This window comes from Nocardia sp. NPDC050793 (assembly GCF_040654065.1).
In the GTDB taxonomy this organism is placed as follows: Bacteria; Actinomycetota; Actinomycetes; order Mycobacteriales; family Mycobacteriaceae; genus Nocardia.
In genome coordinates this window covers 84,209-141,603 of the sequence record NZ_JBFAHG010000014.1, presented here as the reverse complement: position 1 = coordinate 141,603, position 57,395 = coordinate 84,209, and the positions used below count along the sequence as shown (strand labels likewise).

At 69.5% G+C, this 57,395-nt stretch carries 51 protein-coding genes, 2 tRNA genes and 1 pseudogene; 24 read left to right on the top strand and 30 right to left on the bottom strand.

Translation table 11 applies throughout. The features are described 5' to 3' along the window. Positions 1–142: 142 nt before the first annotated feature. The 6 genes from rho to argS form a co-directional block, all read right to left on the bottom strand. On the bottom strand, positions 143–2,158 hold the full coding sequence (gene rho / locus AB0H50_RS33080) for a transcription termination factor Rho (RefSeq protein ID WP_357460530.1): 2,016 nt from the start codon (positions 2,156–2,158) through the stop codon (positions 143–145). 308 nt (positions 2,159–2,466) lie between these two features. Then, the gene (thrB, locus tag AB0H50_RS33075; protein ID WP_357460527.1) at positions 2,467–3,423 is read right to left on the bottom strand and encodes a homoserine kinase; all 957 of its coding nucleotides are present in this window, start codon (positions 3,421–3,423) and stop codon (positions 2,467–2,469) included. 25 nt (positions 3,424–3,448) lie between these two features. After that, positions 3,449–4,570, bottom strand: a complete 1,122-nt coding sequence (thrC, locus tag AB0H50_RS33070; RefSeq protein ID WP_357460578.1) for a threonine synthase — start codon at positions 4,568–4,570, stop codon at positions 3,449–3,451. A gap of 23 nt (positions 4,571–4,593) precedes the next feature. Then, positions 4,594–5,949, bottom strand: coding sequence for a homoserine dehydrogenase (locus tag AB0H50_RS33065; protein WP_357460525.1), 1,356 nt, complete (start codon positions 5,947–5,949; stop codon positions 4,594–4,596). Beyond that, positions 5,946–7,367 carry a diaminopimelate decarboxylase gene (gene lysA, locus AB0H50_RS33060; protein ID WP_357460523.1) on the bottom strand — a complete coding sequence of 474 codons (1,422 nt, stop codon included), beginning with the start codon at positions 7,365–7,367 and terminating at the stop codon, positions 5,946–5,948. The genes AB0H50_RS33065 and lysA overlap by 4 nt, the downstream gene beginning before the upstream one ends. Positions 7,368–7,440: 73 nt before the next feature. Then, entirely contained in the window at positions 7,441–9,099 is a 1,659-nt protein-coding gene (gene argS / locus AB0H50_RS33055; protein WP_357460520.1) for an arginine--tRNA ligase, read from the bottom strand. Between the two features lie 110 nt (positions 9,100–9,209). Between argS and AB0H50_RS33050 the strand changes: the two genes are divergently transcribed. The 5 genes from AB0H50_RS33050 (at position 9,210) to AB0H50_RS33030 (ending at position 13,989) form a co-directional block, all read left to right on the top strand. Then, complete coding sequence (locus AB0H50_RS33050) at positions 9,210–10,157, top strand: DUF3105 domain-containing protein (protein WP_357460518.1); 948 nt, start codon at positions 9,210–9,212, stop codon at positions 10,155–10,157. Next, positions 10,158–10,871 (top strand): DUF305 domain-containing protein, encoded by a 714-nt coding sequence (locus AB0H50_RS33045; protein WP_357460516.1) that lies wholly within the window; start codon positions 10,158–10,160, stop codon positions 10,869–10,871. Between the two features lie 121 nt (positions 10,872–10,992). Further along, positions 10,993–11,065 (top strand) — tRNA-Arg (locus AB0H50_RS33040). 320 nt (positions 11,066–11,385) lie between these two features. Further along, positions 11,386–12,552: a hypothetical protein gene (locus tag AB0H50_RS33035; protein WP_357460514.1), complete on the top strand. Its 1,167-nt coding sequence runs from the start codon at positions 11,386–11,388 to the stop codon at positions 12,550–12,552. 39 nt (positions 12,553–12,591) lie between these two features. Continuing rightward, a complete protein-coding gene (locus AB0H50_RS33030; RefSeq protein WP_357460512.1) occupies positions 12,592–13,989 on the top strand; it encodes a metallophosphoesterase in 1,398 nt (465 codons plus the stop codon). Between the two features lie 110 nt (positions 13,990–14,099). Here AB0H50_RS33030 and AB0H50_RS33025 read toward each other — a convergent pair. Continuing rightward, positions 14,100–14,171: transfer RNA gene (locus tag AB0H50_RS33025), tRNA-Cys, on the bottom strand. Between the two features lie 187 nt (positions 14,172–14,358). Between AB0H50_RS33025 and AB0H50_RS33020 the strand changes: the two genes are divergently transcribed. Both AB0H50_RS33020 and AB0H50_RS33015 read left to right on the top strand, forming a co-directional pair. Next, entirely contained in the window at positions 14,359–14,907 is a 549-nt protein-coding gene (locus AB0H50_RS33020) for a MarR family transcriptional regulator (RefSeq protein WP_357460510.1), read from the top strand. 186 nt (positions 14,908–15,093) lie between these two features. Then, positions 15,094–16,101 carry an Hsp70 family protein gene (locus AB0H50_RS33015; protein WP_357460508.1) on the top strand — a complete coding sequence of 336 codons (1,008 nt, stop codon included), beginning with the start codon at positions 15,094–15,096 and terminating at the stop codon, positions 16,099–16,101. Positions 16,102–16,224: 123 nt separating this feature from the next. Here AB0H50_RS33015 and AB0H50_RS33010 read toward each other — a convergent pair whose 3' ends face one another. The 6 genes from AB0H50_RS33010 to AB0H50_RS32985 form a co-directional block, all read right to left on the bottom strand. Continuing rightward, positions 16,225–17,001 (bottom strand): enoyl-CoA hydratase, encoded by a 777-nt coding sequence (locus AB0H50_RS33010; RefSeq protein WP_357460506.1) that lies wholly within the window; start codon positions 16,999–17,001, stop codon positions 16,225–16,227. Further along, complete coding sequence (gene mmsB / locus AB0H50_RS33005) at positions 16,998–17,897, bottom strand: 3-hydroxyisobutyrate dehydrogenase (protein WP_357460503.1); 900 nt, start codon at positions 17,895–17,897, stop codon at positions 16,998–17,000. The genes AB0H50_RS33010 and mmsB overlap by 4 nt, the downstream gene beginning before the upstream one ends. After that, positions 17,894–18,979 (bottom strand): enoyl-CoA hydratase/isomerase family protein, encoded by a 1,086-nt coding sequence (locus AB0H50_RS33000; protein ID WP_357460502.1) that lies wholly within the window; start codon positions 18,977–18,979, stop codon positions 17,894–17,896. Before AB0H50_RS33000 ends, mmsB begins: the two co-directional genes overlap by 4 nt. Positions 18,980–19,033: 54 nt before the next feature. Further along, the gene (locus AB0H50_RS32995; RefSeq protein ID WP_357460499.1) at positions 19,034–20,173 is read right to left on the bottom strand and encodes an acyl-CoA dehydrogenase family protein; all 1,140 of its coding nucleotides are present in this window, start codon (positions 20,171–20,173) and stop codon (positions 19,034–19,036) included. 5 nt (positions 20,174–20,178) lie between these two features. After that, entirely contained in the window at positions 20,179–21,711 is a 1,533-nt protein-coding gene (locus AB0H50_RS32990; protein ID WP_357460496.1) for a CoA-acylating methylmalonate-semialdehyde dehydrogenase, read from the bottom strand. Positions 21,712–21,827: 116 nt separating this feature from the next. After that, a complete protein-coding gene (locus tag AB0H50_RS32985) occupies positions 21,828–22,784 on the bottom strand; it encodes a DUF2157 domain-containing protein (protein ID WP_357460493.1) in 957 nt (318 codons plus the stop codon). A gap of 140 nt (positions 22,785–22,924) precedes the next feature. Here AB0H50_RS32985 and icmF point away from each other — a divergent pair, with 140 nt between their 5' ends. The 3 genes from icmF (at position 22,925) to AB0H50_RS32970 (ending at position 28,930) form a co-directional block, all read left to right on the top strand. Beyond that, positions 22,925–26,143: a fused isobutyryl-CoA mutase/GTPase IcmF gene (icmF, locus tag AB0H50_RS32980; protein WP_357460490.1), complete on the top strand. Its 3,219-nt coding sequence runs from the start codon at positions 22,925–22,927 to the stop codon at positions 26,141–26,143. Positions 26,144–26,232: 89 nt separating this feature from the next. Continuing rightward, on the top strand, positions 26,233–27,312 hold the full coding sequence (locus tag AB0H50_RS32975; protein WP_357460487.1) for an amidohydrolase family protein: 1,080 nt from the start codon (positions 26,233–26,235) through the stop codon (positions 27,310–27,312). Between the two features lie 127 nt (positions 27,313–27,439). Further along, positions 27,440–28,930: an NAD(P)/FAD-dependent oxidoreductase gene (locus AB0H50_RS32970; protein WP_357460485.1), complete on the top strand. Its 1,491-nt coding sequence runs from the start codon at positions 27,440–27,442 to the stop codon at positions 28,928–28,930. Between the two features lie 13 nt (positions 28,931–28,943). On the opposite strand, the gene AB0H50_RS32965 is transcribed toward AB0H50_RS32970, so the two are convergent. Together AB0H50_RS32965 and AB0H50_RS32960 are read right to left on the bottom strand one after the other, a co-directional pair. Next, on the bottom strand, positions 28,944–29,738 hold the full coding sequence (locus AB0H50_RS32965; RefSeq protein ID WP_357460482.1) for a helical backbone metal receptor: 795 nt from the start codon (positions 29,736–29,738) through the stop codon (positions 28,944–28,946). Next, positions 29,735–30,262 carry a TetR/AcrR family transcriptional regulator gene (locus AB0H50_RS32960; RefSeq protein ID WP_357460479.1) on the bottom strand — a complete coding sequence of 176 codons (528 nt, stop codon included), beginning with the start codon at positions 30,260–30,262 and terminating at the stop codon, positions 29,735–29,737. Before AB0H50_RS32960 ends, AB0H50_RS32965 begins: the two co-directional genes overlap by 4 nt. Before the next feature lie 63 nt (positions 30,263–30,325). Here AB0H50_RS32960 and AB0H50_RS32955 point away from each other — a divergent pair, with 63 nt between their 5' ends. Beyond that, positions 30,326–30,808 (top strand): hypothetical protein, encoded by a 483-nt coding sequence (locus AB0H50_RS32955; RefSeq protein WP_357460476.1) that lies wholly within the window; start codon positions 30,326–30,328, stop codon positions 30,806–30,808. A gap of 251 nt (positions 30,809–31,059) precedes the next feature. On the opposite strand, the gene AB0H50_RS32950 is transcribed toward AB0H50_RS32955, so the two are convergent. Together AB0H50_RS32950 and AB0H50_RS32945 are read right to left on the bottom strand one after the other, a co-directional pair. Beyond that, positions 31,060–31,824 (bottom strand): SWIM zinc finger family protein, encoded by a 765-nt coding sequence (locus tag AB0H50_RS32950; protein WP_357460473.1) that lies wholly within the window; start codon positions 31,822–31,824, stop codon positions 31,060–31,062. Continuing rightward, the gene (locus AB0H50_RS32945; RefSeq protein WP_357460471.1) at positions 31,821–34,619 is read right to left on the bottom strand and encodes a DEAD/DEAH box helicase; all 2,799 of its coding nucleotides are present in this window, start codon (positions 34,617–34,619) and stop codon (positions 31,821–31,823) included. Before AB0H50_RS32945 ends, AB0H50_RS32950 begins: the two co-directional genes overlap by 4 nt. A 138-nt stretch (positions 34,620–34,757) precedes the next feature. Between AB0H50_RS32945 and AB0H50_RS32940 the strand changes: the two genes are divergently transcribed. Further along, positions 34,758–35,120: a hypothetical protein gene (locus AB0H50_RS32940; RefSeq protein WP_357460468.1), complete on the top strand. Its 363-nt coding sequence runs from the start codon at positions 34,758–34,760 to the stop codon at positions 35,118–35,120. Between the two features lie 74 nt (positions 35,121–35,194). Next, positions 35,195–35,902: an HNH endonuclease family protein gene (locus AB0H50_RS32935; protein WP_357460466.1), complete on the top strand. Its 708-nt coding sequence runs from the start codon at positions 35,195–35,197 to the stop codon at positions 35,900–35,902. 190 nt (positions 35,903–36,092) lie between these two features. Here AB0H50_RS32935 and AB0H50_RS32930 read toward each other — a convergent pair whose 3' ends face one another. Continuing rightward, entirely contained in the window at positions 36,093–36,902 is an 810-nt protein-coding gene (locus AB0H50_RS32930) for a sulfurtransferase (RefSeq protein ID WP_357460575.1), read from the bottom strand. 254 nt (positions 36,903–37,156) lie between these two features. Between AB0H50_RS32930 and AB0H50_RS32925 the strand changes: the two genes are divergently transcribed. Next, a complete protein-coding gene (locus AB0H50_RS32925) occupies positions 37,157–38,383 on the top strand; it encodes a benzoate/H(+) symporter BenE family transporter (RefSeq protein ID WP_357460465.1) in 1,227 nt (408 codons plus the stop codon). On the opposite strand, the gene AB0H50_RS32920 is transcribed toward AB0H50_RS32925, so the two are convergent. The 3 genes from AB0H50_RS32920 to pdhA are packed head-to-tail and all read right to left on the bottom strand — an operon-like array spanning position 38,373 to position 41,824. Beyond that, entirely contained in the window at positions 38,373–39,713 is a 1,341-nt protein-coding gene (locus tag AB0H50_RS32920) for a dihydrolipoamide acetyltransferase family protein (protein ID WP_357460462.1), read from the bottom strand. The two genes, AB0H50_RS32925 and AB0H50_RS32920, sit on opposite strands and share 11 nt — an antisense overlap. Before the next feature lie 27 nt (positions 39,714–39,740). Continuing rightward, positions 39,741–40,715 (bottom strand): alpha-ketoacid dehydrogenase subunit beta, encoded by a 975-nt coding sequence (locus AB0H50_RS32915; RefSeq protein ID WP_357460459.1) that lies wholly within the window; start codon positions 40,713–40,715, stop codon positions 39,741–39,743. Beyond that, a complete protein-coding gene (gene pdhA / locus AB0H50_RS32910; protein ID WP_357460457.1) occupies positions 40,712–41,824 on the bottom strand; it encodes a pyruvate dehydrogenase (acetyl-transferring) E1 component subunit alpha in 1,113 nt (370 codons plus the stop codon). The genes AB0H50_RS32915 and pdhA overlap by 4 nt, the downstream gene beginning before the upstream one ends. 143 nt (positions 41,825–41,967) lie before the next feature. Here pdhA and AB0H50_RS32905 point away from each other — a divergent pair, with 143 nt between their 5' ends. The 3 genes from AB0H50_RS32905 to AB0H50_RS32895 are packed head-to-tail and all read left to right on the top strand — an operon-like array spanning position 41,968 to position 43,547. Continuing rightward, positions 41,968–42,462 (top strand): Lrp/AsnC family transcriptional regulator, encoded by a 495-nt coding sequence (locus AB0H50_RS32905; RefSeq protein ID WP_357460454.1) that lies wholly within the window; start codon positions 41,968–41,970, stop codon positions 42,460–42,462. Between the two features lie 24 nt (positions 42,463–42,486). Then, positions 42,487–42,702 carry an SDR family NAD(P)-dependent oxidoreductase gene (locus AB0H50_RS32900; protein WP_357460452.1) on the top strand — a complete coding sequence of 72 codons (216 nt, stop codon included), beginning with the start codon at positions 42,487–42,489 and terminating at the stop codon, positions 42,700–42,702. Continuing rightward, a complete protein-coding gene (locus AB0H50_RS32895; protein ID WP_357460449.1) occupies positions 42,696–43,547 on the top strand; it encodes a nucleoside hydrolase in 852 nt (283 codons plus the stop codon). The genes AB0H50_RS32900 and AB0H50_RS32895 overlap by 7 nt, the downstream gene beginning before the upstream one ends. Here AB0H50_RS32895 and AB0H50_RS32890 read toward each other — a convergent pair. Together AB0H50_RS32890 and AB0H50_RS32885 are read right to left on the bottom strand one after the other, a co-directional pair. Then, positions 43,537–43,929: a thioesterase family protein gene (locus tag AB0H50_RS32890; RefSeq protein ID WP_357460573.1), complete on the bottom strand. Its 393-nt coding sequence runs from the start codon at positions 43,927–43,929 to the stop codon at positions 43,537–43,539. The genes AB0H50_RS32895 and AB0H50_RS32890 overlap by 11 nt on opposite strands. Positions 43,930–43,955: 26 nt before the next feature. Further along, positions 43,956–44,960, bottom strand: a complete 1,005-nt coding sequence (locus tag AB0H50_RS32885; protein WP_357460447.1) for an AraC family transcriptional regulator — start codon at positions 44,958–44,960, stop codon at positions 43,956–43,958. Between the two features lie 80 nt (positions 44,961–45,040). On the opposite strand from AB0H50_RS32885, the gene AB0H50_RS32880 reads away from it, so the two are divergent. After that, positions 45,041–45,898, top strand: coding sequence for an NAD(P)H-binding protein (locus AB0H50_RS32880; protein WP_357460444.1), 858 nt, complete (start codon positions 45,041–45,043; stop codon positions 45,896–45,898). 478 nt (positions 45,899–46,376) lie between these two features. Here AB0H50_RS32880 and AB0H50_RS32875 read toward each other — a convergent pair. The 5 genes and pseudogenes from AB0H50_RS32875 to AB0H50_RS32855 form a co-directional block, all read right to left on the bottom strand. Continuing rightward, positions 46,377–47,654 (bottom strand): annotated as a pseudogene (locus AB0H50_RS32875) (MFS transporter); the annotation flags it as partial. A gap of 40 nt (positions 47,655–47,694) precedes the next feature. Further along, positions 47,695–48,825: a DUF5925 domain-containing protein gene (locus AB0H50_RS32870; RefSeq protein ID WP_357460443.1), complete on the bottom strand. Its 1,131-nt coding sequence runs from the start codon at positions 48,823–48,825 to the stop codon at positions 47,695–47,697. 124 nt (positions 48,826–48,949) lie between these two features. Next, entirely contained in the window at positions 48,950–50,368 is a 1,419-nt protein-coding gene (locus AB0H50_RS32865) for an NAD(P)(+) transhydrogenase (Re/Si-specific) subunit beta (protein ID WP_357460440.1), read from the bottom strand. A gap of 3 nt (positions 50,369–50,371) precedes the next feature. After that, positions 50,372–50,692: an NAD(P) transhydrogenase subunit alpha gene (locus AB0H50_RS32860; protein WP_357460438.1), complete on the bottom strand. Its 321-nt coding sequence runs from the start codon at positions 50,690–50,692 to the stop codon at positions 50,372–50,374. Next, positions 50,692–51,807, bottom strand: coding sequence for a Re/Si-specific NAD(P)(+) transhydrogenase subunit alpha (locus AB0H50_RS32855; protein ID WP_357460435.1), 1,116 nt, complete (start codon positions 51,805–51,807; stop codon positions 50,692–50,694). Before AB0H50_RS32855 ends, AB0H50_RS32860 begins: the two co-directional genes overlap by 1 nt. 405 nt (positions 51,808–52,212) lie before the next feature. On the opposite strand from AB0H50_RS32855, the gene AB0H50_RS32850 reads away from it, so the two are divergent. From AB0H50_RS32850 to AB0H50_RS32840, 3 genes are read left to right on the top strand one after another with little or no spacing between them, the layout of a single operon-like run. After that, on the top strand, positions 52,213–52,686 hold the full coding sequence (locus AB0H50_RS32850) for an HIT family protein (RefSeq protein ID WP_357460434.1): 474 nt from the start codon (positions 52,213–52,215) through the stop codon (positions 52,684–52,686). After that, the gene (locus AB0H50_RS32845; protein ID WP_357460432.1) at positions 52,683–53,522 is read left to right on the top strand and encodes a maleylpyruvate isomerase family mycothiol-dependent enzyme; all 840 of its coding nucleotides are present in this window, start codon (positions 52,683–52,685) and stop codon (positions 53,520–53,522) included. Before AB0H50_RS32850 ends, AB0H50_RS32845 begins: the two co-directional genes overlap by 4 nt. Before the next feature lie 3 nt (positions 53,523–53,525). Next, positions 53,526–54,164 carry a Type 1 glutamine amidotransferase-like domain-containing protein gene (locus AB0H50_RS32840; RefSeq protein WP_357460431.1) on the top strand — a complete coding sequence of 213 codons (639 nt, stop codon included), beginning with the start codon at positions 53,526–53,528 and terminating at the stop codon, positions 54,162–54,164. 80 nt (positions 54,165–54,244) lie between these two features. Here the strand turns inward: AB0H50_RS32840 and AB0H50_RS32835 are convergent, their stop codons facing one another. Further along, on the bottom strand, positions 54,245–54,730 hold the full coding sequence (locus tag AB0H50_RS32835) for a GtrA family protein (RefSeq protein WP_357460429.1): 486 nt from the start codon (positions 54,728–54,730) through the stop codon (positions 54,245–54,247). Positions 54,731–54,884: 154 nt separating this feature from the next. Further along, positions 54,885–55,196, bottom strand: coding sequence for a hypothetical protein (locus tag AB0H50_RS32830; RefSeq protein WP_357460427.1), 312 nt, complete (start codon positions 55,194–55,196; stop codon positions 54,885–54,887). Positions 55,197–55,386: 190 nt separating this feature from the next. Between AB0H50_RS32830 and AB0H50_RS32825 the strand changes: the two genes are divergently transcribed. Genes AB0H50_RS32825 through AB0H50_RS32815 form a run of 3 tightly spaced genes read left to right on the top strand, consistent with a single transcriptional unit; the run spans position 55,387 to position 57,313 of the window. Next, positions 55,387–56,745, top strand: a complete 1,359-nt coding sequence (locus AB0H50_RS32825) for an FAD-linked oxidase C-terminal domain-containing protein (RefSeq protein WP_357460425.1) — start codon at positions 55,387–55,389, stop codon at positions 56,743–56,745. Positions 56,746–56,781: 36 nt separating this feature from the next. Further along, positions 56,782–56,985, top strand: a complete 204-nt coding sequence (locus AB0H50_RS32820) for a DUF2510 domain-containing protein (protein ID WP_357460422.1) — start codon at positions 56,782–56,784, stop codon at positions 56,983–56,985. A 43-nt stretch (positions 56,986–57,028) separates the two neighbouring features. Beyond that, a complete protein-coding gene (locus AB0H50_RS32815; protein WP_357460419.1) occupies positions 57,029–57,313 on the top strand; it encodes a GNAT family N-acetyltransferase in 285 nt (94 codons plus the stop codon). The last annotated feature ends 82 nt before the right edge of the window (positions 57,314–57,395 follow it).

The window sequence follows — 57,395 nt, the reverse complement described above, 5'->3', positions numbered from 1 at the left end:
CGCTTCCGCGCCGGCGACGGCGCTGTTCCTCGCCTGCATGATCGTCGGCGCGGCCGCCATCGGCCTGATCTTCTTCCGTCCGTACGCGCCGAAGGGGCTCCGCGACAGCGAAGCCCCTTCGGTGGCACGGCGAGTCGTGCCGCTACTCGTCCAGCGCGCCCGGCGCGGTCTTGCTGACCTGCATCAGGAACTCGAGGTTGTTCTTGGACTTCTTCAGTCGGTCGATCAGAAGATCGATCGCCTGGTGCGAGTCCAGGCCCGACAGCACGCGGCGCAGCTTGTGCAGCACCGCCGCCTCGTCTGGGCTCAGCAGTAGCTCGTCCTTGCGGGTACCGGACGGATTGACGTCCACCGCGGGGAACACGCGCCGTTCCGCGATCTTGCGGTCCAGCTTGAGCTCCGCGTTACCGGTGCCCTTGAACTCCTCGAAGATCACCGTGTCACCGGTCGAACCGGTCTCCACCATGGCGGTGGCGATGATCGTCAGCGAGCCGCCGTTCTCGATGTTGCGCGCCGCGCCGAGGAACCGCTTGGGCGGGTACAGCGCGGTCGAGTCGACACCACCGGAAAGGATACGGCCCGAGGCAGGCGAGGAGTTGTTGTACGCACGGCCCAGTCGAGTGATCGAGTCCAGCAGCACCACAACGTCTTTGCCCGCCTCGACGAGCCGCTTGGCGCGCTCGATGGCCAGCTCGGCGACCGAGGTGTGATCGCTCGGCGGACGGTCGAAGGTCGAGGCGATGACCTCGCCCTTCACCGAACGCTGCATATCGGTGACCTCTTCGGGACGCTCGTCGACCAGCACCACCATCAGGTAGCACTCGGGGTTGTTGGTCGCGATCGCGTTCGCGATGTCCTGCAGGATCGTGGTCTTACCGGCCTTCGGCGGGGACACGATCAGCGCGCGCTGGCCCTTGCCGATCGGCATGATCATATCGATCACGCGGGTGGTCAGCTTGTTCTGCTGGGTCTCCAGCCGCAGGCGCTGGTTCGGGTACAGCGGGGTGAGCTTGCCGAACTCGGGACGCCGCTTGGCCGCCTCGACGTCGCCGCCGTTGACGGTGTCCAGCCGCACCAGCGGGTCGAACTTCTGCCGCTGGTTGGCCTGCTCGCCGTCGCGCGGAGCACGCACGGCGCCGGTGATCGCGTCGCCGCGTCGTAGGCCGTTCTTGCGAACCAGGTTCATCGAGACGTAGACGTCGTTCGGTCCGGCCAGGTAACCCGAGGTGCGCACGAACGCGTAGTTGTCCAGCACGTCGAGGATGCCGGCGACCGGCTGCAGCACGTCGTCCTCGCGGATCTCGAGCTCGCGGGTCTCACCGCCACCGCCGCCCTCGCGATCGCGCCCGCGGCGGCGCTCGCGGAACCGGCGACCCCGGCGACCGCGGCCGCCTTCCTCGTCGTCGCCACCGCGGCCGCCTTCGCCGCGGCCGCCCTCACCGCGACCACTCTCGCCACGGCCGCCCGCGCCCTGACCGCGCTGCTCACCGTTCTGGCTGCGCTCGCCCTGGCCACGCTCGCCCTGACGGTCGCGGCGCCGTTCGCCCTGCTCGGCGTCCGTCTTCTGCTCGTCACCACGCGCCTCGGCGGTCTCCCCGCCGGAACGCGCCTGGTCACGGCCGCGACGCTGCCTGCCACGACCGCGCTGGCCACCGTCGCGGCCGGACTCTTCGCTGGTCTCGGCGACGGATTCGGTCGGCGCGGACTCGGCCTTCTCGGACTTCGACGGAGCGGGATCGGCGGGAGCCTCGGGCGCGGGCGCGGCGGCCTTCTCGGCGGGCGCGGCTTCCTTCGCCTTCGTCTCCTTGGCGGTCTCCTTCGCCTGAGCCTTCTCCTTGGCCGGCGCGGGCGTCACGTCGAGGGCCGCCTGCTCGGCCTTCCCGGCGCGCGCGGGCTTCTCCGACTTGGCGTTCTTACCGGCCTGGTTCTCCTTGATGGCGGCGATCAAATCACCCTTGCGCATTCCGGAGGTGCCTCGGATACCGAGCTCCCCCGCCAGCGCGCGCAACTGCGGCAACAACATTCCAGTAAGCCCCGATCGTGCGACGTCGGTTTGTTCGCTCATCTTCGAAATCTGTCCGGATTCACTTTCGCGGGCCCCCGAGGAACTTGGGTTGGATTCCACCCCGGGTGTCGCGAGCAGGTCCGTATCTGTCACGGAAATCCTTTCCTTCCCTCGACCGCCGTGTGCTGTTTCGAGGGTTCGTCCCGCAGTCCGGGCACTCTGCCGGACTCGGTATTGCCGTATCGCCTGCCCCGCCGGGCCGGAGGCTTCGCCACCGGTTGTGAAAGGTGGGAGAGATCATTCCAGTTGCGCAGCTACGCAGTACCCCCATGGCCTGGAGGCTCGAGCCTGGAGCCTGCTGGAGCGATTGCCCTGATGAAGCACCGGCGTCTGATGCGCACGATGTACGGACCTGCTCAGGATAGCTGGCAACTGTGAAACTCGGCAAGACAGACTCGCCGTCAGTCGACCTGCACGCCCTCGGCGAGTCCTGGCTCGACCACACGGAGGCCGTCGGCGGCCGCGAGTTCGCGGAGTTCTGCTGGAAATTCGCTGGTACCGAGGGCCAACACGGTCGGTCCCGCCCCCGACACCGTCGCCGGGATTCCTGCCGCGCGCAGGCGCTCGATCCACTGGGTGGTGAGCGGTAGCGCGGGGGCACGCTGGCCCTGATGCAGACGGTCGGCCGTAGCGGGCATGAGCAGGTCGGGGCGCTGGGTCAGCGCCACCACGGCCAGCGCGGCCCTGCTGACGTTGAAGGCGGCGTCGCCGTGCGGCACCGTCTCGGGCAGCAGCCCGCGGGTGTGCGCGGTGGACGAGCGAACCTCGGGAATCAGCACCACCGGGCGCAGCGAAGGGTGCGGGTCGAGCCGGACGGCGCGGTATACCCGGCCGTGCTCGGGGATCGCCGCGGCCGCGTCGGTGGCGTCGGCGGCGGTCTCGGTCCAAGACACCACGATCCCGCCGAGCACGCTGGCCGCCGCGTTGTCCGGATGACCCTCGAATTCCGACGCCAGCTGCACCAATCGCCCGGCATCGACGGTCAGTTCGGGATCCAGCTTCGCGGCAAGCGCGCAGCCTGCGGCGAGGCCGCCGACCACCGCGGAGGCCGAGGAGCCGAGCCCGCGGGAATGCGGAATCACGTTGCGGCACACCACATCGAGGCCGTCGGCCCACACACCCGCCGACTCCAGGCCGCGCTCGATGGCACGCACAACGAGATGCGAAGGGCCCCACGGCACGTCGTCGGCGCCCTCGCCCTCGACCCGGATCGTCAGCCCGGAATCGGTGGTGCGCACCACGATCTCGTCGTAGATGCCCAAAGCCATACCGAGCGAGTCGAATCCGGGACCGAGGTTGGCGCTCGACGCGGGCACCCGCACCGTGACGGCGAGTCCGGCGGGAAGTGTCCGCGACATCAACTGACTTTCGCGCGAACTCAACTCAGGCCAGCTCGAGTCGGGCGGCGACCGCGACGGGATCGACCGCGATCGGCTGCACCTGCGGCATGCCGAGCAGCGCGGTGTCGGGGTCCTTGAGGCCGTTGCCGGTGACGGTGCAGACCACCGTCAGGCCCGCGTCCAGCCAGCCTTCCTTACGCGCCGCGAGCACGCCCGCCACGCTGGCCGCCGACGCGGGCTCCACGAAGACGCCCTCCTTCGCGGCGACCAGGTGGTACGCCTCGAGGATCTCCTCGTCGGTGGCCGCGCGGAACGCGCCGCCGGACTGCTCCTTGGCCTCGACAGCGCCGTTCCACGAGGCCGGTGCGCCGATGCGGATGGCGGTGGCGATGGTCTCCGGGTCCTTCACCGGAGCGCCGTTGACCAGCGGGGCCGCGCCCGCGGCCTGCACGCCGAGCATGCGCGGCAGGCCGTTGGTGATGCCGTCGGCGTAGTACTCGCGGTAGCCGCGCCAGTACGCGGTGATGTTGCCCGCGTTGCCCACCGGCAGCGCGTGCACGTCGGGCGACTTGCCGAGCACGTCGCAGATCTCGAACGACGCGGTCTTCTGGCCCTCGATGCGGGCCGGGTTCACCGAGTTCACCAAGCCGACGGCCGGGAAGTCAGCGGTGACCTTGCGCGCCAGCTCGAGACAGTCGTCGAAGTTGCCCTCGACCTGGATGATCTGCGCACCGAGCATGACGGCCTGGGCCAGCTTGCCCATCGCGATCTTGCCCTGCGGGATCAGCACCGCGCAGCTCATGCCTGCGCGGGTGGCGTACGCCGCGGCCGACGCCGAGGTGTTGCCGGTGGACGCGCAGAGCACCGCCTTCTGACCGCGGTACTTGGCGTCGGTCATGGCCATGGTCATGCCACGGTCCTTGAACGAGCCGGTCGGGTTGGCGCCCTCGACCTTGAGGTACACCTCGCAGCCGGTCAGCTCGGACAGGTAAGGGGCGGGCACCAGGGGGGTGCCGCCCTCGAACAGCGTGACCGGCTCCCAGTCGGCCGCACCCGCGAGCCGATCACGGTAGGCCGCGATCAGACCCGGCCAGCGGGAGTGCACTCCTGTCTGCGGGGCGACGCCAGTGGTCCGCCCACCCGTCTCCCGGCCGCCACCCCTCATGGAGTCGCTGCGCGACGCTGTCGTCATTCCTCGGTGCCTTCCAATCTCAAAACGCTGGTCACTGATGTGACGGATGCCATCTCCGCCAAGGCGGCGACGGTGTCCGCGAGCGCCGACTCCACCGCGTGGTGGGTCACCACGACCAGGCGCGCACCCTCGCCGTGCCCTTCCTGACGGACGGTCGAGATGCTCACCCCATGCTTGGCGAATTCGCCCGCCACCTTGGCCAGGACGCCGGGGACGTCTTCGACCTGCAGGTTCACGTGGTAACGGGTGGGCGTATCGCCGATCGGCGCGATCGGTAGCTCAGCATAAACCGATTCGCCCGGCGCGCGGCCACCGAAGAACTTGTTCCGTGCGGCCATCACCAGGTCGCCCAGCACCGCGGAGGCGGTCGGAGCGCCGCCGGCGCCCTGGCCGTAGAACATCAGCCTGCCCGCGTTCTCGGCCTCGACGACCACGGCGTTGAAAGCGCCGCTGACCGCGGCCAGCGGATGCCTGCGCGGGATCAGCGCCGGGTAGACCCGCACCGAGACGCGATCCTTGCCGCCCTCGGCGGCGCTCGGCTCGCCGGGGCCCGCGTCGACGCGCTCGCAGATTGCCAGCAGTTTGACCGTGCAGTTCACCGCGGACGCGGTCTCCAGGTCCTCCGCGGTGATCTTGGAGATGCCCTCGCGGTACACGTCGGCCGCGGTGACGCGGGTGTGGAACGCGAGGGACGCGAGGATCGCCGCCTTGGCGGCCGCGTCGTAGCCCTCGACGTCGGCGGTCGGATCGGCCTCCGCGTAGCCGAGGCGGGTGGCCTCGGCGAGGGTCGCGGAGTAGTCGGCGCCGGTCTCGTCCATGGCCGAGAGGATGAAGTTGGTGGTGCCGTTCACGATGCCGACCACGCGGTTCACCCGGTCGCCGGACAACGACTGGATCAGCGGGCGGACCACCGGGATGGCGCCCGCGACGGCGGCCTCGAAGTACAGGTCGGCGCGGTTGCGTTCGGCGGCCGCGGCGAGTTCGCCGGTGTAGTCGGCCAGCAGCGCCTTGTTCGCGGTCACCACGGATTTGCCCGCGTTCAGCGCGGCCAGGATGAGGCGGCGCGCGGGATCGATGCCGCCGATGACCTCGACGACCAGGTCGACGTCGGGGCGGGCGACCAGCGCGTCGGCGTCGGTGGTCAGCAGTTCGGCGGGCAGGCCGCGATCCTTGTCCAGGCTGCGCACCGCGACGCCGCGCAGCACGACCGGCGCGCCGACCCGCGAGTGCAGGTCATCGGCGTGATCCCGCAGAATCCGCACGACCTCGGTGCCGACATTGCCCATGCCGAGGACCGCGACGCCGATCGGGCGATCGGTCCCCCACATGCTGTTCTTGGCTACTTCGGTCATGCCTCAACCTCCAGACTCAGCAGATCCGCCACCGTTTCCCGGCGCAGCACCAGTCGCGGCTGACCGTCGCGGACGGCGACGACCGCCGGACGGGTCAACTGGTTGTATCGACTGGACATCGAATAGCAATACGCGCCGGTCGCCGCCACCGCCACCAGGTCGCCCGGGCCGACGTCGGCGGGCATCCAGGTGTCACGAATGACGATATCCCCGCTCTCGCAATGCTTTCCGACGACGCGCGCGACCACCGGCTGCGCGTCCGAGGAGCGCGAGACCAAGCGGCAGTCGTAGTCGGCCTGGTAGAGCGCGGGACGAATGTTGTCGCTCATGCCGCCGTCGACGCTCACGTAGCGGCGGTGCAGGCCGCCGTCCAACGAGACGTCCTTGATGGTGCCGACCTCGTACAGGGTGACGGTGCCCGGTCCTGCGATGGCGCGACCCGGCTCGACGGCGATGGTGGGCTCGGGCAGGCCTGCGCGGGCCGCCTCTTCGGCGACCAAGCGGCGCAGGTTCGCCGCGAACTCGCCCAGCGGCGGCGGGTCGTCGTTGGGCAGGTACGAAATACCCAGTCCGCCACCGAGATCCAGCGTCGAGATCTGCGCGGTGCGTTCCACGCCGAACTTGTCGATGGCCTCGCGCAGCAGGCCGAGCATGCGGCGCGCGGCGATCTCGAACCCGTCGATCTCGAAGATCTGCGAGCCGATGTGCGAGTGCAGGCCGACCAGCCGGAGGTTGCCGGCCTCGAAGACGCGCGCGAGCGCCTCCATGGCGTCGCCGCCCGCGATCGAGAAGCCGAACTTCTGGTCCTCGTGCGCGGTCGAAATGTATTCGTGCGTATGGGCTTCCACGCCGACGGTGACGCGGACCAGCACGTCCTGCACCACACCGGCACGCCCGGCCACCGCTTCGAGGCGGTCGATCTCGATCAGCGAGTCGACCACCACGTGGCCGACACCCGCCTGCACCGCGGCTTCCAGCTCGGTGACGGATTTGTTGTTGCCGTGCAACGCGATTCGCTCGGCGGGGAAACCCGCGTGCAGCGCGATCGCGAGCTCGCCGCCGGAGCACACGTCCAGCGAGAGGCCCTCGTCGCGGATCCAGCGCGCGATCTCACCGCACAGGAACGCCTTGGACGCGTAGTGCACCCTGGCGTTGGGGCCGAAGGCCTGCACCATGTCGCGGCAGCGGGAGCGGAAGTCGTCCTCGTCCACCACGAACAGCGGGGTGCCGAACTGCGCGGCCAGGTCGTGCACCGGCACGCCCGCGAGATGCACGACGCCGTCGGCGTCGCGGGAGGCGTTGCGCGGCCACACGTTCGCGGGCAGGTCGATCATCTGCTTCGGGGCGGTCGGCCGCTCCGGGAGGTTGGGAGCATGGGGGATCTCTGCGTGGCGTGGCCCGGCGGGGTGCGCGCTCATAGTTGTTCCTTCCTTGCCGCACGCGCCGGGCACGTGGACGGGTACGACCTCTTCGACTCGACTCGCTCGCGCACTACATACGCTCCGGGGCGCTGACGCCGAGCAGGCCGAGGCCGTTGGCCAGCACCTGACGGGTGGCCTTCACCAGTTCGAGCCGGGCGGACTTGAGCGGCGTGACCGGCTCGTCACCCTTCGGCAGTACCCGCATGTCGTCGTCGGACTGGAACGGGTGGTACGCACCGGCCAGTTCCTCCAGGTAGCGCACCACGCGGTGCGGTTCCCGCATCTCGGCGGCCGTCGCGATCACCCGCGGGTACTCGCCCAGCGTACGGATCAGCTCGCCTTCGCGATCGGAGGACATCAGGCCGAAATCCGGTGCCACCGAAGCGAAGTCGAACGCGGCCGAGTTGTCGATGATGCGGCTGGAGCGGGCGTGCGCGTATTGCACGTAGTAGATCGGGTTCTCGTTGTTCTGCTTGGTCCACAGGTCCAGGTCGATGTCGATGCTGGAGTTCACCGACGACCGCACCAGGGAGTAGCGCGCCGCGTCGACGCCGATCGCCTCGACCAGGTCGTCGAGCGTCACCACCGTGCCCGCGCGCTTGCTCATGCGCACGGCCGCACCGTCTTTCACCAGATTCACCATCTGGCCGATCAGGACCTCGACGGTGTTCGGGTCGTCGCCGAACGCTGCCGCGGCGGCCTTCAGGCGGCCGATGTAGCCGTGGTGATCCGCGCCGAGCATGTAGATGCACAGATCGAAGCCGCGGCCGCGCTTGTTGTGGAAGTAGGCGATGTCACCGGCGATGTAGGCGGACTTGCCGTCGCTCTTGATGACCACCCGGTCCTTGTCGTCGCCGTACTCGGAGCTGGCGATCCACCAAGCGCCGTCCTTCTCGTACAGCTTGCCGGAGGACTTCAGCTCCTCGACCGCCTTGTCGACCGCGCCAGAGGCGAACAGCGAGCTCTCGTTGAAGTAGACGTCGAAGTCGGTGCCGAACTCGTGCAGCGTCTGCTTGATGTGCGCGAACATCAGCTCGACACCCTCGCGGCGGAACACCTCGTGCCGCTCGTCCTCGGGCAGGTCGACGGCGCCCGGGTTGCCAGCGACGACCTGGTCGGCGATTTCGCCGATGTAGGCGCCCGCGTACCCGTCCTCCGGGGTCGGCGCGCCGGTGGCGGCGGCGACCAGCGAGTTGGCGAACCGGTCGATCTGCGCGCCGTGGTCGTTGAAGTAGTACTCGCGGGTGACGTCGGCGCCCTGCGCGGCGAGGATGCGGCCGAGCGCGTCGCCGACCGAGGCCCACCGGGTGCCGCCGAGGTGAATCGGTCCGGTCGGGTTCGCCGAGACGAACTCCAGGTTGATCCTGGTACCCGCGAGCGCGTCGGCGGTGCCGAAGGACGCGCCTGCCGCGAGCACTTTCTGCACGATCGCGCCCTGCGCGGCGGCGGCGAGCCGGATGTTCAGGAAGCCGGGACCGGCGACCTCCGCCGAGGACACGCCCTCGGCGGCGCTCAGCGCGTCGGCCAGCCAGGTGGCCAGTTCGCGCGGATTCGTTCCGGCCTTCTTGGCCACCTGCATGGCCACATTCGTGGCATAGTCACCGTGTTCCGGATTGCGAGGGCGCTCCACATTGACCTCGTCGGGCAGGACTGCAGGGTCCAGTCCACGTTCGACAAGCACCTTCGCCGCGGTGGAGCGAAGGAGATCTGCAAGGTCAGCTGGAGTCACGAGTCTCTATCCTATGGTCTTGACAGGTGTACGCCGTCGGGCGGGCACTGCCCCGGATCCGTCCGTAACGAACAGCACAGCGGTTCATCACATCGAGAGAGCAACGAGCAATGCCGAATAGCAACAGCGCCTCGAAGTCGGCCAAGGCCGTCCGAGCCGCCGGGAAGGTGTCGCCTTCCCGCAAGGGGGGCGGCGGCAAGGGCCAGCTTCCGAAGAAGCGTCAGATCCCGTGGTTGGCCATCGGCGCGGCCGCAGTAATCATCGCATTGATCGGCGCCCTCGCCTACAGCCTGGTCCCCAAATATCGCGAACAGGCCGAACTGGACAAATACACGCCCAGCGCGCAGAAGAAGGATCCCTCGGATCAGATCGCCGGCGTGGTCAAGAAGGACTACGCGCAGGGCGCGGGCAAGCACGTCGACCCGACGCAGCGGGTGGCCTACGACCAGAAGCCGCCGTTCGGTGGACCGCACGATCAGGCGTGGGCCGACTGCACCGGCGTCGTCTACGGCAAGCCGATCCGCACCGAGAACGCGGTGCACTCGCTCGAGCACGGCGCCGTGTGGATCACCTACAACCCCGACAAGGTGGATGCCGCGGGCATCGACACGCTGAAGAAGAAAGTCGAAGGCAAGCAGTACACGCTGATGTCGCCCTACCCGGGGCTGGACAGCGCGGTCTCGCTGCAATCCTGGGGCCATCAGCTGAAGCTGGACAGCCCGGACGACAAGCGGGTCAGCCAGTTCATCACCGCGCTGCGGCAGAACCAGTACACCTACCCCGAGGTCGGCGCTGCCTGCTCCAACCCGTACTTCGACAGGGAGAACCCGGAGCCGTTCGACCCGGCGCCGCCCGGGCCGGACGCGGTGCCGATGGACGGTGCGGGCATCCCGACCGACCCGTCCGAGCTCGGCGGCGGACTGCCCGGAATCCCTGGTGTGCCCGGCATCCCCGGTGTTCCAGGCCTGCCCGGCGCCCCCGGATTGCCCGGCACGCCCGGACTGCCCGGTGCGCCCGGACTGCCCAGTGCGCCTGCCGAGCCAACGGCGGCCCCCTAGATGGAGGCCGATATCGAGACCGAATCCGGCGCGGAGCACGGCTTCAAAGCGCAGGTGCGCAGGCAAGGTGTCGCGCTGCTGATCCTCGGCACGCTCGGCGCCATCCTGCTCGGATTCGCCATCGGAACCCTCGTCCGGCTTCCGCTGGACGGCGGCTCCGGCGAACCCGACCCGACCGCCGTCGACGTCGGCTTTGCCCAGGACATGTCCGCGCACCACGCGCAGGCCGTCGAGATGGCGGGCATCGCCCTGCTGCGCTCCACCGACAACGACGTGCGCAGGCTGGCCTACGACATCATGACCACCCAGCAGAACCAGGTCGGCCGGATGCAGGGCTGGCTGCAACTGTGGAACAAGCCGGCGCAGGGCGCCGACGGTTTCATGGGGTGGATGAGCGAGCCCGGCTCCGAGCACGGACACGGCGGCGGGCAGCAGATGTCCGGTTCGATGGCGAGCATGCCCGGCATGGCGACCCAGGAGGAGCTCGCGGCGCTGCGCCAAGCTCCCGCACCCGAGGCCGACGTCATCTTCCTGCGCCTCATGCTGCGCCACCACCAGGGCGGCATGCCGATGATGGAATACGCGGCCAAGCACGCGGCGACCACGGCCGTCCGCACCCTCGCCGCCAGCATGGCCGAAACCCAGCAGGCCGAATCCCGGCTGCTGACCACCATGCTCACCGCCCGCGGCGGCAGCCCGCTCCCCCTCAACTGACCGGGCGTCGGGTCGGCCCAGGCGAAAGCCCCCGGCCCGACGCTCTTTTTGGCGTCCAGCGCACGATGCGATACGCTTGCCCCGCCCGATCGGACCACCCGGCCCGACCGAGATCTATCCCGCCCTCGTAGCTCAGGGGATAGAGCGTCTGCCTCCGGAGCAGAAGGCCGCAGGTTCGAATCCTGCCGAGGGCACTCCACTCGCAGCAGGTCCATGCCCACGGAGGGCGTGGGCCTTTGCTCGTTTCGTAGTGTTTTGTGGGGGTGCGACCCCCACGCCCCGCCCGGCGGGCTGCGCCCCCGGACCCCCCTGTCGCGGGCTGGGTTTTGGGGGAATCGTTCGGTTTGGGTTCGCCATGACACGACACATCGGGGTGAAGGAGCTGGCGTTGGGCGTCCTGCTCGATCGACGGTGCGTCGGAGAGACCGCCGCTGAGATCGATCGGCGTCTGTGGCCGGTTCGAATGCGGGTGCGCCGCTGATCTATGCCGCGCTGTCGGCTTGCGGAGGGGTCGGTGGGCAACGCACTCGATCTTTGGCAGGATTGCCGGGTGCGTTCTGTATTGCGGGTGGGGGCCCTTGTGGCTGCGATGATCGCCCTGAGTTCTTGTTATTCCGATGATGTTCCGGCTTCGGTAGCCACGACTACTTCGGCGGCGCCGACGAGCGTGTTGACGCCGGATCAGCGGCGTCACCAAGGCATGCTGGCGGAGGGTACGCGGATGGCGGATGTGCTTGCGCTGCCGACGGATATCGATCCGGACGTCACCGTGTACGGGCGGGCGGGGGTGCTGACGTCGGCGACCCTGCTGGTGATGGCGGGGCACAATGATGCGATCAAGGCGGCGGCCGATGACAACGGGCTGTTGACCGGCGCCATCACGCATCGCACCAACGGGGACCGGGAGCGGCGGAAGGACCTGACGCACGGCGTGATGCGTTTTCCGGATGCCGCCGCGGCGAGCAAGGCGGCCGAGGATCTCGCGGACGGCGCGGTGAACTACCGGGGCCTGCTGGAATCGCAATCCCGCACGGCCGCACCGCTGCCCGGGGCGCCGGAGACGCAATTCAGTCACAAGGAAGAACGGGGGCGCGTCGAGAGCATGGCCTTCACCGCCGTCCGCGAATATGTGATCTACACGTGGGTGCGGGCCGGGTCTCGCGAAGAACTGGAGCGAATCACGCTGCGCGCCCTCGAATTACAGCGTCCGCTGCTGGACGAGTTCCGTCCGACGGCGGCCGCAGACTATCCCGAGCTGCCCTATGACCCTGACGGCGTCTTCGCCCTCGCCGTCGGTGACGGCGACGCGCAGCAGGGCGCGTATCGCCAACGCGGCGCGATGCTTTTCGCACCGGACCAGCCGCGGGCGGCGACCCTGTTCCGCGAGGTCGGGCTGAATGCGATGGCAAACAAGGGAACCACGGTCTACCGCGCCGACGACGCCGCCGGGGCGCAGCGCCTGAGCGCGGCTCTCGGCGAGATGCAGCGCGCATACCAGCCTGCGCAAGCACCCGCCGGAATCCCTTCCGCCACTTGTCTTTCCAAGCCGGAAGGCGGCGCAAATTCGTGGTTCTGCCTGGTCACCGCGGGCCGGTACGTCGGCGAAATCTGGGCGAAGACCCAGGACGACGCGCACCGGCTGCTCGAGCAGCAGCACCAGGCGCTGCGCAGCGCGAAGTAGACCGGATCGCGGCTACATTCTTGCCGTACCCTCGCGATCATGACCTGCTGCGGACCCTCGCGCCGGACCTTGCTCGGCGCGATCGCCTCCGCGGCACTGCTCTCGGTCAGCGGCACGGCGGTCAGTCGCGCTCGGGCACAGCCTGTTTCGCTGTTGGCGACGGATCTGGAAGTCGTCACCGTCACCGACCGATCGGTCGTGCTCACCTGGACCACCGTGGCGGCGGACGAGTCTGGACGCCTGACCCCGGTCGCCTCCGACGCCGAAGTTCGGCTCGGCCCGGCCGATTCGCCGCGAGCGCCGGTCCCGGTCTTCGCCGATCCCGATCGAACGCCGTTCCACTACGCCGAGATCGGCGGTCTGGAGCCGGGCCGCCGCTACCGATTCGAGGCGTGGTCGCAGGGCGTGCGGGCGACGCCCGCGCTCTCGCTCACCACGCGGTCGCCCGGAACACCGGAGGCCACCGGCGAATTCACCACCATGGTGCCGCCGCCCGGCCGCCTGTTGCGCACCATCGCGCTGGCCAACGACGTGCACTACGGAGAGACGGTGAGCGGCTTGGTGATCGGCGCGTTTCCGCCCGGCTTCCGCCAGCAGGCCGGTCTCCCGCCCTACCCCGAGGTCATGCTTTCCGCGCTGCTCGACGACCTCCGGGCCAGGAGCGTGAATCATCTTGTCGTCGCGGGAGATCTGACCAGCGAGGCGACCCCGGAGGAGTCGCGCGCCGTCCGCACCCGGCTCGACTCGTGGGGCGCGCTCGGCAGCGACTACCTGGTGACGCGCGGCAATCACGATCGCCCGCACGTCGACTACCAGGGCTGCACCCACCTCGGCGAGCACCGCGACTGCTGGGGCGACAGTTTCCTCGCCCGGCAGGAGTTGGCCGAGCACGAGGTCGGCGGATTGCGGCTGCTCGGCGTGGACACCAGCGACCTCGACGGCGCGGGCGGCCGCATCGAACGACCCCAGTTCGACCGCTTGGCCGAGGCGCTGCGCGCCGACCCGGACCGTCCGACGCTGGTCTTCGGCCACCACCCGGTGACCGTCGAATCGGGACTCACCAACACCGCGGGCCCGGCCTTCGTCCTCGATGGCACCGACAGCGCCGAACTCCAGCGTCTTTACGAGCGGGCGCCCGGCGTCTTCCTGCACCACAGCGGCCACACCCACCGCAACCGCCGCACCCGGCCGGACGCGAACATCGCGGTGGAATTCCTGGAGGTCGCCGCGGTGAAGGAGTATCCGGGCGGCTACAGCCTGCTCCGCGTGTACGAGGGCGGCTACATGGTGAACTTCTACAAGACGCGCACCGAGGACGCTCGGCGGTGGAGCAGCACCACCCGGGGCGAATATTTCGGACTGCTGCCCGATTACACCCTCGGAACCTTCGCCGACCGTAATCACGTTGTCGCGCGGGATTCTTCCGGCCTGTCCTGAACGGACGGAAACCGACGAGGGGAAGGCGCGAACATCGACGGCGCCCCGGTCCGGCGGTGGCGTAACACCGAACCGAGGCTCCGACGACCGGCGCATCCGATCTTGCCTAGAGCGAGCGGCGGGAATCGAACCCGCGTAAACGGCTTTGCAGACCGTTGCCTCAACCACTCAGCCACGCCCGCCTCGCATTCGAGAATGCCGGGCCGCGCCACCGGCGACCAGGCTTGGGCTCGAGCTGATTCAAACCTCGCGGCAGCTCGAGAGATCGCCCCGATCCCACTCGGGCTTGGGCCGGCCCCACACGCCGATATCGCCGGAACGTCGAGCACGCGACGGGGAGAGAACCGCCCGGCATGCAATGATCGGGGAATGTCTCGGTCACGCCCGCTCCCAGTCGATCCGATCGAGGAGGCCCACCGCCAGTGGGTCGGCCACGGCTGGGGCGATGTCGCCGACGGGATGGCGGCGGTGACCTCTCTGGTCCGCGCACAGCAAATCGTGATGGCCCGGGTGGACGAAGCACTGAAACCGACCGGTCTGACCTTCTCCCGGTACGAACTGCTCATGCTGCTGAGCTTCAGCAAGACCGGCGCGCTGCCGATGGCGAAGGCCAGCGCCCGGCTCCAGGTGCACCCGACCAGCGTCACCAACACCGTCGACCGACTGGAGGCGGCACGCCTCGTCGAGCGGGTACCGCATCCCAGCGACCGCCGCGCCACTCTCATCGAAATCACCGACGCCGGAAGGGAATTGGTCGCCGAAGCCACCGAGGAACTGAACGCGAAGGTGTTCGCCCACCCGGGTCTTCGGCCGGATCGGCTGCACCTGCTGTTGCAGCTGCTGGCGGAATTCCGGCATGCCGCGGGCGACTTCGACACCGGCGACGCGCCGGCCCGCTGGAACACCAGGGAACGCTGAACTGCACCGAACCCCGTTCCGTACCTGGCGGTCTCATACACCAGGGAATCGACCTCCGCGTAACAGTCCGGCATCCAACTAGCGAATTCGCGGCGGCGTTGCCTTGGCAGCGGAGGAGAAAAGGTCCACCATGGATCCATGGTGCTGGTCTTGGGGGTATCGGCGGGCGCTGGTGGTGCGCGCGCGATGTTGACGCATAGCGACCAACCGCACCTTCCCCCGATCGATCGCTGCGATGTCCCGCGCCGCGCGGGCGCGGGCGTAGAGGAGGCCGTGTTCGAGGCGATCCGCGAGATGTGCCGCTCGGCCCAGCTGCGCGATGAGCTGATCACCGGCACCGCCGTCACCTGCCGCTGCACTCTGCACGCCGACGCCATCCGGTCCGCCGCGGGCCGCAGCAGGCTCACCATCGTCGACGAGCCGCTGGCCCAGCTGCGCTACCTGCGCTTCACCGGCAAGCTTCCGGACTCCGGCACCGTGATCCTCTACGACCTCGGCAGCTCCGGGCTGACCGTCACGCACGCCGACTGCCGCACCGACGCCATCCTTTCCAGCAAACGCAGCACCGTACTCGGCGGCGACGGCTACGACGCGCTGCTGCGCTGGCAACTGGCCCGCGAAGGCGTGCTCACCGATCGGCTCACCAGCAGGCGGCACCGCGAGGCGCTGAGCAGCGCGCGGGTGGTCACCGCGACCGATCCCGGCTCCGGCGGACGAGCCGTGGTGACCCGCAGCGATCTGGCCGAACTGTGCGCCGCGGGCATCCACCACTCCGTGTCGTTCGTCCGCCAGCTCATCGAGGAGGCCGGGGTGCGGCCCGAGGCGCTCGTCCTGGTCGGCGGCTGCACCCGCAGCCCGAGCGTGCGCGGCGAGCTGGCCGAACTGGTCGACCTGCCGCTGATCTACGACCCGGAGCCGGATTACGTCTCGGCGCGAGGGGCGTTGCTGTTCGCCGCCGAACGCCCATCCGGCGATGTGCGCATGGCGCGGCTGCGGACAGGCGCCCTGCCCACGCTCGCCCCCGCGAGCGTCGGCCGCCGAAAGATCATCGCCGCCGTGGCGGTCACCGCGGCACTCGGCGCGACCATCGCCGGTTTGCTCGCCGTGGAACGGGATTCGGCACACCCACCGACCGGGGGAACCGCGCCGACGCATATCGAACTGCGCACCACCCCGCAGCCCTCGGGCAACTGAGGCCGGAGCCCCCGCATCCCGTTGGCTAGCATGGCGCGATTCCAACGCGGGTCGCTTTCCCACGGAAACGACAACGGCTCGCGCGAACGCACCGAAAGGCGAACGCGCGAGCCGTAAACGGACTCAGCGGTTGCTGAACTTCGCGGGCCGCTTGTCGACGAAGGCGGTCATGCCTTCCTTCTGATCCTCGATCGCGAACAGCGAGTGGAAGACACGACGCTCGAAACGCAGCCCCTCGGCGAGGGTGGTCTCGAAGGAGCGGTTCACCGCCTCCTTCGCGATCATGGCGACCGGCAGCGACATCGCGGCAATGGTCTCCGCCACCTCGAGCGCGGTGTCGAGCAGTTCGGCGGCGGGCACGATGCGCGAGACCAGTCCGGCGCGCTCGGCTTCCTCGACGTCCATGTTGCGGCCGGTCAGCACCAGGTCCATGGCCTTGGCCTTGCCGATTGCCCTGGTCAGCCGCTGCGAGCCGCCGATGCCTGGGATGACGCCCAGCTTGATCTCCGGCTGCCCGAACTTGGCCGTGTCGGCGGCGATCAGGATGTCGCAGATCATCGCCAGCTCACAGCCGCCGCCGAGCGCGTAGCCCGCGACCGCCGCGATGGTGGGCTTGCGGAAGTTCGCCAGCCGGTCCCAGCGCGCGAAGAAATCGTCCATGAACATGTCCATGTACGACTTGGGCTGCATCTCCTTGATGTCGGCGCCCGCGGCGAAGGCCCGCTCCGAGCCGGTGATGACGACCGCGCCGATCGCGTCGTCGCGCTCGAGCTCGTCCAGCGCGGCGATCACGTCATCGAGGACCTGCGCGTTCAGCGCGTTGAGCGCCTTCGGCCGGTTCAGTGTGATCCAGCCGACCCGGCCCTTGCGCTCCAGCAGAATCGTCTCGAAGTCGCTCACTCGGTCACCTCTTGCTCGGATCGGTTACGGATATCGGTGACGATAGCCGAGAAGTCCTTGCCCGCGTCCGTCTGGTTGAACCGGCTGTAGATCTCCGCGGCGAGCGCGCCGAGCTGCCCGTCGATGCCGTTGGCGCGCAAGGCGTTCGCGGCGAGACCGAGGTCCTTGGTCATCAGCGCGGTGGCGAATCCGGGCTGGTAGTCGTTGTTCGCCGGGCTGGTCGGGACCGGGCCGGGGACCGGGCAATAGCTGGTCAGCGCCCAGCTCTGGCCCGACGCGGTGGAGACCACGTCGAAGAACGACTGGTGGCTCAGGCCCAGCTTCTCGCCGAGCACCAGCGCCTCGGACAGGCCGATCATCGAGATGCCGAGCAGCATGTTGTTGCAGATCTTGGCGGCTTGGCCGACGCCCGCATCGCCGCAGTGCACGACCTTGCCGCCCATTACCTCGAGCACCGGGAGCGCGTCCGCGAAATCGGCCGCCGCACCACCCACCATGAAGGTCAGGGTGCCCGCGGCCGCGCCGGCGACGCCGCCCGAGACCGGCGCGTCCAAAGCGCGGTGCCCGGCCGCGACGGTCAGCGCGGCCGCTTCCTTGGCGTCGGCGACGTCGATGGTGGAGCAGTCGATGAACAGGGTGCCCGGCTGCGCGGCGGGCAGCAGGTCGGCGTAGACGTCGAGCACCAGCTTGCCGTTGGGCAGCATGGTGATCACCACGTCACGGTCGACGGCCGCCGCGACGGCCGTGTCGACGACGGTCGCGCCGTCCTTGCGCGCCTGCTCCTGCGCCGCGGGCACCGGGTCGAAGGCGAGCACGTCATAACCCGACTCGACCAAGTTGGCCGCCATGGGCGCGCCCATGTGGCCGAGGCCGAGGAAACCGATCTTTGTCGTCACTGCCGTGCCTCCGGTGTAGCCAAACCCAGTTCCTTGTCGCCCAATTCGGCGAAGTACGCCGCCACCTGCGCGTCGGTGACCTCGGCGAGGGTCGCCGGTCGCCACTGCGGATTGCGGTCCTTGTCGATCACCTGCGCGCGGATGCCCTCGACCAGATCGTGCGAGCGCAGCGAGGCGACGGAGACGCGATACTCCTTGTTCAGCACCGACTCCAGGCTCGGCAGAGCACCGGCCGCCCGCAACGAGCGCAGCGTGACCTTCAGCGCGACAGGCGATTTGGCGAGCAGGTCGGAGGCCGCCTTCGCAGCCTCCGGTGCGTCGGATGCTTGCAGCCGCGCCACGATCTCCTCGACGGTGTCGGCGCCGTAGCAGGCGTCGATCCAGTCCCGCTGCGCGAACAACTCGGATTCCGGCGCCGCCATGGCGAACTTCGCGATCGCCACCTCCGCTGTCTCGGTGCGCAGCGTCTCCAGCAGGGCCGGGATGTGCTCCGAAGGCACGTAGTAGTCGGCGAAGCCGGCCTCGATGGCGTCGCCCGCGCCCATCCGCGCGGTGGTCAGCGCGACGTGCGTGCCGATCTCGCCGGGCGCGCGCGAGAGCAGGTAGGTGCCGCCGACGTCAGGGATGAAGCCGATGCCCACCTCGGGCATGCCGATCTTGGACCGCTCGGTGACGATGCGGTGGCTGCCGTGGCCGGAAAGGCCGACGCCGCCGCCCATCACGATGCCGTCCATGATCGCCACGTACGGCTTCGGGTAGCGACCGATCAGCGCGTTGAGGATGTACTCGTCGCGCCAGAACACGCCGGTCGGCGAATCCGCGCTTGCGGTATCGGGCGTCGCGGAGCGATCGTTCAGCACGAGCGCGTCGGCGTGAATGGCGACGATATCGCCCCCCGCGCACAGCCCGCGCTCCCCCGCGCCGGTGACCACGACGGTGCGCACCTCGTCGTCCTCGGCCCACGCGCGCAGTGCGTCGGTGATCGCCAGCGCCATGGGGTGATTCAGCGCGTTGATGGCCTTGGGCCGGTTCAGCGTGATCAGCCCGAGGCCGTCGCGCTTGTCGATCAGTACTTCAGTCATGGTGCTCCTTAGGTGAACGGTGCGCCTGCCTCAGATAGGTAGGTTCGCGCCCCGTCACGCTGCTCCTATCACCGAGCGGGCTACGACGACCCGCATGATCTCGTTGGTGCCCTCGAGGATCTGGTGGACGCGCAGATCACGGACGATCTTCTCCAGGCCGTATTCGTGCAGGTAGCCGTAGCCGCCGTGCAGCTGGAGCGCCTTGTTGGCCACCTCGAAGCCGACGTCGGTGGCGAATCGCTTGGCCATGGCGCACAGTTCCACCTTGTCGGGCGCGTCCGCGTCGAGCGCGGCGGCCGCGCGCCACAGCAGCGTCCGCGCGGCCTCCAATTCGGTTCGCATATCGGCTAATTCGAATTGCAACGCCTGGTTCTTCAGCAGCGCCTTACCGAAGGCCGTGCGGTCGGCGAGATAGGGCACGGACTTGTCCAGCGCCGTCTGCGCGCCGCCCACCGAGCACGCGGCGATGTTCAGCCGCCCGCCGTTGAGGCCGTTCATGGCGATGCGGAACCCGTCGCCCTCCGCGCCGAGGCGGTTGGCGACCGGGACGCGGACGTCCTCCAGCACGACCTGCCTGGTCGGCTGCGCGTTCCAGCCCATCTTCCGCTCGTTCGGCCCGACCGAGAGGCCAGGGGCGTCGGCGGGCACGATCAGCGTCGAAATGCCGCGCGCCCCTTCGTCACTCGTGCGCACCATCATCACGTACACGTCGTTGGCGCCCGCGCCGGAGATGAACTGTTTCGCGCCGTTGAGGATGTAGTCCTCGCCGTCGCGAACGGCCTTGGTGCTCAACGCCGCCGCGTCGGAGCCGACGCCGGGCTCGGTGAGCGCGTAGCTGCCGAGCAGCTCCATCGAGGTCAGGCCCGGCAGCCAGCGGTTGCGTTGATCGTCGGTGCCGTAGGCATCGATCATCCAGGCGGCCATGTTGTGGATGGAGATGTAGGCCGCCACCGCCGGACACCCGGTGGCCAGCTGCTCGAAGATGCGCACGGCGTCGAGCCTGCGCAGCCCCGAGCCGCCGACGTCCTCGCGGACGTAGATGCCGCCGAGGCCGAGCGGGCCCGCCTTGCGCAGCACGTCCACCGGAAAGTGTTTCTGCTCATCCCATTCCAGCGCGTTGGGCGCCAGGAACTCGTCAGCGAACTGGCGCGCGGTCTCGCCGATCGCGCGCTCGTCCTCGTTCAGAGTGAACATCCGGCTCAGTCCATCGTCGGGATGACGAACGCGTTGGCCGCGGAGCCTGCGGAGCGGCCCGAAGACACCGTCTCCTTTCCGCCCGAAGGCCAGCGCTGGGTCACCGTCTTGGTCTTGGTGTAGAAGCGGATCGAATCCGGGCCGTGCTGGTTCAGATCGCCGAAGCCGGACCGCTTCCAGCCGCCGAAGGTGTAGTACGCGATCGGCACCGGGATCGGCACGTTGATGCCGACCATGCCGACCTCGACCCTGGCCGCGAAATCGCGGGCGGTGTCGCCGTCGCGGGTGAAAATGGCCACGCCGTTGCCGTATTCGTGCTCGTTGGCCAGGCGCAGGCCCTCCTCGTAGTCCTTGGCGCGCACGACGCTGACCACCGGGCCGAAGATCTCCTCCCGGTAGATGCGCATGTCGGCGGTGACCTTGTCGAACAGCGTCGCGCCGACGAAGTAGCCGTCCTCGCCGCCTTCGACGGTCAGGCCGCGGCCGTCCACGACCAGCTCGGCCCCCTCATCGATGCCGATCTGGACGTAGTTGTTCACCCGGTCCACGCCGTCCTCGCCGACCAGCGGGCCGAAGTCCGCGCCCGGGTCGTCGGAGCGGCCGATGTTCAGCTTGTGCACCCGCTCGGTCAGCTTGGCCACCAGGCGGTCGGCGGTCTCCTCGCCGACCGGCACGGCGACCGAGATGGCCATGCAGCGCTCGCCCGCGGAACCGTAGCCCGCGCCGATCAGCTGGTCGGCGACGTCGTCGAGATCGGCGTCCGGCATCACGATGGCGTGGTTCTTCGCGCCGCCGAAGCATTGGGCGCGCTTGCCGTTCGCGGTCGCCGTCTCGTAGATGTACTGGGCGATCGGGGTGGAGCCGACGAAACCGACGGCCTTGATCCGCGGATCGTGCAGCAGCGTGTCGACGGCCTCCTTGTCGCCGTTGACCACGTTGAACACGCCCGGGGGCAGGCCCGCCTCGAGGAACAGCTCGGCGAGCCGCAGCGGCACCGAGGGGTCGCGCTCGGAGGGCTTGAGCACGAACGCGTTGCCGCAGGCCAGCGCGGGACCGGCCTTCCACAGCGGGATCATGGCCGGGAAGTTGAACGGGGTGATGCCCGCGACGACGCCGAGCGGCTGGCGCATCGAGTAGACGTCGATGCCGGTGCCCGCGCTCTCGGTGTATTCGCCCTTGAGCAGGTGCGGGATGCCGGTGGCGAACTCGACGACCTCGAGCCCGCGCTGGATGTCGCCCTTGGCGTCGGCGATGGTCTTGCCGTGCTCGGCGGAGAGCAGCGCGGCCAGGCTGTCCATCTCGTCCTGCACCAGGGTGAGGAACTTCATCAGCACCCTGGCCCGCTTCTGCGGGTTGAACGCCGCCCACTCCGGCTGGGCCGCCGCGGCATTCGTGATGGCCGCCTCCACCTCGGACTTGCTCGCCAGCGGCACGCGCGCCTGCACCTGGCCGATGTTCGGGTCGAAGACATCGCCGTAGTTGCCCGAGGCGCCTGCGACGTGTTGCCCGCCGATGAAGTGAGTGAGTTCGCGAACCATGCCAGTCCTTTGCCTGTCGTCGTCGACGCGCGGGCGCGCAATCTGCGGTCATCCTATAGTTGGATGTCCAAGTAAATAGCGGGCCGGACGCGAATGTGATTCATCCCACCGCTTGGTCAGCCGGACCCGCGCGGCGACCGCGCCATGGTGATCGCACCCGCCGCCAGCAGCACGGCGCCGACGATCAGCACCAACCCGGCCGCGCCCAATCCGTCGGACCACTCGGACACGGCCCCCGCGATGGCGAGCGCGACCGCCCCCGCGCCGCCGATCACCAGCACTGCCGAACGTTGCGTCGCGTACAACGCGAAGCAGACGACCGCGACGAGCGCGGTGAGCGCGACCGGCCAGAGTTCCGCCTCGAGGTCGGCCCATTGCGCACCCAGCAGCGAGGTAGCGATCGCGATCGCGTATCCCGACCAGTCCTCGATGAACGCACCCGCGCGCGTCAGCCCGAACCAGACCATGCCGAGCGCGAAAAGGCAGCAGCCGACCCAGAATTCGTCCAGGTTCAACACCTCGCCGAACACGCCGACGACGCAGGGCACACCGAAAGCCGCGCACGTGAGCATTCCGACCACCGAAGGCAAGGCCACATAGCCGAGCACCGCCGCGGCCAGACCCACGCACACCGCGAGCACCCATGCCTCGTCGGATCCCGAATCGTCGACGCCCGCCCCGACCGCACCGGCGAGGGTGGCCGCCGCGAGCGCGAACAACACCGCGGCCAGCCGCATGCGCGCGGTCGGCGTCGGCGTACGGAACAGCGACGCGCGTCCGGCCAGTGCGACGCCGCCCAGCGCGAGCCCGATCGCCAGGGCCGCCAGGATCGCCACCTGGCTCGCTCGCGCCAGATCGCCCCACGACGCCTCGAGGAACAACACCAGCCCACCGATCAGCAGACCGGCGCCGACGTACGCCGCGATCTCGGCGAGCAGCTTGCCCGCCGATGGTCGCGCCGCGGCATCCTCGGCGGCCACCGCGGCCGTCACCGCATCCCGTTGCGCCGCGGTCAGCACGCCCTCGTCGACCAGCCGGCGCAGCGCTGCCCCCACCCGATGCTCATGAGCCACCGGTCCAGTATCACCGCGTGCGGCCGCCTCCGACTACGGTGCGGCGGCCCGGCGATTACCTGGCGGTGTGATCGCTGTCACCGTAGAATTACTTTGACGTCCTAGTATTGGGCGCCATAAGGACTCGCCGGAGGACTCCCGTGGCCGACAGCAGCGCGCTCCACACTCCCGCCCATCCCGTCCGTTTCGTGACGTCGGCGGCCCTGTTCGACGGGCATGACGCCGCGATCAACATCATGCGCCGGATCTTGCAGTCCCAGGGCGCGGAGGTGATCCACCTCGGGCACAACCGCGCCGTGCACGAGGTGGTCGCGGCGGCGATCGAGGAGGATGTGCACGGCGTCGCGGTCAGCTCGTACCAGGGCGGCCACATCGAATATTTCGAATATCTCGCGGCCGCGCTGAAAGAGGCGGGAGCGGGCCACATCCGGATCTTCGGCGGTGGCGGCGGGGTGATCGTCGCCGAGGAGATCGAGCGGCTTGCCGCCGCGGGTGTGCGGATCTTCTCCCCCGAGGACGGTCAGCGGCTCGGATTGCCCGGCATGATCAACGAATTGGTGCGCGCCTGCGATTACGACCTCGCCGAGGAGTTCCCCGCGACCGAGGCCGTGCTGGCGGGCGAACGACCCGCGCTGGCTCGCGCCATCACCTGCCTGCAACAGGACACGCTGCCCGCCGCCGACCGGGAGGCACTGCTCACCGCGGCGAACGCGCGCGCGGTGCCGGTGCTCGGCATCACCGGCACCGGAGGCTCCGGAAAGTCGTCACTGACAGACGAATTGGTGCGACGACTGCGCTCCGACCAGCAGGATAAGCTCCGCGTCGCGATCCTCGCGGTCGACCCGACCCGCCGCCGCGGCGGCGGCGCGCTGCTCGGCGACCGCATCAGAATGAACGCGCTCGACGGCGCGCACGTGTTCTTCCGTTCGCTGGCCACCCGGGGCAATCACGAACTGCCGCGCAATATCGACACCATCATCGCGGCGTGCAAGGCGGCCGGGTACGACCTGGTCGTCCTGGAGACGCCGGGCATCGGCCAGGGCGACACCGCCATCGTCGACCACGTCGACGTGTCGATGTATGTCATGACGCCGGAGTTCGGCGCCGCCTCCCAGCTCGAGAAGATCGACATGCTCGATTACGCGGATGTGGTGGCCGTCAACAAGTTCGAGCGCCGCGGCGCCGCCGACGCGGTGCGCGACGTGTCGCGCCAGCTGCTGCGCAACCGCGAGGCCTTCGGCGCGCGCCCGGAGGACATGCCCGTCTTCGGCACCAGCGCGGCGACCTTCAACGACGACGGCGTGACCGCGCTCTACCAGCACCTGACCGGCTTGCTCGGCGAGCACGGCCTGCGGCTGGAGCCAGGGACGCTGCCGCGGGTCGACACCAAGGTCTCCACTCGTTTCGCCCAGATCATCCCGCCCGCCCGGGTGCGCTACCTGGCCGAGATCGCCGAAGCGGTGCGCGGCTACCACGCCGAGACCGCAAGGCAGGTCGCCGCAGCGCAACGCGTCCAGCGGCTCGAACAGGTGCTCGCCGAACTGCCCGAGGACACCGCGATCGCCGATTTGCTGACCGCCGCACGCACCGAACTCACCGGCGACAATGCCGCGCTGCTGGCCGAATGGCCCTCGGTCGCCGAGAGTTACCGCGGGGACGAACAGGTGGTGCGGGTGCGCAATCACGAGATCCACACGCCGCTGCGCCGGGAGTCGTTGTCGGGCAGCAGCATCGCGCGCGTGGCGCTCCCCCGCTACACCGATCACGGTGAGCTGCTGCACTTTCTGCGCGCGGAGAACCTGCCCGGTCGCTTTCCGTTCACGGCCGGGGTGTTCCCGTTCAAGCGTGACAACGAGGATCCCGCGCGGATGTTCGCGGGCGAGGGCGATCCGTTCCGCACCAACCGGCGCTTCAAGGTGCTCTCCGCGCACGCCGAGGCGACCCGGCTGTCGACCGCGTTCGATTCGGTGACGCTCTACGGTCGCGATCCAGACGAGCGGCCCGACATCTACGGCAAGGTCGGCACTTCGGGTGTCTCGATCGCGTCGCTCGACGACATGAAGGCGCTCTACGACGGTTTCGACCTGACGGCGCCGACCACGTCGGTCTCCATGACGATCAACGGCCCGGCCCCGACCATCCTGGCCTATTTCCTCAACGCCGCCATCGACCAAGCGCTGCAACGCTTCTCGGCCGCAGAGGGACGCGAGCCGACCGTGGACGAGGCCGCGGGCATCCGGGCGAGCACGCTGGCCACCGTGCGCGGGACCGTGCAGGCCGACATCCTCAAAGAGGACCAGGGCCAGAACACCTGCATCTTCTCCACCGAGTTCAGCCTGCGCATGATGGCCGACATCCAGGAGTGGTTCGTGCGCAACAAGGTACGCAACTTCTACTCCGTGTCGATCTCGGGGTATCACATCGCCGAGGCGGGCGCGAACCCGATCAGCCAGCTCGCCTTCACCCTCGCCAACGGATTCACCTACGTGGAGGCGTATCTCGCGCGCGGCATGGACATCGACGACTTCGCACCCAATCTGTCGTTCTTCTTCTCCAACGGCATGGACCCGGAGTATTCGGTGATCGGCCGGGTCGCGCGGCGCATCTGGGCGATCGCCATGCGTGACCGCTACGGCGCCAACGAACGCTCGCAGAAGCTGAAGTACCACATCCAGACCTCGGGTCGTTCGCTGCACGCCCAGGAGATGAACTTCAACGACATTCGCACCACGTTGCAGGCCCTGATCGCCGTCTACGACAACTGCAACAGCCTGCACACCAACGCCTACGACGAGGCGGTGACCACGCCGACGGAGGAGTCGGTGCGCCGCGCCATGGCCATCCAGCTGATCATCAGCCGCGAGTGGGGCCTGGCGATGAACGAGAACCCGCTGCAGGGCAGCTTCGTCGTCGACGAACTCACCGATCTGGTCGAGGAGGCGGTACTTGTCGAGTTCGAGCGGATCAGCGAGCGCGGCGGCGTGCTCGGCGCCATGGAGACCGGCTATCAGCGCGGCAAGATCCAGGACGAATCCATGCTCTATGAGCGGCGCAAGCACGACGGCTCACTGCCGATCATCGGAGTCAACACCTTCCGCAATCCGAACGGCGAGCAGCACCGGGTGCTCGAGCTAGCGCGCGCCACAGAGGCGGAGAAGAAATCCCAGCTCGACCGGGTGCGCGAGTTCCAGCAGCGGCACCGCGATGCCGCGCACGCGGCGCTGGCCAGGCTGGACGCGGTGGCGCGCACCGACGAGAACATCTTCGCCGCGTTGATGGACGCCGCGCGGGTCTGCACTCTGGAGCAGATCACCGACGCCTTCTTCACCGTCGGCGGGCAGTACCGCCGCAACGTGTGAGGCCGGCGAAGCTCGTCGTTGGCCCGCGCGCGGCCACCGCCGTGTGACAATCGCCGAGCCGGGTAATCCGCCACGACAGGAGGGGCACGATGGACCTCGCGGGCCTACGCGTGATCGACGCGCACATCCACCAGTGGGATCCGCTGACCACGCCGCGCGATTTCAGCAACCTCGCCCGGCTGTTCAAGTACCTGCCGGTGCCGATCGGTCTCGCCACCCGGCTCGCTCCGCGCCGCGACCGTGAATTCGTCGGCGACCCAACGGCATACGTGCATCCGTATCTGCCCGCGGACTATCGGAGCGACGCGGCGGGAGTCCCGGTCGAGTCGATCGTGCACATCGAGGTCGAGTGGACCGGGTCCGGCCCGACCGCCAAGGCCGACGAGACCCGCTGGGTCGCCAGCCTGCCGTTCGGCGTCGACACCCCGCGGCTCGGCGCTGTCATCGGCTCGGCCGATCCGTCCGCCGACGGCTTCGCGGCCCTGCTCGACGCGCACCGGACGGCATCGCCGCTGTTCCGCGGCATTCGCACGATGGTCGCGCACCACCCGGACACCGGCATCAGGTCCTTCGCGGGCAGCGCGGGCGCGCTCACCGGAAGCCGTTTCCTGGATGGGTTCGCCGAACTCGCCGAGCGCGGGCTCTCCTTCGAGGCGTGGGTGTACTCGCACCAGCTGCCCGAGGTGACCGCGCTTGCCGAGCGCTATCCCGAGGTCACCATCGTGCTGAACCACCTCGCCACGCCCGTCGGCCTGTACGGGAAGGTCGGCAAGCACACCGGCACGAATCCGGGCGAGCGCAGGAAACTATTCCTGAGCTGGCGCGACGACCTGAGCGCGCTGGGCGCCATGCCCAACGTGGTCGCCAAGGTCAGCGGACTGATGATGCCGATACTCGGACACCCGGTGCCCGCGCGCGGGAGGTCGACGCCGGTGCCCGAGCTGGTGGAGCGGATCGGTCCGCTGGTCACGCACGCGATGGACGTGTTCGGGCCCGAGCGCCTGCTGTGGGGCTCGAACTTCCCGGTGGACAAACCGATCACGCGCATCGCCGACAGCGCGCAGGTGATCGCCGACGCCGTGACCGCCCACGGCGGCGGGCCCGTCGAGCTGGCCCAGATCTTCCGCGGCACCGCCGAGCGGGTCTACCGCATCGAGGCGCCGGAGTAGCTCCGCCTGGTCGCGGCCCGTTGACAAAGCCGCAGGGCGCGCGCCTAATGAGGTGGCAGGTGCGGACAGTGATGTCGCCCGACATCACATGTGTCCGCGCAGCCGGACTCATGGAGCGAGCGGTGCGATGAACGAGACGACCATCGACCACGAAGTGATCATCGTCGGGGCCGGGTTCTCCGGTATCGGCGCGGCGATCAAGCTGCGCGCGGCCGGTTTTCAGGACTTCCTCATCGTCGACGACGCGGACGGCGCGGGCGGCACCTGGCACTGGAACACCTATCCCGGTGTGGCCGTGGACATTCCGTCGTTCAGCTATCAGTTCTCCTTCGATCAGCGGGCGGACTGGTCGCGGGTCTACGCGCCGGGCCGCGAACTCGAGGCCTACGCCGAATCGTGCGTCGACAAGTACGGACTACGCCCGCGTATCCGTTTTCGCACCACGATCACCGACGCGGAATTCGACGAACAGCGCCACCTGTGGCGGCTGCGCACCGGCTCCGGCGACGAGTTGCGCGCCCGCTACGTGATCAGCGCGACCGGCGTGCTGACCCGGCCGAAACTGCCGGACATTCCCGGCGTCGGCGATTTCGGCGGCGCGACCATGCACACGTCGCGCTGGGATCACCGGGAAAGCCTGCGTGGCAAGCGAGTCGCGATCATCGGGACCGGCGCCTCCGCGGTGCAGGTGATCCCGGAGATCGCCCCCGAGGTGGCCCATCTCGTCGTCTTCCAGCGCACCCCGATCTGGTGCCTGCCGCGTCCCGATCTCCCGCTACCCGCCCCGGTGCGCCTGGCGCTGCGACTGCCCGGCGGGCGGTCGCTGACCAGGTTGATCAGCCAGGCCTACGTAGAACTGACCTTCCCCATCGCGGCGCACTACTACCGGTCGCTGCCGACGGCCGCGGTCGCCGAGCGCGCCGGGCTTGCCCACCTGCGCCGCCAGGTCGACGACCCGGCGGTGCGCGAAAAGCTCACGCCCCGTTACGCACTGGGCTGCAAGCGCCCCAGTTTCTCCAACGACTATCTGGCCGCGTTCAACCGCGACAACGTGCTGCTGGAGACCGACCCGATCCGCGAGATCACCGCCACCGGCGTGCGGACCGAGGCCACCGAGCACCAGGCGGACGTGCTGATCTTGGCGACCGGCTTCAAGGTGATGGAATCGGGCAACATGCCGACCTACGATCTGCGCGGCGTCGGCGGCCGGGATCTCGAGAAGTGGTGGGACGAGCACCGGCTCCAGGCCTACGAGGGCGTCAGCGTGCCCGGCTTCCCGAACTTCTTCTCGGTGATCGGCCCGTACGGCTACAACGGCTCGTCGTATTTCGCGCTGATCGAGAACCAGGTCCGCCACATCCTGCGCTGCCTGCGGCACGCCCGCGCGACCGGTTCGACCATGGTCGAGGTCACCGAGGAGGCCAACGATCGCTACTTTCGGGAGATGCTGGCCCGGCGTGGCGGCCAGGTGTTCTGGCAGGAATCCTGCGCCCTGTCCAACAGCTACTACTTCGACAAGCACGGCGATGTGCCGCTGCGGCCGTCCACCACCGTGGAGGCCGCGTGGCGCAGCGGTCACTTCGACCTGGCCGACTATCGGTTCGCCGCGGCGTCCTGAGCGCGGCGGACGGTCATCGACGGAGGGTCGCGGCGGCGATCTGCCGGGTCAAGGTCTCGCGCGCCGTGACGAGGGAAGGGCCGTACCAGGTGAGGTTGCGGCCCTCGACGAGCGCGCAGGGGATGCCCGGAAATGCCTCGGGCCCATCTGTTTCGGTGAAGTCATACGGCTCGTCGGGCAGGATCGCCAGCTCGACACCGCGGGTGAGTTCGGCCTCGTCCACGCGCGGGTAACGCTCGGGCCGGTCCGCGTGCACGAGGCGCAGCCCGAGCCGGCGCGCGAGGTCGCCGGTGAAGGTGTCGCGGCCGACGACCATCCACGGCTTGCGCCAGATCGGGATGACGGTCGCCCGGACAGGCTCCGGAGGCGCTGCGGCCCAGACATTTTCGGCGGCGTGCAACCAGGCAGGCGCGGGCACGCCGAGCGCCTCGGCGAACAGCCTGGTGAGCGAAGGAAACGCACCGTCGAGCGTCTCGATCCTGGTGACCCACACCGGGATACCCGCCGCGCGCAGGCGCTCCACATCCGCGCGGCGGTTCTCCTCTCGATTGCACAGCACCAGATCGGGAGCCAGTTCCACGATCCGGCGCAGGTTCGGGTTCTTGGTGCCGCGCACGCGTTCGACGGAAAGATCGGCAGGGTGGGTGCACCACCGCGTCGCCGCGACGAGCAGCTCGGGACAGGTGGCCGCCACCGATTCGGTGAGCGAGGGCACCAGCGACACCACGCGCCGCACCGGGCGGGCGATCGAGACCTCGGCGCCGAGGTCGTCACGCAGCGAGATACGCCGGGGCGGAACGGTATTCACGTCAGAATCCGGTCGCACAGGACGCGCAGCCGCTCGGGCGGCACCTCGGGAAGCGTGTTGCCCGCGCCGAGCACCAGCAGGTAGAGGATCTGCGCGGTCTGCTCGGCGGCGGGCTCCGGATAGCCGATCTCGCCGAGCAGTTCGCGCAGAAACGCCAGCCGGGCCGCGTCGACGCGCTGCTTGGCGGCGGCGGCGACCGGGTCGTCCAGCGCCCACGCCCGGACCGCCACCTCCAGGCGGGCCGGTTCACCGTCGGCGAGCACCAGGTCGATCAGCAGATCGAGCCTGCCGCGCGGGTCCAGCTGCTCGGCCGCCTGCACCTCGCGGATGTAGCGCAGCGTCTGCACCTCCTCGAAGTGCGCGAGCAGCGCCTTCTTGTAGCCCGGCATGCCCGCGAAGTGGTGGTAGAAGGACCCGGTACTCAGCCCGGTCGACGCGACCAGTTTGTCGATGGTCAGCGCCGTCGGTCCCGCCGTGCCGAGGATCGACAGTCCGGATGTCAGCCATGAGGTCTTGCCCGCCACATCACCCAGCCTATAACATAATTTTTGTTCTGTTTTGGGAGTGCTCACTTTCGGAGGTCGCTAATGACCGCGTTGACATCCACTGCCCCGCCCCGCACCACCGCCGCACGGTGGCCGATTCGCGTCCACTGCGCGGGCGCTGTGTTCCTCGGCATCATCGGCCTCGGGCACGAGCTCGCCCTGCACATCTTCAACGGAGCCGACGTCGCCGGTGAGGAAGTGATCAACGAGCTGTCGAGGAACACCACCACGACGTTGTTCGAGGGCGGAAGAGAAGTGACGGTCTTCGGGCTCAACACCGGTTACAGCGTCGGCATGGGGCTGTTCGGCCTGCTCTTTCCGATGCTGGCGGTGGTGGCCGTCCGGACAGCGCCTGCGCTGATCGCGCGCTGGTCGCTGTTCAACTGGATCTGCTTCGCCGCGGCGGGCGGCACCTTCTGGATCTCCTGCCTGTACTTCCCCGAACTCATCGTCGCGTTCGCGGGACTGTCGACGCTCTGCTACGCCGCCGTATTGGTGGGCGGGCCGCGGCCATCGGTGGAGTAGGAACGCGACGCGAAAGCGCTGGCCGGCGCGCCAGCTCAGGGAGCGGTAGGGCAGCGCAGGTTCGGCACAGTGGCAGTGAACGGACGGCAATCGGGCATTACCTCATCCGCCCCGCCGGAGCAGACTGGAAAGTGGCACCCGGCGCCGAGGCGCACCGGCCCCCAGCGCACCGGACGGGATCCGCCCGACGAAGTCCGGAGACGCGGGCCTGCCTCGATGCCGGGTGCTGACTCTTGCGCGAAGGCCGCGGCTCAGTGCCGCAACAGCGTGTACAGCGCGGCGAGCTCGCGCAGTCCGGCCGCCGCGCTCGCCTCGTCCTCGGCGCTCATACGAAGCGCGCTGCGCAGCAGCACAGAATCGAGATCGTCCATCGCGGAACGAAATTCGACCTTCGGTAGGTCGGGAAGCGGCGTCTCGTCACCGTAGGGATCGTCGCTCCGGACCGGTCGCGGATCTCGCTCGATACCGCGAATGAGCGTGTCGAGGTCCAACCCGCGCAGCGTGAGAATCTCGCGGGGCCGCTCGTCGAGTCGCTCGGCGAGCAAGTAGCAGACCGCCGCGACGTGTTTGCACGGCCAGCCGGGGTCCGGACAGGTGCAGTCGAAGTCCAGTTCGGCCGCCGTGCTCGGCAACAGCAGCGGACCGAGCCCGGTGGGCAGCGCACCCGAGGCGATCTCGGCCAGCATGCCCGGCGAGCTGCGGATCGTCTCGATCAGCAGGTCCAGTTCCTCCTCGCGCACCGCGCGCACGCGGAACGCCGAGGTGAACGGGCGCGGTTGGCTGCCCTGCACCTCCGCGACCATCGCACCGGGCTCGATCCGATAACTCACCACCTGCCCCGACCGCGCATAGCTGCGCCCACGGGCCAGCCTGCCCGGCTCGGCCATCGCCTCGACCGCGTCGATCAGCGCGCGGCCCCACCAGGTACGGCCGAATCCGCCGCGACGGCTGCGCGCCGCCACGCCGCCCTCGACCGGTAGTCGCTTGCCGTACTTGCGGTAGTCCTCGAACGTCATTCGCCCACCGCCTCGGCGCCGAGGGCGAACAGGTCGCGCAGCTCGTCGGTGCTCAGTTCGGTGATCCAGTTCTCCCCCGCCCCGACGGCCAGATCCGCGAGCCTGCGCTTGCCGTTGATCATCTCGTCGATCCGCTCCTCGATGGTGTCGACGCAGACGAGCTTGCGCACCTGCACCGCGCGCTGCTGACCGATGCGGAACGCGCGGTCGGTCGCTTGGTTCTCCACCGCCGGATTCCACCAACGGTCCAGGTGCACCACGTGATTGGCGGCCGTCAGATTCAGTCCCGTGCCACCGGCCTTGAGCGACAGCAACATCAGCGGCGGCCCGTCCTCGGACTGGAACCCGGTCACCATGGCGTCGCGACGGCGCTTGGGCACGCCGCCGTGCAGGAACGGGATCGGTGCGCCGAAACGCTCGGCGAGGTAGGGCGCGATGAGATCGCCGAACTCGCGGAACTGGGTGAACAGCAACGCCTTCTCATCGTCGGCGAGCACCGCGTCCACCACGTCTTCGACCAGGGCCAGCTTGCCGGATCGGTGCTTGCCGCGGGTCATGACGCCGGAGCCGTCGCCGAGGAAGTGCGCGGGGTGGTTGCACACCTGCTTGAGGCGGGTCAGCGCGCCGAGCACCGCACCCTTGCGCGCCATGCCTTTCGCGTTCTTGATCTTCTCCATCATGTCGTCGACCACCGCCTGGTACAGCGCGGCCTGCTCGACGGTCAGGTTGGCGCGGACCGTCCACTCCATCTTCTCCGGCAGGTCGCTGATGACGGAGGGATCGGTCTTCACCCGGCGCAGCACGAACGGCTGGGTGACGAACCGCAGCCGCGAGATCGCGTTCTGATCGCCCTCCCGCTCGATCGGCACCGCGAACCTCGCGCGGAAAGTCTGCGGGCTGCCCAACAGTTTCGGCATCGCGAAATCGAGGATCGAGCGCAGCTCCTCCAGCCGGTTCTCCACGGGAGTTCCGGTGAGCGCCAAGCGATGTCGCGCAGGCAGCGCGCTGGCGGCGCGGGCCTGCCTTGTCCCGGCGTTCTTGATGTGCTGAGCCTCGTCGAGCACGACGCGCTCCCAATCCTGCCTGCTCAGCCCCTCGACATCCCTGGCGAGTAGCGAATAGGTAGTGAGCACGAGGTCGGCCTCGGCCACCGCCGCGTCCAGTTCCGCGCCGCCGCGCCTGCCCGCGCCGTGGTGTACAAGCACCCGCAGATCCGGCGCGAACCGCTCGGCCTCGCGCTGCCAGTTACCGACCACCGACATCGGGCACACCAGCAGCGTCGGGCCGGGATTCGCAGACTGTTCCCGTTCGTGCACGAGCAGCGCCAGCACCTGCACCGTCTTGCCGAGGCCCATGTCGTCGGCGAGGATCGCGCCGCAACCCATTCGGCTCATGGTGACCAGCCAGGACAGGCCGCGTAGCTGATAGGGACGCAGCTGCGCCTTCAAGCCGCTCGGGGCAGGCACCGGCTCCGCGTCGTGCCTGCGATCCAGCAGTTCGGCCGCCCATCCGGTGGCGGTGACCTCGGTGATCGGCACCTGTTCGACGCGGCCGCTCGCCAGTTCGCCGATCATGTCGGCGAACGTGATCGGCGAATCGTCGCTGTGCGCGGCAACGTAGCGGGCCGCGGCGGCGAGCGCCTTGTGGTCGGCCTGCACCCATTCGCCACGCAACTGCACGAGATCGGATTTGGCGCGGACGAGGCGCGCCATCTCGGCCTCGGTCAGCACCGTGTCGCCGAGCGCCAATTCCCAACGGTAACGGACCAATCCGCGCATCCCGACGGTGCTCTCCGCCGCCGGAACCGCGCTCTCCACCCGCAGCCGCATGGACGGGGCGGAGATGCTCCACGCGCGCGGCAGCAGCAGTCGGATGCCCGCCGCCTGCAACGCGTGCGCGCCGTGCGCGACGAGATCGGCGACCACCTCGGTCGGCAGGAGCAGGTCCATCGTGCGCGGATCGGTCGGCAGGTCGCGCAGCCGGGGATAGGCGCGCTGCGCCTCGCCCAGCTTGTCGATCGCGGTGCGGACCAGGCTCGGGTCGCCGTGCAGCGGAATCGGCGCCGGCGCCTCCCCCTCGGTGCGCAGGCAGACCTCCAGGCGCCACAGCGCCACCGAGTCGTCGGCGAAGCCCAGCTCGCCGTCCGGCTCCAGCAGCCGCAGCACCAGTTCCGGCTCGTCAACGGTCAGGCCCGCGCGCCAGCGTTCCAGCATCTCCGCCAGCTGATGGCTGCCGCTGTCGAGGGGGCTGTCGCCGACCAGCGCGGCCAGCAGCGGATGCGATGGCGGCGACGCGTCCATCGACCGCCTGGCGATCGGGTCGGTCAATTCGCCGACGAGATCCTCCAGCACGGCGGCGGGCCGTCCGGCCACGTGCAGGGCGGCGGGGGCGGTCACCGCGAGCTCGGCCAGCCAGGCGCGCTGGCGTGCGCCGCCGACCAACCGCCACCGCACCCACCATTGGCCGTCGTCCCTGCGCAATTCGGGCACGATCCGCCCGGCCCGCACCCAGCGCTCGACTCCGTGCGCGACATGGGCGAGAAAGCGCAGATCACCGGAGACGGCCGAAGCGGGCAACGGCTGGCGCAGCGCCGTGACGGCGGCCTCGGGCGCGAGCGCGTGCGCGGGCACCGTGACTCGCTCGGCCGCGCCGGACGCGGGCGCGAGAACCTCGGCCCGGTGCCGGAACCGCGACGCGCGCAGGACGCCGCCCAGCGGGTCGGGCAGGGCGTCCGGCACCCCGTTCTCGGTCCACAGCAGCAGACCGGCCCCTGGCGACCACAGTCCGTGCAGCATCCGCCCATCCAATCAGGCGGGTCCGACATCCCGGCGCCGTGCTGTCCTGGATTTCTGGAGCTGGGCGGAACATACTGGGATATCCGCTGGTCACGACCGACAACCAACTGAGTGTCAAGGAAAGCGGAGGGCAGCAGCATGACAATTCTGCTCCAGGTCACAGAGCAGGGCTTCTCGCCTACGATGCCGTGGGAGCGGCGCAGATTCACCTTCGTCAACGCCGCCAAGATCGTCGGGATGCGTCTCGACGGTCAGGGCGGCGTGTGGCTGGACCTGTCACGTCCGGGCGAATCGCAGCACCTGGCCCAGGTCCTCGACCCGCACGAGGCGATCACGTTCCTGCTCACCACCTTCGCCAAGATCGCCGAGTGCGAGGAGGGCGGCGGCTCGTGGCTGATCGGGCACGACGGCGCGCACATCGCGTCCATCGCGGCCACCCGATTCCCGCCGCGGGCGACCGAGGTCGCTGGCGACGACCTGCTGGCGCGCGCCTGGTTGTGAGGACCCCGCACAACTGATCGGCTCGCTTTTCGCGAGACCCGCGAATGTCGGTGCACACGAGTACAAGTGGCATTGTGCGTGCGGACATTCGGGGTCGGTTGCTCGCGCCGCTGGTCGCGGCGCTGCTGCTCGCCGCCTGCGGCGGGTGGTCCACCGGGCCGGTCGCCCCCGCACCGGGCAGTCCGAGCAGGACCCAGCTCGAACAGTTGCTCGCCGAGGTCAGGGTGATCGCCGAGCGGCCGCGGCCCGGCGGCTACGAGCGCGGCTGCGGCAACGGAGAGGGCTGCGTTTTCGGGCCGTCCTGGACCGACGACCACGAAGGCGCAGGCGGGCACGACGGCTGCGACACCCGCAACAACGTGCTCGCCGCCCAGCTCACCGACGTGCGCTTCCGGGAGGGCACGCGCGACTGCGTCGTCGTGTCGGGCACCCTCGACGACCCGTATACCGGCGATCGAAGCGCCTTCCGCAAAGCGGACGCAGGCGCCGTGCAGATCGACCACGTCTACCCGCTTGCCGCCGCCTGGGACATGGGCGCGTTCACCTGGCCGCCGCAGCGGCGCGTGCTGTTCGCCAACGATGTCGAGACCAATCTCCTGGCCACCTCGGCGCGCGTCAACCAGGCCAAGGGCGACGACACACCGTCGCGGTGGTTGCCGCCGTCGCGCGCAGGTCACTGCTTCTACGCGGGCCGCTACCTCACCGTCGCGGTGCGCTACGACCTGCCCGTCACCGTCGCGGACAACGCTGTCCTGCACGAGATCGCGCGCACCTGCCCGTGAGACACCTGCCCGTGAGTCGAGGCCCCCGGCATGGCGCCGTCGTGCGTCGCCGCGCCTTGCCGTCGCGACACGAGCGGAGCGGCGACATGGCCCGCCGTCGGCGGATTGTCACGACGTGCGTCCGCAATGGTTCCGCGTGCCCGGCCGCCATGCTCGAAGGTCTACCCGCGGGAGCGCCTCGAGCCGGAACCTACTGCGCTCCGGTCGCGACCGGTCGTTTGGGATCGTTGGACCACTGCGACCAGGACCCGGGATACAGCGCGGCCTCGACACCGGCGACGGCGAGCGCGGCGACCTGGTGGGCCGCGGTGACGCCGGAGCCGCAGTACACCGCGACCGGGCCGGAGCCGAATCCGGCGAAACGCTCGCGCAATTCGGCCGCCGCGCGGAAGCGTCCGTCCGCGTCGAGGTTCTCGGCGGTCGGCGCGCTCACCGCGCCGGGGATGTGTCCGGCCTTGGGGTCGACCGGCTCGACCTCGCCGCGGTACCGCTCGCCCGCGCGGGCGTCGAGCAGCACGCCCTTCCACTTGGCGACGGCGTCGGCGTCGACCACCGGCAGCTTGCCGGGTCGCAACTCGACGTCACCGTGCTCCGGATCGGGTTCGGCGCCGGAGACGAGTTCGCCGCCCGCGCTCGTCCAGGCGGGCAGGCCGCCGTCGAGGATGCGGACGTCGTCGATACCGGCCCAGCGCAGCAGCCACCACCCCCGCGCGGCCGCCATGCCACCGGTCGCGTCGTAGACCACCACCGGGTCGCCGGTGCGGATGCCCCAGCTGCGCGCACACTTCTCCAGCTGCGCGATATCGGGCAGCGGATGCCGTCCGCGCGCGGGCGACGGCGGTGCGGCGAGTTCGGTCTCCAGATCGACGAAGACGGCACCGGGAATGTGCCCGTCGAGGTAGTGCTGCGGACCGTCCGGATCGCCCAGCGCCCACCGCACGTCGAGTAGGCGAAACCGCTTGTCCGTCAGTGCTTCCCGAAGTTCCCCCGCAGAGATCAGTACCGCGCTCAACCCAGCTCCTCGTCCAGTTTCCCTCGCGCGCCGACCCTCTCACCTTAATGGACGCTGCCGGACGAAGTCCGTCGACAGCCCGCGCATGGCCGCAGCGAAGGCGGAGGTACGCCGACGCATCGCCCGCCGCGGATGTGCGCAGTCGCGCGACGTACCCGCCGATAGGAACCGTCCGCGAAGTCGGTCCAGTTTCCGGGCACTGGCCGGTGACACGCCGTGCGACCAGCGGCAGTATCCGGGCAATGGCCAAGTTTTCCGCGCTCACCGCCCTCGATACCGCGCCGCGCGAAGCGCCCGCCGCCGGGCTCGCGCAGCCGCTCGGCGCTGGCGTGGTGACGGCACTGGTCGGGTTCACCAGTTCGTTCGCGGTGGTGTTGAGCGGGTTGACGGCGGTCGGCGCCACCTCGTCCCAGGCCGCGTCCGGGCTGCTCGCGCTGTGCGTCACCCAGGGCGTCGGGATCGTGCTGCTCAGTTACCGCTACCGCATGCCGATCACGCTGGCTTGGTCGACGCCCGGCGCCGCGCTGCTCGCGGGCGCGGGCACGATCGGGGGCGGCTGGCGGGCCGCGCTCGGGGCTTTCGCGCTGACCGGCGTGCTGATCGTGATCACCGGACTGTGGCAGCGGCTCGGGGACCTGGTCGCCGCGATTCCGGTCGAGATCGCGCAGGCCATGTTGGCGGGTGTGCTGCTGCCGCTGTGCCTCGCGCCGGTGCGGGCGGTGGCGACCAGTCCCGCGGTGGTGGTCCCGGTGATCGTGGTGTGGCTTGTGCTACAGCGCTTCGCCAAGCGCTGGGCGGTGATCGCCGCGTTCGGCGTCGCCGCCGTCGGTGCCGGCGTGAGCATCGTGGCCGAGCATCGCGCCGTCGATCTCGCCGCCATGGCGCCGACGGTGGAACTCGGTCTGCCGCAGTGGAATTGGCAGGCGATGATCGGCATCGCGATCCCGCTCTACATCGTCACCATGGCCTCGCAGAACATCCCTGGCACCGCGGTGATGCGGTCGTTCGGGTACCAGGTTCCGTGGCGGGCGGCCATGACCGTCACCGGCGTCGGCACCATCCTCGGCGCGCCCGCGGGCGGCCACGCGATCAACCTGGCCGCGATCAGCGCCGCCCTGTCCGCCGCGCCTGCCGCGCACCCGGATCCGAAGCGCCGCTGGATCGCGGCCTGCACCGCGGGCGTCGCCTACGTGCTGCTGGCCCTCGGCTCCGCGGCCCTGGTCACCCTGGTGGCCGCCGCGCCGGAGGGCACGCTGGAGACGGTGGCCGGGCTGGCGCTGCTGGCGACGCTGGCCGCGGCGCTGGCGGGTGCACTGCGCGCCGAAGAGCACCGCGAGGCGGGTGTGATCACCTTTCTCGTTGCCGCGTCCGGCGTCGGATTCCTCGGTATCGGCGCCGCGTTCTGGGCCCTGATCGCGGGTCTGATCGTGCGCTCGGCGCTCCGCACGCGCACCGCCGCTACCGGCTGAGCAGTGTGAGCGGGTCTTCCAGGAGTCCGGCGGTGGTGGTGAGGAAGCGCGCGGCAAGTTCCCCGTCGATCATGCGGTGGTCGAAGCTGACGCCGAGCGTGGTCACCCAGCGGACGGCCAGCTCGTCGCGAAACACCCAGGGCCGCCGTCGAATCGAACCGAGGCACAGAATCGCGGCCTCGCCGGGGTTGACCAGCGGCACCGCGGCGTCGACGCCGAAGACTCCGACGTTCGTGATCGTGAAGGTGCCGCCGCGCAGGTCGGCCGGTGTCGCCGAACCGGAGCGCGCGGTCTCGGCCAGCCAGCCGATCTCGCGGCACAGGTCGCGCAGGCCGAGCGTTTGCGCCTCTTTGAGATTGGGCACCAGCAGGCCGCGGGCGGTGGCCACCGCGATGCCGAGATTGACGTAGTGCTTGGTGACGATCTGCTGATTCGCCTCGTCCCAGTGGGCGTTCACGGCGGGGAACTCCGCGATGGCGGCGAGCGTCGCCTTGGCGACCAAGGCCAGCGGCGTGAGAGTCAGTCCGGCAAAGGATTTGGTGGTGCGCAGGTGATCGAGCAGCTCCATCGACGCGGTGCAGTCGAGCGCGACGAAGGCGCTGGCCTGGGGGATCGTCCGCGCGCTCGCCGACATGGCCGCCGCGGTGCGCTTGCGGATGCCGCCGACCGGTACGCGTTCCTCGCGCACCGAGGGGCGAATGACGCCGGCGTTCTGATCCGACTCCGACGGCGCGGTGCTCGTCGCGGGCGCGAGATCGGTCCGTGGCGCGGAGGGCCGCGGCGGTGAGACGGGCACCGCGCCGCGCACGTCGTCGACGGTGACCGCGCCGTTCGGACCGGAACCGGCGACGAACCACAGATCGATGCCGAGTTCCTTGGCCAGCTTGCGAGCGGCGGGCGTCGCCGCGGCGCGCGCTTCCGGCGCGGGCCTGCGCCTGCGCGTCTCGGCTTCGCCTTCGGGTCCGTAGCCGACGAGCACCGATCTACGGCCGTTGCCGTCCGCGGTGTCGGGTCCTGGCGACGGCGCCGCGGCCGTCTCCGCTTCGGTCTGGTCGGCGGCCACCGCCGACGGGGGCGACGCGATCCGCACCCGGATCAGCGACGCGCCCACCTCGACCGTCTCCCCCGGCTCGACGAGCAACTCCTCGACCCGGCCTGCGAACGGCGAGGGCAGCGCCACCACGGCCTTGGCGGTCTCCACCTCCGCGATGGTCTGATTCAGCTCGATGTCGTCGCCGACGGCCACCGACCAGGACACCACCTCGGCCTCGGTGAGTCCCTCCCCGAGATCCGGGAGCCGGAATTCCAGAACGTGGCCGTCGTCTTCCACGGGAGCGCCTCTCGGATCGGATCGATGTCAGGCGGCGAGCGAACGATCGACCGCGGCGAGGATGCGATCGGCGTCGGGCAGGTGATGCTTCTCGAGCTTAGCCGGGGGGTAGGGGATGTCGAACCCGCCGACGCGCAGCACCGGCGATTCCAGGTGATAGAAGCAGCGCTCGGTGATCCTGGCCGCGATCTCGGCGCCGAGCCCGCCGAAGACGGGCGCCTCGTGCACCACGACCAGCCTGCCGGTCTTGTCGACCGATTCCTCGATGGTGTCGAAATCGATCGGTGCGAGGCTGCGCAGGTCGATGACCTCGAGCGAATGCCCTTCCTCCGCGGCGATTTTCGCGGCCGTCAACGCCGTGGCGACGGTGCCGCCGTACGCGACGAGGGTGGCGTCCTCGCCCGTGATGCAGACGCGCGCCCGATCCATCGGCAGCTCGGGCGCGGCTCCGAAATCGATGTCGGCCTTGTCCCAGTAGCGCCGCTTCGGCTCGAAGAAGACGACCGGGTCGTCCAGCGCGATCGCTTGGCGCAGAAGGTGGTACGCGTCGCCCGGGTTGCTCGGCGAGGCCACCCGCAGCCCGGCGGTGTGCGCGAAGTACGCCTCCGGCGATTCGGAATGATGCTCCACCGAACCGATGCCGCCGCCGAACGGAATGCGAATCGTGATGGGCGCGATCACCTTTCCCTTGGTGCGGTAGTGGATCTTGGCGACCTGGGAGACGATCTGGTCGAACGCCGGATAGACGAACCCGTCGAACTGGATCTCGCAGACCGGGCGATACCCGCGCAGCGCCATGCCGAAAGCCGTTCCGACGATGCCGGATTCGGCCAGCGGGGTGTCCACGACGCGGTTGTCGCCGAAATCCTTCTGCAGCGTGTCGGTCACCCGGAAGACGCCGCCGAGCTTGCCGATGTCCTCGCCCATGAGCACGACCTTCGGATCGTCCTCCAGCGCCCGGCGCAGCCCGGTGTTCAGCGCGTTGGCGAAGGTAGTGATCATGGGCGTGCTCCTTCCGGTCGCGCGGAGGAAGAACCGGGGTCGCCGGTCAGGTACTCCGCGTATTCCCGCCGCTGTTGATCGAGCAGCGGATGCGGTGTCGCGTAGACGTGGTCGAACAGCTCCATCGGCGCCGGGTCGGGCATCTCGATGGTCGCGCTGCGCAACTGCCGCGCGACGTCGTCGGCGTGGGCGGCGACCCGCCGTTCCCAGTCCTCGTCGAGCAGACCCTCCCGTTCCAGCAACCTGCGCACCCGGTCGATCGGGTCGCGGCGCTTCCACTCCTCGGTCTCGGCCGCGGAGCGGTAGCGGGTCGGGTCGTCGGCGGTGGTGTGCGGACCCATCCGGTAGGTGAGCGCCTCGATGAAGGACGGCCCGCCGCCCGAGCGCGCCCGCGCCACGGCCTGCCTGGTCACCGCGAGCACGGCGAGCACGTCGTTGCCGTCGACCTGCACGCCGGGCATGCCGTACCCGTACGCGCGCCGCGCGATCGGCGTCGCGCTCTGCACCCGCACCGGCACGCTGATCGCCCAGTGGTTGTTCTGGCAGAAGAAGACCACCGGCGCGCTCCAGCTCGCGGCGAAGCCGAGCGCCTCGGCGATGTCGCCCTGGCTGGTCGCGCCGTCGCCGAAGTAGGCGATGGTGGCGATCTCGGCGCCGTCCAGGTGCGCGGCGTAGGCGTATCCGGTGGCGTGCAGGCCCTGCGATCCGACCACGATGTTCGGGTTGGTCATGTTCACCGTGCCCGGATCCCAGCAGTAGTGCGCCGCGCCGCGCCACAGCCGGGTGAGGTCGGCGGGCGAGACGCCGCGGCAGTAGGCGACGGCGGCTTCGCGGTAGCTGCAGAACACGTAGTCGTCGGGATGCAGCGCGCGCGCCGAGCCGACCTGGGCGGCCTCCTGCCCGAGCAGCGGCGGCCACAGGCCGAGCTGTCCTTGCCGCTGCAACGCGGTCGCCTCGACGTCGATGCGGCGGGTGACCACCATGTCCTCGTAGAGCGCGCGCAGCTGGTCCGGTCCGACGTCCGCGACGAGCGCGGCGTGCCTGCGATCGAGAACACGGCGGCCGTCGGGCTGGATCAACTGCACCGGGTATGTGGGCTTCTCCGCCATGGCCGCTCGCCTCCTCATCTGCGCCGAGCACGAATGTGTCCTACCTCACAGCATCCACGAGAAAGCGGTCTGCGCAAGTGCCCGAGACACGAATGAGCAGAATGCTCAAATCGGCCCGCCCGGCTGGTGTCATACTGCGTTGTATGTCCAGTAAGGAACCCGTCGACGCCACGTTGGACGCCACCGACGCGCGCCTGCTGCTGGAGCTGGTGGCCAATCCGAGGGCGACCGGCGTCGAACTGGCCAACCGCCTCGGCCTTTCCCGCAACACCGTGCAGGCGCGGCTGTCGCGGTGGGAGGCCAGCGGCGTGCTCGGGAGCTTCGAACGACGGGTGCAGCCAAGGGCGCTGGGGTATCCGCTCGCCGCGTTCGTCGCGGTGGTCGTCGATCAGCACCAATTGGATTCGGTGGTGGACGAACTCGCCGAGGTCCCCGAGGTCACCGAGGTGTGCGGCATGACAGGGCTCACCGATCTCACCGTCCGGGTCGTCGCCCAAGACGCCGACGATCTTTATCGAATCGCCGGGCAGATCCTCAAGATTCCGGGCGTCGAGCGCACCAATATGGCGCTGGTGATGCGGGAACTGGTGGGTCCGCGTACCGCGCCGCTGCTGGATCGACTGGCCGGAACCAGCTGAGCTCCGGCCGCGTATGGTGCGGGCATGGGGATTTCGGGAAAGGTCGCGATCGTCACGGGGGCGGGCGCGGGGATCGGGGCGGCTCTGGCGCGGCGGCTCGCCGAGCGCCGAGTGCGCGTCATGGTCGCCGACATCGACGCGGAGTCGGCCGCCGCGGCGGCGGAATCCCTTGGCGCGCATGCCGTTTCCGTGAGTGGCGACGTCTCTGACGAGCGTGTGATCCAGGCGCTCGCGTGCTGATCATCGACACCGATCTCGGCGGCGACCCGGACGACGCGATCGCGCTGGCGGCGGCGAGCAGGCTGCCCGAGCTCGCGCTGGTCGTGACGAGCGACGAATGCGGCGGCAGGCGCGCGCGTCTGACCCGCCACCTGCTCGATCTGCTCGGCCGCTCCGATGTCCAGGTCGTGGCCGGCATCGATCTGGGGAACGAAAGATATTGGGCCGCTGACGGTCTGATTCCCGACGCGGTACCGGAACAGCCGACGGACGTCGCCGCCGCCGTGGACGCGGCGCTGCGTGCGCATCCGGGCGAGATCCGGTGGCTCGGCATCGGTCCGCTGTCCAATCTCGCCGCGGTCCTCACCTCGGTTCCCGATGCGCGGCGTCTGCGGATCACCCAGATGGGCGGCGGGCTCACCTATCGGCACGCCGACCGCGCCGAGCACAACGTCCGGCTCGACGTCGAGGCCGCTCGCACCGTGCTGCATGCCGGGATGCCGCTGCGTGTGCTTCCGTCGAACATCAGCTTCGTCCCGGACAACGAGATCACCACGGACGCAACCGAATACCGGTTGCTCGCCGGCGCCGACGGTCCGTGGGCATTGATCCGCGCCCACATCGACCAATGGTTCGCGGCCTTCCATCCCGGCACCATGCAGGCCGACGCACTCGCGCTCGCCTTGGCCATGGACCAGCCGTTCGTGCGCACCGCGCGCACGGGCGTCGACCTCGACGACATCGGGCGGATGGTGCCGGGCGAGTGCCAGGTCGACCTGGCCGAGCAGGCCGACTATCCGCGGTTCCGCGCCTGGCTGACCGAACGGCTCCGGCTCGGGATCGCCGAGAGCGCCGTCAGTCCGTGACGAGCTCGGCGGCCGCGGTGCGGATCACCTCGGGGATCTCGACCGGCTTGCGCGTCTCGGAGTCCACGTAGACGTGCACGAAGACGCCCGTGGCCACGAGCTCGAGTGAGCCGTCGGCGTCGCGGAAGATCGCCAGATCGTAGGTGATGCTGGAACGGCCGAGCCGGGAGATGCGCAGGCCGACCTGGAGTTGGTCAGGGAAACTGATCGAGCCGAGGTACTGGCACGAAGTCTGCGCGACCACGCCGAGCGCGGGCAGATCCCTGATGTCGGTGCCGGTCGCGCGCATCAACCAGGCGTTCACCGCGGTGTCGAAGTACGAGTAGTACGTCACGTTGTTCACGTGGCCGTAGTGGTCGTTGTCCGCCCACCGGGTCGGCATCGGCCAGAGCACGGGATACTGCTGCGTCACCCGGCCGACGATAGCTCAGCGGCGGCCGCGCCTAGCCGGTGGTCGCGCGGACTGACCCCGAAGTGGCGTTTGAAGGCGGCGCTGAGCGCGAACGCCGAACCGTAGCCGACCTGGCGCGCGATGGCCTCGATGGTGGCGTCGGATTCCTGGAGCAGGTCGGCCGCGAGCGCGAGGCGCCATTCGGTGAGGAAGGCCATCGGCGGTTCGCCCACCAGATCGGTGAATCGACGGGCCAGCGCGGCGCGCGACACCCCGACGGCCTCGGCGAGGCTCGCGACGGTCCAGCCGTGCGCCGGGTTGTGCTGGAGCAGGCGCAGGGCCTTGCCGACCAGCGGATCGCTGTAGGCGTGGTACCAGGCGGGCGCGTCGTTGCGGGCGAACCAGGCGCGCAGCGCGGCGATCAGCACCAGGTCGAGGAGGCGGTCCAGCACCGCGCCTTGGGCGGGCTGATCCTTGGTGGCCTCGTCGGCGAGGATGTCGAGCAGACGGCTGTCGAAATCGCCGTGCGGGAGCACCGCGATGGGCGGCAGGGCACGCAGCAGACGTTGACTCGCCGCGCCGGCGGACTCGTAGGTTCCGGTGACCATCATGGTGGCGCCCTCCGGATCGGTTCCCCATTGGCGGACGCCCAGACTCAGCGTCTCGCAGAGGATTTCACCGTCGGGTGTCTTCGTGACCTGACCGGGGTGGATGATGATCTGCGGCGGGGTCGCCGGGTCGTCGGCGACGGTGTAGGGGTGCGGGCCGCGGAAGATGGCGACGTCGCCCGCGTGCAGTTGGCGCGGTTCGCTGGTCGAAACCCTGCTCGGCTCTTGCGTTTTCGGCTTCGCGCTTGGCGCAGGCCGGTCCGGGACGATCCAGGCGGTGCCGCGGATCATCGACAGCACGGTGAGCGGCGCTTCGTCCTGGATGCGCAACGACCACGGCGGATCGAGCAGCGAACACATCAGGAACGCGCCCCTGGCGCGCGGACCTTCGAGCAGACTGGCGAGCGCATCCACGTGTCCAGGGTAGACGCAGACGCATGGTTGCGAGCGGCTGAACCATGTTCCGTCTCGGCTCCGGGCGATGTACTTGGTACATGAACAGCAGCGACAACGCCAAGCCCCGCACCCTCGTCACCGGAGGCACCGGTAAGACCGGTTCCCGGGTGGCAGCCCGGCTCGCGGCGGGCGGGCACGAGGTCCGCATCGGGTCCCGCTCCGCGGAGATTCCGTTCGACTGGACGGACCGCGCCACCTGGGGGCCCGCACTGACCGATGTGGACGCCGTCTACCTCGCCTACCAGCCCGATCTCGCCGCACCGGGCGCTCCGGACGTCATCAGGGCGTTCAGCGCGGCCGCCGAAGCCGCCGGCGTGCGCAAGCTGGTGCTGCTGTCCGGACGCGGCGAACCGGAGGCGCTGGACTGCGAGCGGATCGTACGGGAATCCGGACTGGCGTGGACCGTGGTGCGCTGCGCGTTCTTCGCCCAGAACTTCAGCGAGGGCGCGTTCGCGGACTACATCCTGTCCGGCGCGGTGGCGTTGCCCAACGGCGACGTGCCCGAACCGTTCGTGCACGCCGACGACATCGCCGACGTAGCGGTCGCCGCGCTGACCGAATCCGGGCACGACGGCGAGGTCTACGAACTCACCGGACCGCGCGCGTTGTCCTTCGCCGAGGCGACCGCCGAGATCGCGCTGGCGACCGGCCGCGACATCGGGTTCGTCCCGATCACCCGCACGGAATTCGTTGCGGGTCTGACCGAATACCAGGTGCCTGCGGACGAGATCAGTCTGCTGGACTACCTCTTCGGCACCCTGCTCGACGGCCGGAACTCCGCGGTCACGGACGGCGTGCGGCGCGCGCTCGGCCGCGAGGCCAAGGATTTCGCCGAGTACGTCGCCGAGACCGCAGGGGCCGGGGTGTGGGCGGCGCCGGAGGTGCCCGTGCACTGAGCCGCGGTTCGACGCCGAATACTCGGCAACGGCACGGGATTCGAGCAAGAGGCAACGTCGCCTCGGGGTACGGCTCGATGTGACGGGTGATGCGATCCGACGGAATAGCGGATGGCGAAGACCGGTTGAAAGATAAGGCGAGGAATGTACCCACCCGCGGACGTGGAGTTCAACGGCGAGCGCCACGCAACCGGATCGCTCGGGCCAACGATGTCCCGGACCGGATCTGCGGGTGGGTGCTGAGGGTGGTGATCGATCGCGGTTGGCGACGATGCGCTGCGCGGCGAGGTTGCCCATGAATCGGGCGGGTCACCGTGGCGAGCCGCTACGTTGGCGAAGGACAGCCGATCAATTGCCCTGCGGTCGGCGCGAGCCGAGGGGAGTCGGATTTCGGCTCGCGGGCCGCCGTCGTGAACCGCCTTTCTCTCCCCGTCGGGTGTCGGCCTCGACGCCAGGGGCAGCAGCTGCGTGACATTGATCAGTGGGCATCGTCGGAGGCCCTGGTATCGCTGGGGGATTCGACGGCTGGCTCCGGCTCCGCCGGGGCGACGACACCCGCTCGCCAGGCGCAGAGGAGTACCGCGACGAGCGGGACCACCATGGCGGTGGTGAGCGGGATCAGTTCGGTGAGCCAGCCGATGATGGCGGGGCCCGCGAGCAGGCCGAGGTAGCCGAGGCCGAAGACCCGGGACATGTCGGTGGCGGCGGTGCGGGTGCCGAGATTGCCCGCGGCCGTGAAGATCTGCGGGACGCTGCCGGACAGACCGAGGCCGCAGAGCGCCCAACCGGTCAGCGTCAGCGGCGTCCAAGGCGACAGCATGATGAGGCCGAGGCCGAGGGCGGCGAGCAGGGTCCCGTAGCGGACCACGGCGACCCGGCCGAACGCGCCGCTGACGCGGTCGGCGGCGAAGCGGCCCGCGGTCATGGTCACAGAGAACGCGCCGAACGCCAGCGCGGCGGTGGCTTGGTCGACGCCGAGGTGTTCGCGCATGTGCAGGGTGCTCCAGTCGGCGGCGACGCCTTCCGCGAGCAGCACCGCGAAGGCGAGCGCGGCCAACGCCAGCACCTTGCGCCCGTGCCCGGGTTCCGGGACGTCGGCGGCGTCCTCGGTGTGCGCGGGGCCGATCACTTCCGAGCCGGGCGGCTCCGGCCGGTGCGGCGTGGCGGCACCGGGCAGCAGACGCGGAACGCTTGCGGCCACCAGCGCCAGGCAAGCCACCGAGGCCAGGACGAGCGTGCCGCGCACGTCCCAGCCCGCGCGCAGCGCGGCGGCGCCGAGCAGCGAACCCAGCAGCCCGCCGCCGGAGAACAGCGCGTGGAACGCCGACATGATCGGACGTCCATAGGCCCGCTCGACCTGCACCGCTTGGGCATTCATCGAGACGTCCAACGCGCCGTTGCCGAACCCGAAGCAAGCCAGTGCCGCACCCAACGACACCGGGCCGGTCGCGAATCCCGGACCGAGCACGGCCACCGATGCCGTGAACGCCGCCGCGCCCACCAGCCTGCCGCTGCCGAACCGGTCGGCGAGCGGCCCCGCGATCCGCATGCCGACGATGCCCGCACCGGCCATGAGCAGAATGAACATGCCCAACGTCGAATGGGAAACACCCGTCCGATCGGTGATCACCGGGATGTGCACCACCCACATCGCCAGCAGGAACCCGTTCAGACCGAATACCGTGAAAACCGCACCCCGCGCGAGGCGCGTTCGCCCGTCGACCGTCATGGCTGGCACCACTTCGACGGTACCTGGGCGTCGCGCGACGGGTGCTGGTTCTCCGGCGCACGCACTCCTAGAGGTACATCCCCGATTCCGGCCGGGCCGCGGTGGTGTCGATGCGGTTCGCGCCGTGTTGCAGGGCGAGGAGTTCGGCGAGGGAGACGCCCTCGTCGGGGACGGTGGCGGAGGAAGAGCCCAGCCAACGGCGCGCTTCGGCGGCGGAGAGGTGGCCGATCTCCAGTTGCGCCAGGCAGCGGCCGGGGCGGGTGACGGCGGGGTGCAGGCGAGACAGGTCTTCATTGGTGGTGATGGCGACGAGCACGTCGCGGCCCTGGCCGAGCATGCCGTCGGTGAGGTTCAGCAGTCGGGAAAGCCCCTGGCCCGCCGATGCTTTCGCTTCGGCCCTGATGAGCTCGTCGCAGTCCTCCAGCACCAGCAGCCGCCAGCGGCGCTGTTCGCCGTCGACCTCGGTGGCGGCCGACATGAGGTAGCCGGGCTGGCTGAACAGCATCTCCGGATCCATCACGCAATCGACCTGACACCACGGCGCCCACGCCCTCGCCAACGCGCGCAACGCGGTGGTCTTCCCGGTGCCGGGCGGGCCGTGCAGCAACAGCAGCCGACCGCGAATGTCGTTCGGCGACAATGCCATCAGCCGGTCCAGCGCGGCCGCGGCCAGATCCGGGTAATTGCGGCGGATATCCGGCCAGACCGGTGTCTCGATGTCGTGTTGACGCCGCCGCGGACCATGCTGCCCGTGCAGGTACCAGAATCCCATCTGGATGCCGTCGTCCACCGGGGACGGCTCCTCGGCGTCCCGGATCGATTCGGCCAGAATGTCGTCCGCCAGTTCGTCGGTGACGGCCGTGACCTCGACCACCGCGGACCGGTCGGCCCAGCGGTCGGCGCGCAGTGTCCAGCCGTCGCCGACCACGAGGATCGACCTGCTGTTGTCCTCCTCGATGGCGCGGGCGACCCGCGAACCCGCCGGGCGCAGCGGCGCGTCGACCCGCACCCGTTCGAGCTGCTTCTTTCGGTAGCGGGCCTGATCGCCTCGGACGAACGGGGTCAGCGCGAGCACGTCGAGCACATCGCGCGGTGAGTAGTACGAGTCCAGTGCGACGGACCACCGCAGGCTCTCGGCCGGATCGGCCGGACCCGTCTCGGGCCCGATCAATCGAAGTGGTTCCTTGCGTTCCAACATTCCGACCATGATCGGCGTGTCGGACCGGCGGCGTCCACCGAATTAAACCCACGACGAAACGAAGCGGCCCCCCGCTCCGGTGGAGCGAGGGGCCGCCGTACTGCTTTCTACAGCGCCTCGAGCTCTACAGCGCCTTCAGCTCCTCGGTGACCGCGCCGACGGACTTCTTGGCGTCGCCGAACAGCATCGAGGTGGTGTCGGCGTAGAACAGCGGGTTGTCGATGCCGGCGAAGCCGGAGTTCATCGACCGCTTGAGCACGATCACGCTCTTGGCCTGGTCGACGTTGAGCACGGGCATGCCGTAGATCGGGCTGGAGGCGTCCTCGCGGGCGGCGGGGTTGGTGACGTCGTTGGCGCCGATGACCAGGGCGACATCGGTGCGGCCGAACTCGCCGTTGATGTCGTCCATTTCCTTCATCGCGTCATAGGACACCTCGGCCTCCGCCAAGAGCACGTTCATGTGTCCGGGCATGCGACCGGCGACCGGGTGGATGGCGTACTTGACCTCCACACCCTTCTTCTCCAGCAACTCGGCCATTTCCTTGACCGCGTGCTGGGCCTGGGCGACGGCCATACCGTAACCGGGCACCACGATGACCTGGTTGGCGTAGGCCATCTGGATCGCGGCATCGGCCGCGGAGGTGGCCTTGGCCTGCTTCTGCTCACCGCCACCCGCGCCGGGCGCGGTGCCGCCGCCACCGAATCCACCGGCCACGATGGCGGGGATGGAACGGTTCATGGCCTTGGCCATCAGGTTGGTCAGGATGGTGCCGGACGCGCCGACGATCATGCCCGCCACGATCATCGCGGTGTTGTTGAGCGCCAGACCTGCCGCGGCGGCCGACAAACCGGTCAACGCGTTGAGCAGCGAGATGACCACGGGCATGTCCGCGCCGCCGATGGGCAGCACCACCATCAGCCCGAGCACACCGGCGGCGAGGAGCAGCAGCACCATCCACCACCACGGCGCGCCGCCGTCGGCGGCGCCGAGGCCGATCACCACCGCCGCGGCGATCGCGACAACCAGCAGCAGCAGGTTCAGCGGCTGCTGCAGCTTGCCGACACCGATCGGCTTGCCGGGCAGGATCTCCTGCAGTTTGCCGAAGGCGATCAGCGAACCCCAGAACGACACCGAACCGATGATCGCGGCGAACAGCGAGCCGACGATGATGTGCACGGTCGGTTCCTCACCGTGCTGGAAGTTCGAAAAGCCGGTGGTGTCGAGGAATTCCGCCCACGCGATGAGCGCGACCGTGCCACCGCCGACACCGTTGAACGCGGCCACCAGCTGCGGCATCGCGGTCATCTTGGTGAACCTGGCCGGTGGCACGCCGAGCGCGACACCGACGACGAGACCGGCGACGATGATGATCCAGTTACTGGTGTCGCGCACCGCGATCAGGGTCGCGACCACGGCGATGCCCATACCGACCGCGGCGATCCAGTTGCCGCGCACGGCGGTCTTGGGGCCGGTCAAGCCCATCAGACCGTAGATGAACAGCGAGAACGCGACGATGTAGAGGATGTTGACCAAGTTGTCCATGAGTTACTCGCCCGCCTTCTCGACCGCGGCGACCGGCTTCTTGGCCTTGAACATGCCCAGCATCCGGTCGGTCACCACGAAACCACCGACCACGTTCAGGGTTCCGAACACCACCGCGACGAACAGGATGATCTGGATGCCGATCGAGGGATCCTCCACCCGGCCCAGCGTCACCAACGCGCCCAGCACGACGATGCCGTGAATGGCGTTGGTACCCGACATCAGCGGGGTGTGCAGGGTGTTGGGGACCTTGGAGATGACGGCGAAACCGACGAACCCGGACAGCACCAGGATCGCGATGTTCGCCAACAGTTCGGTATACATCAGTTCACCTCACGAGTGACGCAGGAATCGGCCAGCACCTGATCGTCGAAGTCGGGGGCCACCTTGCCGTCGACCAGCATCAGCTCCAACAGGGCCGCGATGTTCTTGGAGTACAACTCCGAGGCGTGCTCGGGCATGGTCGCGGGCAGGTTCAGCGGCGAAGCGATGGTGACACCGTGCTTGACCACGGTCTCACCGGGTTCGGTCAGCTCGCAGTTACCGCCGGTCTCACCGGCCAAGTCCACGATCACCGAGCCCGGCTTCATGCCCTGCACCGCGGCGGCGGTCACCAGCCGCGGCGCGGGACGACCCGGCACCAGCGCGGTGGTGATCACCACGTCGAAGCCCTTGATCGCATCCTCGAGCGCCTGCTGCTGGGTGGCCTTCTCTTCCTCGGTCAGCTCACGCGCGTAACCGCCCTCACCGGCGGCGTCGATGCCGAGGTCCAGCCACTGCGCACCGACCGAACGCACCTGATCGGCGACCTCGGGGCGCACGTCGTAACCGGTGGTGCGGCCACCGAGGCGCTTGGCCGTCGCGAGCGCCTGCAGCCCGGCCACACCCACGCCGAGCACCAGCACCGTCGCGGGCTTCACCGTGCCCGCCGCGGTGGTCAGCATCGGGAAGAACCGGGTCGACTCCGACGCGGCCAAAAGGACGGCCTTGTATCCGGCGACGTTGGCCTGCGAGGACAGCGCGTCCATCACCTGCGCACGCGAGATACGCGGGATCGCCTCCACCGCGAACCCCTGCACACCGGCCGATTTCAGCGCCGGGATCTGGTTGTCGGCATTGCGCGGGGCCAGGAATCCGATCAGCGTCTGCCCGCCCGACAGCTTGGCCACCTCGGCGTCGCTCGGCGGGGCCACCTTCACGATCACCTCGGCCGACCACGGATCGCCGATGGTCGCGCCGGCCTCCACGTAGGCCTCGTCGGGAATGAGCGCACCCAGTCCGGCGCCGGCTTCCACGACCACTTCCACACCCTGCTTGAGCAGCGCCGGAATGATCTTGGGCACCAAAGCGACACGCCGCTCGCCCGCGTTGGACTCGCGAACGACTCCGACACGCGCGCCGCGCGGCGACGAGTCGCCAACGTTTTGCGTTGTCTCCACTGTCAGACTTCCTTCTCGTGCTGGCTGTTGGCCACCGACCGATGTCCAGATGAAGTTACTTGCGAGTAAGTTCGCCGAAAATCCTCGCAACTGTACCCGGCTCGCGGTGAGCGTAGCTGAGATGCCCGTCACAGGGCGTGGCCGGATTTCGCCCATATGCCGGATTTGCACCAAGTCGGCGCGGCCCGTCGCCACCTCCGTTCCCAGCACGCCGCCGCGATCACCTCGACTGCGATACTCGTCCGCGCAGGTGAGCGCCACAAGAACGAACCTAGAGGTCTCTTACTTACCGGAACATCAGCGAACTGGTCAGGCGCTCGAGACCGGGCCTCGGAGTGACGGGCGTCATGTTCGACGGAGGGTTCGGGGTGTTCCGCGCCACTCGTACACCGTATGGTCGCGGGTGTGAACGACTGCGTCTTCTGCCGCATCGTGGCGGGCGAAGCTCCGGCGACCAAGGTCTACGAGGACGAACTGCTGTGCGCGTTCCTCGATATCCGCCCCGTCGCGCGTGGGCACACACTCATCGTGCCGAAGCGGCACGCGACCGAGTTGGCGGATCTCGATGCCGATCTCGGCGCGCTGGTCTTCCGGGCCGGGCACCGGATCGCGCTCGCCATGCGGCGCGGCAGCCTCGCCGCCGACGGTGCGAACCTGGTGCTCAACGACGGCAGAGCCGCGTTCCAGACCGTGCCGCACCTCCACCTGCACGTCATCCCGCGCAGGCACGGCGACAAGCTCAGCTTCGCCAAGGGCTTCCTGCTGCGCAGGCCGCACGACCCGCAGAGCACCGCCGACGCCATCCGGACGGGCCTGGCGACGCTGGCACGTCAAGACGACACCGAGGGCGTGGGCACCGAGGAAGGAACGCAGGCATGATCGACCAGACGATGGACCGCGCCGAGCTGACCGCGCTACTGGCCGACCAGTGGGAGGCCATCGCGGCCCTGGTCGCCGATCTGGACGAAAACCGGTGGCGCACACCGTCGCGGCTGCCAGGCTGGACCGTGTTCGACGTGGTCGCGCACGTGATCGGCACCGAATCGTGGCTGCTCGGCGAGAAGCCGCCGCCGCACGATCCGATGCGCGAGAAGACCGACGTCCGGTCGCTGCCGCACGTCCGCAACGAGACCGCGGTGCTCAACGAGATCTGGGTCGATCGGCTGCGGCCGCTGCCCGGCGCGCGTCTGCTGGAGCTGTTCCGCGAGGTGGCGGACCGACGGCTCGCGGCGCTGCGCGAGATGGACGACGCCGCATGGACGACACCCACCGTCTCGCCGATCGGTCAGGTCCCCTACGGCCGGTTCATGCGGGTGCGGCTGTTCGACTGCTGGATGCACGAACTCGACATCGCCGACGCGCTCGGCGTCCGCGTGGACGAGGGCGGCAGGCGCGCGGAGCTGGCGTTCGCCGAGTTCGCCGGGTCGGTGCCGCGGGTGGTCGTCAAGCTCGGCAAGGCGCCCACCGGGTCCCGCATCGCCTTCGTGCTGACCGGCGCGCTGCCGCAGACCCTGCGCATCGCGGTCGACGAGCGCGCCTCTTATGTGGACGCCTTCGACGGTCCCGCCGATGTCGAGATCACCATGGACTCCGGGCTTTTCGTGCGGCTCGGCGGCGGGCGCCGCCAGGCGGCCGATCACCTCGACGAGATCGCCGTCACGGGCGACGAGGAACTGGGCGGCCGCCTGGTCCGGCATCTGGCCTTCACCCTCTGAGCCGTGCGACTGTTCCTGGCCAGCTATCGGTTCGGCAAGCATGCGGATCGGCTCGCCGCGCTCGTCGGCGGGCCGGGCCGGGTCGCCGTGATTCCCAACGCCTGCGACGCCTGGCCCGCGGCGTGGTCGTCGGCGGTGACCAGCGACCTGGTGCCGCTGCGCAAGCTCGGCTACGCGCCGGAGGTGCTCGATCTGCGCGACTACCTCGGACGCGCGGCGGACCTGGAGCGGCGGCTCGCCGAGTTCCCGCTGCTCTGGGTGCGCGGCGGCAACACGTTCGTGCTGCGTGCCCAATTCGCGCGCAGCGGAGCCGATCTCGCACTCACCCGGCTACTCGCCGCCGACGCGCTCGTCTACGCCGGGTACAGCGCGGGCGCCTGCCTGCTCACCCCGGACCTGCACGGCCTGGAGTCGATGGACGATCCCCGCGAGGTGCCGCCGACCTGCGATGTCGAACCGAGTTGGGACGGACTGGGTTTCGTCGACCACCGGATCGTCCCGCACATCGACTCCCCCACCGACCCGGACGGCCTCGGCAACCGGCTCGCCGCGGACTACCGCGCCGCGGGGATCCCTCACTGGGCCCTCACCGACGACGAGGTGGTCGTGGTCGACGGCGACCAAGTCGAGCACCTCCGCTGACCATCACGCTCCCACACACCATATGTACGCCTCACATAGGCACCGACTATGCGAGGAGTGCAGACGTTATGTGGGAGCGGTCAGGCTGCGGGGGTGGTCTTGCGGAAGACGATCCAGCGCATCGCGCTGTACATATAGATGGCCTCGCAGGCGCCCGCGAGTAGGCGCGCCAGGTGGTATTCGACGCCGAGGGCGGTCAGTCCGCTACCGAGGCCGAGAATGAAGGCAAGGTAGTTGATCACGACGACCACGACGTACACCGCGGCCTGCCTGCCGACAGGGGCGTGCGAGTGGAAGTTGAAGGTGCGGTTGAGCACGAAGGCCAGTCCGAACGCGCAGATGTAGGCCACCGTGATCGAGACCGGCACCGGCCAGTTCCACCAGCCGTGGAACAACGTCAGCAGCACCAGGTCGACGCCGAAGGTGAAGCTGTTGATCAGCGCGAAACCGAGCAACGTCGGCGGGACCACCCGGTCGAGCCCCAACGGCAGCCGCGCGACGACGATCTCGCACCAACGGGTGAACCGGTCGGCAATGGAATCGGTGGCGACGGCCAGATCGGGCACGCAGCCAGCATGGCAGCGGCAAGTGTCCGTCAGGTGAGCTGTTGGCAAACCCGCGGGAGCGCGGCCGATCTCGGTCGCGGTGCGATCCGGGCCGACAGCTCCGATAGTCGCCGGGCCGCGCGGCCTCGGCCGAGCCCGCCGCACCGGCAAACGATCAGCCGATCCGGCCCAGCGGTTCCGGGCGGTCCAGGCTCGACCACGCCATCAGCCAGCGGCGGCGGGTGACGTCGTCGGCGTCGGCGAGCAGCGCGTCCAGCAGGATCCTCGGATCGCGGCGCCATTGCCCGGCGATGGTCGCCAGCGCCTCCTTGCCGAACAATCCGGACCGGTCCAGCGCGGTGAGCCAGGTACCGAACTCGCCCGCGTGGATGCTCCGCAGCGCCTCCAGATCGACTGCGCCGTCGGCGAACTCGTCGGCGAACAGCGCATCGACGAGCTCTCGGTAGTCCGGTGATTCGACCCGCATGCCGTCAACCCTCCGAATACGTGGCAGGTCTCCGGAATGGTCGAACGATCCGTCGGCCGCTGGCGTCCGCCGTCACGACGACGGCCGGTCCGCGCACGGCGAGCCCCTGCACCCGCGATTCTTGCCCGACGCGCCGCGAATTACCAGTCCGGCCGTACCAGTCGCCCGCAACGGCATAGTGTGGACAGGCGTGGACCTGCATGAACTCGTCGCCGCGCTGCCCGAGGGCGCAGTGCTCACCGATCCCGATCTACTGACCGGCTACCGGCAGGACTGGGCGCGCGATCCCGACGCGGGCACGCCTGCGGCGGTCGTCCGCGCCACCACCACCGAGGACGTCGCGGCGACCCTGCGCTGGGCGCACGAGCACCGGGTGCCTGTGGTCCCGCGCGGCGCCGGATCCGGGCTGTCGGGCGGCGCCACCGCGGTGGACGGCGGCATCGTGCTGAGCACCGAGCGAATGCGCGCGATCACCGTCGACCCGGTCACGCGGACCGCGGTCGTGCAGCCGGGTCTGCTGAACGCGGAGGTCAAGCGGGCGGTCGCCGAGCACGGGCTCTGGTACCCGCCGGATCCCTCGTCGTTCGAGATCTGCTCGATCGGCGGCAACGCCGCCACCAACGCGGGCGGACTGTGCTGTGTGAAGTACGGCGTCACCACCGACTACGTGCTCGGCATGGAAGTGGTGCTCGCCGACGGGACTCCGGTACGGCTCGGCGGGCCGCGCCTGAAGGATTCCGCGGGTCTCTCGCTCACCAAGCTGTTCGTGGGCAGCGAGGGCACGCTCGGCGTGATCACCGAACTCACGCTGCGGCTGCTGCCCGCGCAGCCGATGCAGAGCACCGTGGTCGCGAGTTTCGCCTCGCTCACCGCCGCCACCGAAGCCATCCTCGGCATCACCGGCACGCTGCGGCCGTCCATGCTCGAGTTCATGGACGCCATCGCCATCAACGCCGTCGAGGACGAGATGCGGATGGGGCTGGATCGCGGGGCCGCCGCGCTACTGGTCGCCCGGTCCGACGCACCGGGGAAATTCGCCGCGCGCGAGGCCGAGATCATCGTCGCGGCCTGCGAAAAGGCCGGCGCCACCGAGGTTTTCCACACCGAGGACGCCGAGGAGGGCGAGGCGTTCACCGCGGCGCGGCGCTTCGCGATTCCGGCGGTCGAACGGCTCGGCTCGCTGTTGCTCGAGGACGTCGGGGTGCCGCTGCCGCGCCTCGGTGATCTGGTCACCGGCGTCGCCGCCATCGCCGAACGCAACGACGTGACCGTCTCGGTGATCGCGCATGCGGGCGACGGCAACACCCACCCGCTGATCGTGCACGACCCCGCCGACGCCGACAACACCGAGCGCGCCCACCGCGCCTTCGGCGAGATCATGGACCTGGCCATCGCCCTCGGCGGCACCATCACCGGCGAACACGGCGTCGGCAGGCTCAAGAAAGCCTGGCTGCCCGACCAGCTCGGGCCCGATGTGATGGCGCTGACGCAGCGCATCAAGGACGCGCTCGACCCGCACGGCATCCTCAACCCCGGCGCGATCCTCTGACGCGGAACCCGCCCACCGGGCTTATACACTCGGCGCATGCTGTCCGCGACCGTCCTGCTGCTCGTGCTCCTCGTTGCCGTGCTCGCGGTGGTCAGCGGCATCATTGTCGTTGTTGTTCGATCCGGTAGAAAGCCGCGCTCGACGGTCGCACCCGGCTGGTACCCGGACCCGTCCGACGGACGGTTGCTCCGCTATCACGACGGCCGCGACTGGTCCCCCGCCACGCAACCGCGCCCCTGATGGAGTCCGGAACATTCCCGCGCACGAAGGAGTTGGCACCACCATGACCACCAGGCTCGAGCACAACGCCGCCGACACCCGATTCGAGATCTACGTCGACGACACCCTGGCCGGGTACGCCGACTACGCCGAGCGCGAGAACACCAAGGTCCGCGACTTCCACCACACCATGACCTTTCCCGAGTTCCGCGGGCAGGGCATCGCGGCCAAGGTGGTCGAGTACGCGCTCCAGGACTCCAGGGACGCCGGTTTCTCGGTGGTGCCGACGTGCTGGTACGTCGAGAAGTACATCGCCGACCACGGCGAGTACGCGAGCCTGGTGGCCTGAGTCGTAACCCCGGCCGTGCGGGGGGGGGCGGGGGGGGGCGGGGGGGCGCGGGCCGGGGGCGGAGACGGACCCGCCGCTGACT

Coding starts and splice junctions, on each gene's coding strand:
- thrB (WP_357460527.1), bottom strand. CDS start 3,423: ATGTCGCGGACACTTCCCGCCGGACTCGCCGTCACGGTGCGGGTGCCC.
- thrC (WP_357460578.1), bottom strand. CDS start 4,570: ATGAGGGGTGGCGGCCGGGAGACGGGTGGGCGGACCACTGGCGTCGCC.
- AB0H50_RS33065 (WP_357460525.1), bottom strand. CDS start 5,949: ATGACCGAAGTAGCCAAGAACAGCATGTGGGGGACCGATCGCCCGATC.
- lysA (WP_357460523.1), bottom strand. CDS start 7,367: ATGAGCGCGCACCCCGCCGGGCCACGCCACGCAGAGATCCCCCATGCT.
- AB0H50_RS33050 (WP_357460518.1), top strand. CDS start 9,210: ATGCCGAATAGCAACAGCGCCTCGAAGTCGGCCAAGGCCGTCCGAGCC.
- AB0H50_RS33045 (WP_357460516.1), top strand. CDS start 10,158: ATGGAGGCCGATATCGAGACCGAATCCGGCGCGGAGCACGGCTTCAAA.
- AB0H50_RS33030 (WP_357460512.1), top strand. CDS start 12,592: ATGACCTGCTGCGGACCCTCGCGCCGGACCTTGCTCGGCGCGATCGCC.
- AB0H50_RS33020 (WP_357460510.1), top strand. CDS start 14,359: ATGTCTCGGTCACGCCCGCTCCCAGTCGATCCGATCGAGGAGGCCCAC.
- AB0H50_RS33015 (WP_357460508.1), top strand. CDS start 15,094: ATGTTGACGCATAGCGACCAACCGCACCTTCCCCCGATCGATCGCTGC.
- AB0H50_RS33000 (WP_357460502.1), bottom strand. CDS start 18,979: ATGACTGAAGTACTGATCGACAAGCGCGACGGCCTCGGGCTGATCACG.
- AB0H50_RS32995 (WP_357460499.1), bottom strand. CDS start 20,173: ATGTTCACTCTGAACGAGGACGAGCGCGCGATCGGCGAGACCGCGCGC.
- AB0H50_RS32990 (WP_357460496.1), bottom strand. CDS start 21,711: ATGGTTCGCGAACTCACTCACTTCATCGGCGGGCAACACGTCGCAGGC.
- AB0H50_RS32975 (WP_357460487.1), top strand. CDS start 26,233: ATGGACCTCGCGGGCCTACGCGTGATCGACGCGCACATCCACCAGTGG.
- AB0H50_RS32970 (WP_357460485.1), top strand. CDS start 27,440: ATGAACGAGACGACCATCGACCACGAAGTGATCATCGTCGGGGCCGGG.
- AB0H50_RS32955 (WP_357460476.1), top strand. CDS start 30,326: ATGACCGCGTTGACATCCACTGCCCCGCCCCGCACCACCGCCGCACGG.
- AB0H50_RS32950 (WP_357460473.1), bottom strand. CDS start 31,824: ATGACGTTCGAGGACTACCGCAAGTACGGCAAGCGACTACCGGTCGAG.
- AB0H50_RS32945 (WP_357460471.1), bottom strand. CDS start 34,619: ATGCTGCACGGACTGTGGTCGCCAGGGGCCGGTCTGCTGCTGTGGACC.
- AB0H50_RS32940 (WP_357460468.1), top strand. CDS start 34,758: ATGACAATTCTGCTCCAGGTCACAGAGCAGGGCTTCTCGCCTACGATG.
- AB0H50_RS32925 (WP_357460465.1), top strand. CDS start 37,157: ATGGCCAAGTTTTCCGCGCTCACCGCCCTCGATACCGCGCCGCGCGAA.
- AB0H50_RS32915 (WP_357460459.1), bottom strand. CDS start 40,715: ATGATCACTACCTTCGCCAACGCGCTGAACACCGGGCTGCGCCGGGCG.
- pdhA (WP_357460457.1), bottom strand. CDS start 41,824: ATGGCGGAGAAGCCCACATACCCGGTGCAGTTGATCCAGCCCGACGGC.
- AB0H50_RS32905 (WP_357460454.1), top strand. CDS start 41,968: ATGTCCAGTAAGGAACCCGTCGACGCCACGTTGGACGCCACCGACGCG.
- AB0H50_RS32900 (WP_357460452.1), top strand. CDS start 42,487: ATGGGGATTTCGGGAAAGGTCGCGATCGTCACGGGGGCGGGCGCGGGG.
- AB0H50_RS32890 (WP_357460573.1), bottom strand. CDS start 43,929: ATGCCGACCCGGTGGGCGGACAACGACCACTACGGCCACGTGAACAAC.
- AB0H50_RS32880 (WP_357460444.1), top strand. CDS start 45,041: ATGAACAGCAGCGACAACGCCAAGCCCCGCACCCTCGTCACCGGAGGC.
- AB0H50_RS32870 (WP_357460443.1), bottom strand. CDS start 48,825: ATGTTGGAACGCAAGGAACCACTTCGATTGATCGGGCCCGAGACGGGT.
- AB0H50_RS32865 (WP_357460440.1), bottom strand. CDS start 50,368: ATGGACAACTTGGTCAACATCCTCTACATCGTCGCGTTCTCGCTGTTC.
- AB0H50_RS32860 (WP_357460438.1), bottom strand. CDS start 50,692: ATGTATACCGAACTGTTGGCGAACATCGCGATCCTGGTGCTGTCCGGG.
- AB0H50_RS32845 (WP_357460432.1), top strand. CDS start 52,683: ATGATCGACCAGACGATGGACCGCGCCGAGCTGACCGCGCTACTGGCC.
- AB0H50_RS32830 (WP_357460427.1), bottom strand. CDS start 55,196: ATGCGGGTCGAATCACCGGACTACCGAGAGCTCGTCGATGCGCTGTTC.
- AB0H50_RS32820 (WP_357460422.1), top strand. CDS start 56,782: ATGCTGTCCGCGACCGTCCTGCTGCTCGTGCTCCTCGTTGCCGTGCTC.
- AB0H50_RS32815 (WP_357460419.1), top strand. CDS start 57,029: ATGACCACCAGGCTCGAGCACAACGCCGCCGACACCCGATTCGAGATC.